Source organism: Paraburkholderia bengalensis (assembly GCF_037126505.1).
Taxonomy (GTDB): domain Bacteria; phylum Pseudomonadota; class Gammaproteobacteria; order Burkholderiales; family Burkholderiaceae; genus Paraburkholderia; species Paraburkholderia bengalensis.
In genome coordinates, this window is sequence record NZ_JACFYJ010000027.1 from 1 (window position 1) to 57,671 (window position 57,671).

The 57,671-nt window shown below is 63.1% G+C and carries 49 protein-coding genes and 1 pseudogene (1 of these 50 running past the window's edge); 32 read left to right on the forward strand and 18 right to left on the reverse strand.

Going from position 1 to position 57,671, the window contains the following annotated elements:
* Positions 1 to 341 precede the first annotated feature (341 nt).
* Genes H3V53_RS17685 through H3V53_RS17695 form a run of 3 tightly spaced genes read left to right on the forward strand, consistent with a single transcriptional unit; the run spans position 342 to position 2,681 of the window.
* On the forward strand, positions 342 to 1,679 hold the full coding sequence (locus H3V53_RS17685) for a tyrosine-type recombinase/integrase (RefSeq protein ID WP_336599055.1): 1,338 nt from the start codon (positions 342 to 344) through the stop codon (positions 1,677 to 1,679).
* Positions 1,666 to 2,373: a hypothetical protein gene (locus H3V53_RS17690; RefSeq protein ID WP_336599056.1), complete on the forward strand. Its 708-nt coding sequence runs from the start codon at positions 1,666 to 1,668 to the stop codon at positions 2,371 to 2,373. Before H3V53_RS17685 ends, H3V53_RS17690 begins: the two co-directional genes overlap by 14 nt.
* Positions 2,374 to 2,375: 2 nt before the next feature.
* Positions 2,376 to 2,681 (forward strand): hypothetical protein, encoded by a 306-nt coding sequence (locus tag H3V53_RS17695; RefSeq protein ID WP_336599057.1) that lies wholly within the window; start codon positions 2,376 to 2,378, stop codon positions 2,679 to 2,681.
* Positions 2,682 to 2,887: 206 nt separating this feature from the next.
* Here the strand turns inward: H3V53_RS17695 and H3V53_RS17700 are convergent, their stop codons facing one another.
* The gene (locus tag H3V53_RS17700; RefSeq protein WP_336599058.1) at positions 2,888 to 3,100 is read right to left on the reverse strand and encodes a hypothetical protein; all 213 of its coding nucleotides are present in this window, start codon (positions 3,098 to 3,100) and stop codon (positions 2,888 to 2,890) included.
* A gap of 468 nt (positions 3,101 to 3,568) precedes the next feature.
* Between H3V53_RS17700 and H3V53_RS17705 the strand changes: the two genes are divergently transcribed.
* A complete protein-coding gene (locus tag H3V53_RS17705) occupies positions 3,569 to 3,907 on the forward strand; it encodes a hypothetical protein (protein ID WP_336599059.1) in 339 nt (112 codons plus the stop codon).
* A gap of 129 nt (positions 3,908 to 4,036) precedes the next feature.
* Here H3V53_RS17705 and H3V53_RS17710 read toward each other — a convergent pair whose 3' ends face one another.
* From H3V53_RS17710 to H3V53_RS17735, 6 genes are all read right to left on the reverse strand, one after another.
* Complete coding sequence (locus tag H3V53_RS17710; RefSeq protein WP_336599060.1) at positions 4,037 to 5,461, reverse strand: TolC family protein; 1,425 nt, start codon at positions 5,459 to 5,461, stop codon at positions 4,037 to 4,039.
* On the reverse strand, positions 5,451 to 6,872 hold the full coding sequence (locus H3V53_RS17715) for an HlyD family type I secretion periplasmic adaptor subunit (protein ID WP_336599061.1): 1,422 nt from the start codon (positions 6,870 to 6,872) through the stop codon (positions 5,451 to 5,453). The genes H3V53_RS17710 and H3V53_RS17715 overlap by 11 nt, the downstream gene beginning before the upstream one ends.
* Positions 6,872 to 9,019: a type I secretion system permease/ATPase gene (locus H3V53_RS17720; protein WP_336599062.1), complete on the reverse strand. Its 2,148-nt coding sequence runs from the start codon at positions 9,017 to 9,019 to the stop codon at positions 6,872 to 6,874. Before H3V53_RS17720 ends, H3V53_RS17715 begins: the two co-directional genes overlap by 1 nt.
* 71 nt (positions 9,020 to 9,090) lie before the next feature.
* On the reverse strand, positions 9,091 to 12,429 hold the full coding sequence (locus H3V53_RS17725) for a beta strand repeat-containing protein (RefSeq protein WP_336599063.1): 3,339 nt from the start codon (positions 12,427 to 12,429) through the stop codon (positions 9,091 to 9,093).
* 192 nt (positions 12,430 to 12,621) lie between these two features.
* Complete coding sequence (locus H3V53_RS17730; protein WP_336599064.1) at positions 12,622 to 13,239, reverse strand: hypothetical protein; 618 nt, start codon at positions 13,237 to 13,239, stop codon at positions 12,622 to 12,624.
* Positions 13,240 to 13,589: 350 nt separating this feature from the next.
* Complete coding sequence (locus tag H3V53_RS17735) at positions 13,590 to 13,874, reverse strand: hypothetical protein (protein WP_336599065.1); 285 nt, start codon at positions 13,872 to 13,874, stop codon at positions 13,590 to 13,592.
* A 1,067-nt stretch (positions 13,875 to 14,941) separates the two neighbouring features.
* On the opposite strand from H3V53_RS17735, the gene H3V53_RS17740 reads away from it, so the two are divergent.
* From H3V53_RS17740 to H3V53_RS17755, 4 genes are read left to right on the forward strand one after another with little or no spacing between them, the layout of a single operon-like run.
* Positions 14,942 to 17,113, forward strand: coding sequence for an FUSC family protein (locus H3V53_RS17740; RefSeq protein WP_336599066.1), 2,172 nt, complete (start codon positions 14,942 to 14,944; stop codon positions 17,111 to 17,113).
* Positions 17,110 to 18,606: an efflux transporter outer membrane subunit gene (locus H3V53_RS17745; protein WP_336599067.1), complete on the forward strand. Its 1,497-nt coding sequence runs from the start codon at positions 17,110 to 17,112 to the stop codon at positions 18,604 to 18,606. The genes H3V53_RS17740 and H3V53_RS17745 overlap by 4 nt, the downstream gene beginning before the upstream one ends.
* Positions 18,590 to 18,790 carry a DUF1656 domain-containing protein gene (locus H3V53_RS17750; RefSeq protein ID WP_336599068.1) on the forward strand — a complete coding sequence of 67 codons (201 nt, stop codon included), beginning with the start codon at positions 18,590 to 18,592 and terminating at the stop codon, positions 18,788 to 18,790. The genes H3V53_RS17745 and H3V53_RS17750 overlap by 17 nt, the downstream gene beginning before the upstream one ends.
* Before the next feature lie 48 nt (positions 18,791 to 18,838).
* Entirely contained in the window at positions 18,839 to 19,801 is a 963-nt protein-coding gene (locus H3V53_RS17755) for an HlyD family secretion protein (RefSeq protein ID WP_336599069.1), read from the forward strand.
* A 10-nt stretch (positions 19,802 to 19,811) separates the two neighbouring features.
* On the opposite strand, the gene H3V53_RS17760 is transcribed toward H3V53_RS17755, so the two are convergent.
* Positions 19,812 to 20,726 (reverse strand): AraC family transcriptional regulator, encoded by a 915-nt coding sequence (locus tag H3V53_RS17760; protein ID WP_336599070.1) that lies wholly within the window; start codon positions 20,724 to 20,726, stop codon positions 19,812 to 19,814.
* A 501-nt stretch (positions 20,727 to 21,227) separates the two neighbouring features.
* On the opposite strand from H3V53_RS17760, the gene H3V53_RS17765 reads away from it, so the two are divergent.
* The 10 genes from H3V53_RS17765 to H3V53_RS17810 all read left to right on the forward strand — a co-directional run bounded on the left by H3V53_RS17765 (position 21,228) and on the right by H3V53_RS17810 (position 35,259).
* Positions 21,228 to 24,143, forward strand: coding sequence for an ATP-binding protein (locus H3V53_RS17765; RefSeq protein WP_336599071.1), 2,916 nt, complete (start codon positions 21,228 to 21,230; stop codon positions 24,141 to 24,143).
* A gap of 258 nt (positions 24,144 to 24,401) precedes the next feature.
* A complete protein-coding gene (locus H3V53_RS17770) occupies positions 24,402 to 25,265 on the forward strand; it encodes an alpha/beta fold hydrolase (RefSeq protein ID WP_336599072.1) in 864 nt (287 codons plus the stop codon).
* A gap of 278 nt (positions 25,266 to 25,543) precedes the next feature.
* Positions 25,544 to 28,417, forward strand: coding sequence for an ATP-binding protein (locus H3V53_RS17775; RefSeq protein WP_419539517.1), 2,874 nt, complete (start codon positions 25,544 to 25,546; stop codon positions 28,415 to 28,417).
* Positions 28,418 to 28,648: 231 nt separating this feature from the next.
* Positions 28,649 to 29,284 (forward strand): isochorismatase family protein, encoded by a 636-nt coding sequence (locus H3V53_RS17780; RefSeq protein ID WP_054921317.1) that lies wholly within the window; start codon positions 28,649 to 28,651, stop codon positions 29,282 to 29,284.
* Between the two features lie 91 nt (positions 29,285 to 29,375).
* The gene (locus H3V53_RS17785) at positions 29,376 to 31,271 is read left to right on the forward strand and encodes an amidohydrolase (protein WP_336599074.1); all 1,896 of its coding nucleotides are present in this window, start codon (positions 29,376 to 29,378) and stop codon (positions 31,269 to 31,271) included.
* Positions 31,272 to 31,284: 13 nt separating this feature from the next.
* Positions 31,285 to 31,692: a DoxX family protein gene (locus tag H3V53_RS17790; protein WP_336599075.1), complete on the forward strand. Its 408-nt coding sequence runs from the start codon at positions 31,285 to 31,287 to the stop codon at positions 31,690 to 31,692.
* An 84-nt stretch (positions 31,693 to 31,776) separates the two neighbouring features.
* Entirely contained in the window at positions 31,777 to 32,013 is a 237-nt protein-coding gene (locus H3V53_RS17795; RefSeq protein WP_054921313.1) for a DUF1427 family protein, read from the forward strand.
* Positions 31,995 to 32,738, forward strand: coding sequence for a YoaK family protein (locus H3V53_RS17800; protein ID WP_336599076.1), 744 nt, complete (start codon positions 31,995 to 31,997; stop codon positions 32,736 to 32,738). The genes H3V53_RS17795 and H3V53_RS17800 overlap by 19 nt, the downstream gene beginning before the upstream one ends.
* 59 nt (positions 32,739 to 32,797) lie before the next feature.
* A complete protein-coding gene (locus H3V53_RS17805) occupies positions 32,798 to 33,742 on the forward strand; it encodes a VOC family protein (protein ID WP_336599077.1) in 945 nt (314 codons plus the stop codon).
* On the forward strand, positions 33,739 to 35,259 hold the full coding sequence (locus H3V53_RS17810) for an alginate export family protein (protein WP_336599078.1): 1,521 nt from the start codon (positions 33,739 to 33,741) through the stop codon (positions 35,257 to 35,259). The genes H3V53_RS17805 and H3V53_RS17810 overlap by 4 nt, the downstream gene beginning before the upstream one ends.
* A gap of 100 nt (positions 35,260 to 35,359) precedes the next feature.
* Here the strand turns inward: H3V53_RS17810 and H3V53_RS17815 are convergent, their stop codons facing one another.
* The 5 genes and pseudogenes from H3V53_RS17815 to H3V53_RS17835 form a co-directional block, all read right to left on the reverse strand.
* Complete coding sequence (locus H3V53_RS17815) at positions 35,360 to 36,058, reverse strand: hypothetical protein (protein ID WP_336599079.1); 699 nt, start codon at positions 36,056 to 36,058, stop codon at positions 35,360 to 35,362.
* Positions 36,059 to 36,420: 362 nt separating this feature from the next.
* Positions 36,421 to 37,035: a 3-isopropylmalate dehydratase small subunit gene (gene leuD / locus H3V53_RS17820; protein ID WP_336599080.1), complete on the reverse strand. Its 615-nt coding sequence runs from the start codon at positions 37,033 to 37,035 to the stop codon at positions 36,421 to 36,423.
* A pseudogene (gene leuC / locus H3V53_RS17825) lies at positions 37,032 to 38,440 on the reverse strand (3-isopropylmalate dehydratase large subunit). Before leuC ends, leuD begins: the two are co-directional and overlap by 4 nt.
* Before the next feature lie 28 nt (positions 38,441 to 38,468).
* Positions 38,469 to 39,347 carry an alpha/beta fold hydrolase gene (locus H3V53_RS17830; RefSeq protein ID WP_336599081.1) on the reverse strand — a complete coding sequence of 293 codons (879 nt, stop codon included), beginning with the start codon at positions 39,345 to 39,347 and terminating at the stop codon, positions 38,469 to 38,471.
* 129 nt (positions 39,348 to 39,476) lie between these two features.
* A complete protein-coding gene (locus H3V53_RS17835) occupies positions 39,477 to 39,818 on the reverse strand; it encodes a winged helix-turn-helix transcriptional regulator (protein WP_336599082.1) in 342 nt (113 codons plus the stop codon).
* 134 nt (positions 39,819 to 39,952) lie between these two features.
* On the opposite strand from H3V53_RS17835, the gene gstA reads away from it, so the two are divergent.
* Complete coding sequence (gene gstA / locus H3V53_RS17840; protein WP_336599083.1) at positions 39,953 to 40,588, forward strand: glutathione transferase GstA; 636 nt, start codon at positions 39,953 to 39,955, stop codon at positions 40,586 to 40,588.
* 106 nt (positions 40,589 to 40,694) lie between these two features.
* Here gstA and kdgR read toward each other — a convergent pair whose 3' ends face one another.
* From kdgR to kduI, 3 genes are all read right to left on the reverse strand, one after another.
* Positions 40,695 to 41,579, reverse strand: coding sequence for a DNA-binding transcriptional regulator KdgR (kdgR, locus tag H3V53_RS17845; RefSeq protein WP_336599084.1), 885 nt, complete (start codon positions 41,577 to 41,579; stop codon positions 40,695 to 40,697).
* A 123-nt stretch (positions 41,580 to 41,702) separates the two neighbouring features.
* Positions 41,703 to 42,461, reverse strand: coding sequence for a 2-dehydro-3-deoxy-D-gluconate 5-dehydrogenase KduD (gene kduD, locus H3V53_RS17850; RefSeq protein WP_336599085.1), 759 nt, complete (start codon positions 42,459 to 42,461; stop codon positions 41,703 to 41,705).
* Between the two features lie 31 nt (positions 42,462 to 42,492).
* Complete coding sequence (gene kduI, locus H3V53_RS17855; protein ID WP_336599086.1) at positions 42,493 to 43,329, reverse strand: 5-dehydro-4-deoxy-D-glucuronate isomerase; 837 nt, start codon at positions 43,327 to 43,329, stop codon at positions 42,493 to 42,495.
* Between the two features lie 290 nt (positions 43,330 to 43,619).
* Here kduI and kdgT point away from each other — a divergent pair, with 290 nt between their 5' ends.
* The 10 genes from kdgT to H3V53_RS17905 all read left to right on the forward strand — a co-directional run bounded on the left by kdgT (position 43,620) and on the right by H3V53_RS17905 (position 53,925).
* A complete protein-coding gene (gene kdgT, locus H3V53_RS17860; protein ID WP_336599087.1) occupies positions 43,620 to 44,639 on the forward strand; it encodes a 2-keto-3-deoxygluconate transporter in 1,020 nt (339 codons plus the stop codon).
* Positions 44,640 to 44,933: 294 nt separating this feature from the next.
* On the forward strand, positions 44,934 to 45,890 hold the full coding sequence (locus H3V53_RS17865; RefSeq protein ID WP_336599088.1) for an isopenicillin N synthase family dioxygenase: 957 nt from the start codon (positions 44,934 to 44,936) through the stop codon (positions 45,888 to 45,890).
* A 133-nt stretch (positions 45,891 to 46,023) separates the two neighbouring features.
* Positions 46,024 to 46,551 carry a 2,4'-dihydroxyacetophenone dioxygenase family protein gene (locus H3V53_RS17870; RefSeq protein WP_336599089.1) on the forward strand — a complete coding sequence of 176 codons (528 nt, stop codon included), beginning with the start codon at positions 46,024 to 46,026 and terminating at the stop codon, positions 46,549 to 46,551.
* A gap of 2 nt (positions 46,552 to 46,553) precedes the next feature.
* Positions 46,554 to 47,321: an SDR family NAD(P)-dependent oxidoreductase gene (locus tag H3V53_RS17875; protein ID WP_336599090.1), complete on the forward strand. Its 768-nt coding sequence runs from the start codon at positions 46,554 to 46,556 to the stop codon at positions 47,319 to 47,321.
* A gap of 72 nt (positions 47,322 to 47,393) precedes the next feature.
* The gene (locus H3V53_RS17880; RefSeq protein ID WP_336599091.1) at positions 47,394 to 48,707 is read left to right on the forward strand and encodes an MFS transporter; all 1,314 of its coding nucleotides are present in this window, start codon (positions 47,394 to 47,396) and stop codon (positions 48,705 to 48,707) included.
* A 14-nt stretch (positions 48,708 to 48,721) separates the two neighbouring features.
* Positions 48,722 to 49,453, forward strand: a complete 732-nt coding sequence (locus H3V53_RS17885; protein ID WP_336599092.1) for an SDR family NAD(P)-dependent oxidoreductase — start codon at positions 48,722 to 48,724, stop codon at positions 49,451 to 49,453.
* 112 nt (positions 49,454 to 49,565) lie between these two features.
* Positions 49,566 to 50,375 (forward strand): IclR family transcriptional regulator, encoded by an 810-nt coding sequence (locus H3V53_RS17890; RefSeq protein ID WP_336599130.1) that lies wholly within the window; start codon positions 49,566 to 49,568, stop codon positions 50,373 to 50,375.
* A 134-nt stretch (positions 50,376 to 50,509) separates the two neighbouring features.
* Positions 50,510 to 50,671, forward strand: a complete 162-nt coding sequence (locus H3V53_RS17895; RefSeq protein WP_035993948.1) for a DUF1328 domain-containing protein — start codon at positions 50,510 to 50,512, stop codon at positions 50,669 to 50,671.
* Positions 50,672 to 51,147: 476 nt separating this feature from the next.
* Positions 51,148 to 53,061 carry an AAA family ATPase gene (locus H3V53_RS17900; RefSeq protein WP_336599093.1) on the forward strand — a complete coding sequence of 638 codons (1,914 nt, stop codon included), beginning with the start codon at positions 51,148 to 51,150 and terminating at the stop codon, positions 53,059 to 53,061.
* A 156-nt stretch (positions 53,062 to 53,217) separates the two neighbouring features.
* Positions 53,218 to 53,925: a PqiC family protein gene (locus tag H3V53_RS17905; RefSeq protein WP_336599094.1), complete on the forward strand. Its 708-nt coding sequence runs from the start codon at positions 53,218 to 53,220 to the stop codon at positions 53,923 to 53,925.
* Here H3V53_RS17905 and H3V53_RS17910 read toward each other — a convergent pair.
* On the reverse strand, positions 53,837 to 54,598 hold the full coding sequence (locus H3V53_RS17910) for a bestrophin-like domain (RefSeq protein WP_336599095.1): 762 nt from the start codon (positions 54,596 to 54,598) through the stop codon (positions 53,837 to 53,839). The two genes, H3V53_RS17905 and H3V53_RS17910, sit on opposite strands and share 89 nt — an antisense overlap.
* A 66-nt stretch (positions 54,599 to 54,664) precedes the next feature.
* Positions 54,665 to 55,351, reverse strand: a complete 687-nt coding sequence (locus tag H3V53_RS17915) for a DUF3313 domain-containing protein (RefSeq protein ID WP_336599096.1) — start codon at positions 55,349 to 55,351, stop codon at positions 54,665 to 54,667.
* A gap of 344 nt (positions 55,352 to 55,695) precedes the next feature.
* Between H3V53_RS17915 and H3V53_RS17920 the strand changes: the two genes are divergently transcribed.
* From H3V53_RS17920 to H3V53_RS17930, 3 genes are all read left to right on the forward strand, one after another.
* Entirely contained in the window at positions 55,696 to 56,709 is a 1,014-nt protein-coding gene (locus H3V53_RS17920; protein ID WP_336599097.1) for a Gfo/Idh/MocA family protein, read from the forward strand.
* Between the two features lie 226 nt (positions 56,710 to 56,935).
* Entirely contained in the window at positions 56,936 to 57,265 is a 330-nt protein-coding gene (locus H3V53_RS17925) for a DUF4148 domain-containing protein (protein WP_336599098.1), read from the forward strand.
* 156 nt (positions 57,266 to 57,421) lie between these two features.
* Positions 57,422 to 57,671, forward strand: the 5' portion of a protein-coding gene (locus H3V53_RS17930) for a RidA family protein (protein WP_336599099.1). Its footprint extends 242 nt past the window's final position; 250 of the gene's 492 nt are visible here — the first part of the coding sequence; its start codon is at positions 57,422 to 57,424; its stop codon lies off the right edge, out of view.

Genomic DNA, 57,671 nt, shown 5'->3' on the forward strand with positions numbered 1-57,671 from the left:
CATCCACGATAGCGCCTACGCGGCGCGGGCGTTGCCGGTGTGTGTTGCCCTTTGCGTGGGCATCCGCGATGGCGCCTCGCGGCGCGCGCGTTGCCGGTGTGTGTTGCCTTTTGCGTGGGCATCCGCGATAGCGCCTTGCGGCGCGAGCGTTGCCCCTGTGCGGGGCATTTTTACTGTTGCACGGAGTTGCCTAGAGTTGCATAAGTCATAAAAATCAAGCCCTTACGTTGCACGGCGTAGCAGGCAATTGCATAGAGTGTCACGCGGAAAGTGTCCTCGATGTGTCCTACGCTGCCCTGTGCGACGTCAGTTTACCGACTTCAGGGAAAGGGCAAAAATCTATGGCACGCGTCAACATCAACCGCGATCTCCTGCTGACCATCAAAGGCGACGGCAAGTCGCGCTACGTTCCCGATGCGAAGCTGCGTGGGTTCTGCATCAAGATATCGCCGACCGGCTCCATCGCCTTCTATTACCGTTGGGACAAGCCGCGCACGGCTGACTGCAAGCGCCAGCAAGGCAGCCGCCACATCGCCGACTGGCCCGGCACCGAACCCGGAAAGGCGCGCGACATGGCCGCGAAGTTCGCTGCGACGGTCGAACACAGCACGGACGACAACCGCACCATTCTCGCGAAGCGCGAGCAGCGCGCGCAGGACGCCGAACGGGTCAAGGTGGTCCCGACCCTAGGGGAGTATCTGACCGACACCTACGGCCCGTTCGTGATGGCCGAACGGGACACGGGCGCGCGCATTGTCGCGGACATCCGCAAGACGTTTGCGTCATGGCTGGCTACGCCGCTGAACCGGATCGCGACACAGGACATCGCGGCCTGGAAAACGGCGGAACTTTCGCGGGTGCTGCGCCCCGCCGCGAACGGGCAGCCGGAAAAGCGTGTCACTCCCGCGACGATGAACAGCAAACTCAACAAGCTGAAGGGGCTGCTGCGCCATGCCGCCGCGACGAAGGTCATCAGCGAGAATCCGGCCGCGACCGTCACGAAAAGCGATGAAGGCCCGGAGAGGGTCCGCTGGCTTCAGCATGACGAAACGCAACGCCTCTATCGGGCGTTGAACGAGCGCGAGGTGCACCTGTGGTCCGAGCGCGCGCGCATCAATGCGGACCCGCATCACGGGCCGGTGTTCGAGCCACATCACCCGTTCGCGGACTACGTGAAGCCCGCCGTGCTGCTCGCGCTTAATACGGGCCTGCGCCGCAAGGAACAGCTTTCCCTGCGCTGGGATGACATCGACCTGCACGCACGTACGGTCACAGTCCGTACAAGCAAGACGAAGCGCTCGCGCGTCGTGCCGATCAACGATGAACTGCTGACCGTACTGTCGGCATGGCGCTCGCAGTGTTGTAGCGGCAACGTTCACCAGATGCTGGTGTTTCCGAATGCAGTCGGCGACGTGCGTCGGGACATCAAGGCGTTCGACGACATTCGTCGAGCGGCCAAAATCCGCACCTTCCGATGGCATGACTTGCGGCATACCTTCGCGACGTGGGCCGTGGCAGGCGGCGCACCGCTCGACGTGGTCAGCCGCTGGCTCGGGCATAGTCGGATCGAACAGACGATGCGCTACGCGCACCGTTCGCCAGAATTCGCAGCAAGCGCCATCAATGCAGTGTCGCGCGGCAGTCAGGCGGCGAACAACTATCTCAATGCCGCCGCTTGACAGGCAGGCTTCTGACCGATCGTTCTCGCTGCCTGTCCGCAGCGCCGGAAGGACGGTGGAGCAACCTGCTGCCCAGCACGCGTCTGCACTTCCTCTGTGTAAATGGCGTTTTGATTTTGTCCGCACCCCCAGTGGGTCAGTTTTATCCGCGTATCAACAATTTGTCTTTCAGTGCTACCGGACAAACGGCGTGACGATGGAAAAATGGCGTGGGAATGTGCTTGGCACGCACTCGAATTTTGTCGACCTGAGCACGGCGCAAAACACGACCATCGGTACGGTCGATCTTAGAAACTGGACGGGAACCGGCTCAGTTGTAGCGGGACACAACACGAACGGAAATATTGCGTTCGATGTGAATGGGCAGGACACGAGCGTCTACGAACCGCTGCCGCTGAACGTCACGGCCAGTTCGGTTGTCGCGCAGTTCACCGGCTGGACGGGGCGCCAGGTCAAATGCGCACTGGAATTCCATCTGCCGCAGACCTCGGCATTCAAGGCGGGCTATCTGAGCCTGTCGTTTTCCGGCCCAGCACCCGGCTACTACGCCAACTATCTCCCCCAGGCGCAATCGCTGTTCGCGGTAGGGATGAGTGACGCGGCTGGCGGTCTCAAGGTACAGACCGACGCCAATCTTTCCTGGTCGTGCATGTCCGGAACGTATCCCTACGTCAAGATCACGCCGTTACGCTGATCATGGACCGCTACTGGAAATCCAACGTCAGCGCGAGCGGTCCCATTGTGCCCGCCACCAATCCAGGCGGGTACCCGTCGGACGGGAGTGCATCGGCAGGCATCGACGGCACGCTGCCCGGCGCGTGGTGGTGTCACAGCGTGACGGAAAAAATCCGTAATGCGATTCTCGGGCTCGGTGGCGTGCCGGACTGGTCTGTCGGCTCACGCGTGCTAAATTCCGCGCCGGCGAGCGGACAGCCGGAAGGCTGGATATGTACGTCAACCGGTACGCCTGGAACGTGGAAGTCGCTCGCCAATATCCAGTAAGCACCATGTCCTACCAAACCGTCATCACGCTTGCTTTCGTCGTGTCCGCGAACGCCTGTACGTTCGTCAATATCGAGGGTGATCACAACAGCGTCAGCGACACTGGCGGACACGGCGGTGGCGTGACTGTCCCGGCCTCGCAGCACGACGATAACGCACTCGACTCATTGCGGCGCCTCAGCACGCAGCACTATCCCCGTAGCGCATCACGTTTCAAATATTCTCAGTGCGCGCTGCGCTGCTTCCAGCGCATCCATGGCTTTCGCGTAGTCATCGCTCGGCGCCACATCAACCATCATCCTGCGGGCTTCGCGCAGCCCCTTGTCCGCATGTCCGAGCGCGAGCTTTATCACATAGAGATCGGTTTCCCTCGCCGGGGCCGGTTCGCGCGGAAATCCCATCACACCTTTTTCGCTCATCACATTCCCTCCCTGGGCAGGCTCACACATGTGCGCTTCATGCCGACTTTTCCGCAAGATCCGACGGAATTTTCTGAAATAATAGCGCCCGCGCACTTAACGCCTACGCGAGCGATCCGCTCCACATCACTGCGGCTTAGACTGTCCATGCCGTCGAAACAGCGACGGCTCAGGCTTCGCAGCCTGAAAAAACGATGGACCCGCGGGCCTGTTTCCGCAGGCTACGCGGCTGCTTCTGCACGTCTGTTGTCAATGGGCGGGCCGTGGCGGGGAGACCTTCGGGTCTGCCGGTTCCGTTCATCGTTATCCGGTCTGCGAACCCTGTCATCGTGCCCGCTCACCCATCCTCATGGGCCGGGCTTCCGTCGAAACAGGAGAGGCCATGTCCGATATCAAACCCAATTCCGTCGAGGAACCCATACTGCGCAGCGGGGCGGTGCACGATGCCCCCAACATCGCGGAGGGCATATGAGAGCAAGCAAACCCTTCGACCGCACCAGGGAAATGACATGTCAGAACGCGCGGCTTCACCGTATCGCGGCCACGGCCGTGCAGGACGCGCGCAACCTCGTCGGTGACATGCAGCTGATCAGCACGCTCGTAAGTGCACTCCTGCGGCCGGAATCGAAAAATTATCGCGCGAGTCTGCTAGAAGCGCTCGCGCACATGACAAGTGTCTGCCTGATTCACGCCACACTCGACAAGGAATACATCGAGATTGCTTGCTCCGGATCACAGGCGACGACCATGCAGGGACAACAGTGCAACGTGGCGATCACTATTGACGGCACGACCGCGCGCCGCTGACACACGAGTTTCATGACCCACGGGCCGGGCGGTCACCGTTGGCCGACTGCGGTGACAGACGGGCACCTCGGAATTTTCCGTCTGTCGGTCACTTTCGGGACGGCACGGCGCCGTCCCGCTTTTCGCTCCCTATTGCAGGTCTGATGGTCCGAGACGCCCGAGTTTTGACGCGAGCGTAATGCGGGAATTTTCCCAATCCGCAATCGCCTGTATGCGCCGTTGCTTCGCGTTCGCAAGCGCGGCCTGGGTGTTCAGCAACTCCAGAATATCGCTGACTCCCGCACGATACCGATGTTGCGCAGCGACCCATGCCCGTTGTGCGATGTCCAGCAGCTTCGCACTGTCGAGTGCATTCTGGGTCGATGCCTGTAGCTGGGCGTAGCTCGTCCAGACATCAAGCGCCACGTGCTGGATCGTGTCATCTACCATATCTTGCGCACGCTGCGCCTGGGCTTCGGCCTGGTGTATCTGGTAGTGCCGTGCAAACCCTTCGAAGAACGGGATGCTGACCTGGAGGCCCATGTAAGCGTCATGTCCCGTTGCTGGAAACGTCGGAATGCCCAGTCCGAGGCTCGCGGGCTGATCGTTTCGACTGTATTGCCCCACGAGACTTAGTGTCGGCAACCCTTCAGCACGTGTCTGTGCAATCTTTGCCAGCGTCGCATCGTAAGTGGCTTCGGCGGCCACAATACCAGGATGCGTACGCTTGACATCATCAATCAGTCTGCTCGCGGATTCTGTAAAGCTGGTATCCGGCTGGATCTGCGATACCACGGCTGGCAGGATCACGGCGACGTATGGATCGAAACCCATGTCGGATGCGAGTGTTCCTGTTTCCGTCGCTGCTTCGCCTTCGGCACGCGTAACGTTCAGCACGGCCTGTTCGTGCAGGGTTTGCGCCTGCAGTACGTCCGTGATCGGCGCAAGGCCGTGGTCTGCCCGGGCCTGAGCTGCGACCGTGCTGTCGTGTGCCATCTTCTCGACATCGCGCGCAATCCGGAGCGCTTCCTGCGCCGCCTGCGCTGCAAAGTAGTCCCTGGCGGCCGTTGCAAAGTCATCCTGAAGCGCGGCATCTTGGGTTGCGCGTGCAGCGGCAAGCATTGCCGATGCATTGTCAAGCGCGGCGATGCGCGCACCAAAGTCGAACAGTACCCAGTTTAGGGACACACTCTCCGAGCGGATTGTGGCCGTCGTCCTCGAGCCGAGCTGCGGATAGTTCTTCACATCGGTTTCGGAACTGTCGCGCACGCGCTGCCAGGTTCCGGAAACGGTAGGCAGAAAGCCTGCACGCGCCTGTCCCACAGCAGCGGCCTGCACTTTTACATCCGCCCACGCAGCGCGCGTTTTGGGATTGAAGCAGAGTGCTCGCGATACTGCCTCGGCCATCCCAAGCGGACGCGGAAGCGGGCCGAACGCGCATGGGTGCCCCTCTGGCAACATGGACGCCGCCGGGCTAGCTGGAACGTTTCCTTCTGCGAACAGGGGATCAAACGCCCACGCTTGCCGCATTGCAAGCAGCACGACGATGATTGCAGCGATCCGCTTACCGCTCATGCATGCTCTCCTGCACGCCTTGAACCAGCGGTCCAAGGAAATACTGCGCGACGCTTTGTCGCCCGGTGGCAATATCCGCAGTCACCGCCATGCCCGGCGTGAGCGCGATCCAGCGGTCGTCAATGCGCATACGGTCGGTCTTGAGCCCGATACGAGCCTTGAAGACAAGGGCCTGTCTCTTGTCCTGTGCGGCATCGTTGGCAACCGATACGACCGAACCTTCGAGAAGGCCGTAACGCGTATAGGGGAACGCCTCGACCTTCACGGCGGCCCGCTGGCCGACTTTCACAAACCCGATATCCCTGTTCTCGATGGTGGCCTCCAGTTCGAGTGCATCGTTCGGGACGACCTCCATCACTGCCTGTGCGGTCGTGACGACACCGCCCAGGGTATGCACGGCAAGCTGCTGTACCGTACCGGATACCGGAGCGCTCAGGCTCATCAGTGTTTCCCGGGTGTGCGCCTTTGTCTCATCGCCGCGGTTTTGCGTGAGGGATTCTGTTGCCTTCTCCAATGCATCGAGCTGCTCGCGCCGGAACTGGGACTGCAGACTGGCAATCTCGGCACTCTGTTCCGAAACGCTCGCCGCCAGCTCCCGGGCGTGACTGCGTTGCGCGACCAGTTCGTGTTCTAGTTCAAGCGCAGCCTGTTCCTTCTGCTGGTAATCGTGCTTCGCGACATACTGGTCCCCAACAAGCGCGCGATAGTCATCGGCCTGTGAGCGCGCAAGCGGTACTGTTGCTTCAAGCTTGCCAATTTCGGCCTTCGTACTGTCGAGTTCCGCCGCACGCTTCACGAGTTCGGCACGCGCCGATGCCAGTCTGTCACGGTATTCCACCCACGCACCTTCAACCTGCCGCTGCATCTCCTGCTGGCGCTCAGCGGGCGCGTCGGCCACAGTTGCGACCGACGGCAAAGCGGCGGGTGTGTTCAGTGCGTCAAGCAGCGCGTGCGCGCGGGCCGCAGCGAGTGCCGCATCGAGGCGCGCGGCCTTTGCCTTGTCTGCATCGGCGGTCACCTGTGTTGTATCCAGTTTCATCAGCAACTGGCCTGCGGAGACCCGATCACCATCACGCACGGCGATGTCGCGTACCACGCCAGTGATTGCCGGCTGGATCACCTTTACACGCGCATCCGGCATCAGCTTGCCCTTTGCCGTCACGACAATGTCAAGCCGTCCGAAGACGGAAACAGCCAGCGTCAGAATCGCCAGCGCGACGACAACCCTTGCTGTCCAGCGAGGCGCGGGATGAACAGGTGTTTCGACCAATTCGAGATGCGCAGGCTGGAATGCCCGCTCATAGTTGAGCCTGTCCGGCCCGTCAAACTGCGTGCGTATTGACCATGCGGTTCGCCAAACCGTCGTATATCGACGCAGTAGGTCTCGAAGCGCCCTAAATCTGGAATCCATCACGCGCCACCGTTCTGTAGTGAGACAAGGTGCGCGTAGTACCCGCGCCGCTGCAGAAGGTCGTCATGCGAGCCCTGTTCAACTATCACGCCGTGATCCATTGCGACGATCCGGTCGGCGTGACGGACTGCGGTGAGACGATGCGCAATCACCAGCACTGTTCGACCCGCACAGATGGCCTTCATGTTGCTCTGGATGATCCGTTCCGTTTCGAAGTCCAGTGCGCTTGTCGCTTCATCGAAAATCAGGATGCGCGGATTTACCAGCAGCGCACGCGCGATGGCGATGCGCTGCCGCTGTCCGCCCGAGAGGTTCGCGCCGTGTTCGCCAACCATCGTGTCGTAGCCTTCCTTCAGTTCGCAGATGAAGTCATGTGAGCCCGCAAGCTTCGCCGCGTGGATGACGGCTTCGAGCGGAGCGCCCGGATCAGTCAGTGCGATGTTTTCGCGCACCGACCTGTTGAACAGCTGGTTCTCCTGTTGCACCACGCCAATCTGCCGTCGCAGCCACGCAGGATCGGCCAGCGCGAGATCGACGCCATCGATGCGCACCGTGCCCTGTTCGGGCAGGTAAAGCCTCTGCAGGAGTTTGGCAAGCGTGCTTTTGCCCGAACCAGAGCGGCCAACGATGCCGATCATCTGTCCGGCTGCGACGTTGACTGTTACACCGTCGAGGATAGGGGGACCATCAGGCCTATAGCGGAACCGTACGTTGTCGAACGCAATCGCTCCCGCAATCTGGGGCAGCGCAGTGCGCGCAGGCGGCAGTTCGGTGCGCGTATTCAGTACGTCGCCCAAACGTTGCATCGAGATTCCCGTCTGCTGGAAGTCTTGCCATAGCTGGGCGAGGCGCAGCACAGGGGCTGCAACCCTCTGCGACATCATGTTGAAGGCAATCAGACCGCCCACCGTCAGCCTGCCGTCGATGACGAGCTTTGCACCCAGAACCAGAGTAGCAAGCGACACCAGCCGTCCCATGTACTGGATGAGCTGCTGGCCGATGTTGCCCAGTTGCGTGACCCGGAAGCCTGATGCCGTATAGGCTGCTAGCTGCGTTTCCCATTTCTTCACAAACTGGGGTTCGACGGCCATCGACTTGACCGTCTCCATCCCTGAAACGGTTTCCACCAGGAACGACTGACTGTCGGCGCCACGTGCAAACTTTTCGTTCAGCCGCCGACGCAGCACGGGCACGAGTGAAGCCGAAATACCGGCGTAGAGCGGCAGCGAAGCCACCACAATGAGTGTCAGCCACACGCTATACAGACACATCACGGCGATGAATACGACCGAGAAAAACAGGTCAATCAGGGCGGTGAGCGCCTGTCCCGTCAGGAAGCTACGGATATTTTCGAGTTCCCGCACGCGGGCGACTGTATCGCCCACGCGGCGCGCGCCGAAGTAACCGAGCGGCAGCGTGATCAGATGCCGGAACAGGCGTGCGCCCAGTTCGACGTCGATCCGGTTTGTGGTGTGCGACAGGATGTAGTTGCGCAGACCCGTCAGCAGTATCTCGAAGGTCGAGGCGAGGAATAGCGCAACGCCTACAACGGCCAGCGTGTTCCAAGTGCGGTTGACGAGCACCTTGTCCATAACCACCTGGAACATCAGCGGCGTAACCAGGCCGAAAAGCTGCAACGCAAACGAGATCGCAAGTACTTCCAGCAGCAGACGCCGGTACTTCACCACGGCCGGAATGAACCACGAGAAATCGAAGCGAGCCAGATCACCCGCTAGCGAGGCGCGCGAAGCGCAGAGGATCAGCTGTCCGCTCGAACGGGCTTCGATCGCCTCGGGTGCTACCACGGACGGCGCAGCCGCATCTGCTTCGAGGATGAGAATGGATTCGCCTGAAACCTTCGCAATCACGAAGTGTCGGCCTGTGCTGTCGAGCGCGAGGGCGGGTAATGGCGTGCGATCAAGTCGCTTGACGCGAAGCGGCGCGATATTAGCCTTCAGGCCCAGCGAACGGGCACTCAGGACGAGTGCATCGGGGGTGACAAGTGCATCACCAAGCGCAGCGGCGTGGCGTAACTGTTCGGGGTCTGCTGCGATACCGTGGAAGCGGGCAATGACGGCCAGGCATCTGAGTCCTGAATCGACGGCGCGCGCGAGGCCTCCATGTGCGGTGGTTTCCGGTGCATTCATTATTAAAATTTGGATAACTAATCGCCTGCCACGACATTACACGCCACGGCAGGCTGAACGATGAAGAATGATTAGTGAGCGCTTGCGGCGAGCAGCATCTGAGGATCGTTCTTTGCAGCGGCGACAACTGAAGCGAAATCCATCGCAGTTTGCGCGCTCATCGCCGCCATGTTAGAGATAAGGTTCTGCACCTGCCCGGTAATAAAATCAGGCGAGAGATCCATCGCCGTCTGCGCACCATATCCCACCATGTTGGAGATCACGTTATCGGTCTGCTGGGCGCTTGCGTCTGCGCCTGCCGGACCGCTCGGTGTGCCGTACGCGTTGTACTTCAGGTTGACGCCAGCAATATCACCCATAGTGCCGTCTGCGCGGGTGAACGTACTGTCTACCAGAATCTCATTGCCATTGCTGTCGCGATTGACCTGCACGCCATTGAGGTCAATCGACGTGATGCCGAGCTGCGCGAAACTGAGCAGTTGGCCCTCTTGAAATGTCCCTGTACCGGTTGTATCGACCCATACCTTGAGGTCGTTCCAGATCGCGTCGCCCGAAGTCACGACATCGTTCACGGTGCCATCGACTTGTTGCACGAGAGATCGGAGCGCGTCGAATCCACCGATGAGTTGGCTGTCCTTGGTAATAGCGGTTGTGTACCCTGCATCGTCCGGATCATAGACTAAGTAACCCTCGCCAGCCGTGCCCCAACCGGTCTGCACTTTTTCTCCGTTGTTCTGCATGTCGAAGTACGTTGACGATCCATTCGCCGAGGTGGTCTGTACCGAATCACCCTTGAGGTTCAGGATGATAGGGTCGACGCCGTCGGGGCATCCGCAGCTTCCGTCCGGGGTACCTCCACAGACATCGATGTTGAGTTCTCCCTGCGTAACAATTGCTCCATCGTCTTGGTCGTTAACCCAACCGGAGAAGGAAAAGGACGTTCCGTTACCGCCTGTGTTCCAGCCACCGTTATAGTAGTAGGACGTCTGCGAACCCGTCGTTGAGTTGAAAGTGGCGCCCGCTGTAATCACGCCCGTTGTGGGGTTGTACTTGTTGATCTGACTGGCATATCCACCAGTGCCAGTGTAGGTATCGACCTCTGTCGCGTATGGATTAACGCCGTCCCATTTCGTAACCGACTGTACAGCGCCGGTTGCAGCGTTAAACTTGTCGTCCTCGATTTCCTTACCGCTTGAATTGAACTTCATAATCTCGGTAGACCAAGGGCCCGCAGCAAGATTGAATTTGATATCTTGGGTTCCCTTGTGTGTCGAAGCATCGAAATACATCGCTTCGGTCAATTTACCGGTCGTCTGATCGTACATGTATCGTGCGGATTCGTAACCGCTCGCAGCATCGACTTTCGAGACCTGATAAGCGTACTGTCCACTGCCGAAGTAGTCGGATTCCGTCACCCGTTGCTGGCCGTCGTAGTAAACCGCCTGCGTAACCCGGTTGTTATTGAAGTTGTAAAGGCTTGTCACTAGTCCATTCTTATACTGGCGGTCCTGCGTCAACTGGTTTGATCCGTTGAAGAAGAGAATGTCGCCATTGGTCAGGGAGATGTTGTCCGTCTGGTTTCCAAACAATGCGACCGTACCGGAGCCGTTCACGGTATAGCCCGCGCCACCGCCGTTCAGATCGATCAGAGCATTAGGGCCGTTGAGTTGAACCGTATCATTCCCGCCGCTGAGAACAACCGTCGAACCAGCCGCTACGGTAACAGTGCTTCCAGTCGCTGTAATTGCGTTGTTTTTCCCGCTGACAAAAGCGGTATTGCCGGTCCCGGACATGCTAACGGTGTTGTTATTTCCGCTGATCCCAAGGTAATCCCCGCCAGCCGAATAAATTGTCACGCCGCTTCCGCTAACGTCCACGTGCGAACCGGCGGTCTCGATAACTGTTCCAGTCACGCCTCCAGCGAAACTCACGCGATTATCATTCGCTGCGGTCGCGCTCTGGCCGTTCCCGCCGGTCGTAATATAGCTCCCATTGCCGTTGGCATTGATCGTTTCTGCAGAGCCCTCCAGGTCAACCCAGTCGTTACCTTGCAGATTCGCCGTCACAGAACTACCAGTGATCGCGGTGTGCGCCGTGTTAACGACGTTAACCGTACCGCTGATGCCAGGGGCGAAGTACACTCGTTGACCACTTGGCGCAGTCATGTTCCTCGGCCCAGACAGGTATTCGAATGTTCCGCCGGTCGTGACGGTGCACCCCGACCCGTATACGCCTGCAGAGACGGTGTCACCGTACAAGCCGACGCTGCCTCCAGACATCAAAGTAACAGTGGTATATTCACCGTAAACGTTTGCTTGAGCGTTTTTACCTAGTGTGATAGCGCAAGCTTCATCGGGTCCTTCAAACTGCTCGAAATCGGGACCACCATGAGAGTTGACAGTATCCGCTATGCCACCGGTGCCGTCGATCGTCAGCTGATTACCCCATTGCAATGTGATGTTGTTGTTGCCACCGTGAACACCGATGATGCCCTCAGTATCGGCAGACACCGTGTTGTTGGAGCCGTAAATGTCGGTTTTTGTCCCCTGAACTGCCGAGATGGTCCCATTCGATATGTTCGTCGTATTGTTGCTGCCTTGGGTATAGACAAAACTCCCCGAGGCCGCATTAATCTTGTTGTTGATGCCTGCTTCATTGATAAATGTCGTTGCACCGCCTGAGATGGTGCAGGTTTCACCCGAGCCGACAATGTAGACTTCAGCAACCTTGTTGCGGTTCGAGTCAGTGAAGCTATAGCTGTAGTTGCCGTCGCCAAATAGTCCGAGAGTGCCGCTCGCCTGTGGGATCGTCCAGATATTCTCGGTGGAGGACGTCGGGTCCTGCAGTGCGCCTGCAATTGTCTTCGACCCGCTGCGGTAGGTAATGCCAGATCCAAATGTGTACAGTGTGCTGCCGTCCGATTGTGTTGTAACACTTGTCGGTAGGTCGACACCGTACCCTGTAATCTGCCCCGAACTGTTTACCTGCGGGACCATCATCCCGCCATTCAGAACGCTATTGATGGTGCTCGACATTGAACTGATGAACGTTGCCTTGTCGGAAGTTGACAGCTGGCTATAAAAGTTCGAAATCGTACTTCGAAGCGAATTGAACGCATTCGATACCGTTGAATCGTTAGCTTGCTTAGACCAACTAAACGCCACCAGCAAAGCAGAAGCCGTACCCAGCACTACCGCCATCCCCGGCCCAGCGGTAAGCGCACCAGCGCCCAGCAAGCTAGCCGAGAACGCATCAAGCTGACTTGCCGTCACGCTACCGAATCCGTTCCGATATATGGTTCCAGCAATCGATCCCGTACTTGCAGCAACTGATAACTGAGCGCTCGTCGCTCCAATCTGTCCGGCCAATGTGCCCGCTTCCGAAGAGTTGGAAGCGAACTGCTGCATCATTTGCAAACCTCCGGCGCCTACGCTCCCAAGATCGGCACCGGCAGCCATTGCATTCGTGACCTTGTCATAGCTCGAACTGCTGTTAAGCGCTTGCCAGACGGAATTCGCAGCATCCGCGAAACTCGACGTCGTACCGGTCAGAAAATTGGTGAGTGCGGCTGCACCTTGCGCGGTTGTTATACGGTACTCATGTCATGCTCCAATCATTCTTTTTACCTTCCTGATATGATTTAGGGACATCAACCAGAATGGCGCTATAAATAGGTATGTAAACAGCGTTTGCTTTATATAAGATCTGGATTTTTCTAGTTTCTTTTTTTGCTCCTCCCGAGTTACTACGGCTTTACCGTCACTGGATATCACGTGTGTCGGCCAAAAGAGACCCGCTCCGTCCCGTAGAAAGAAGCCTTCCGCAAACACGCTTGTTAGTCCGGTTTGTCGCTCCCAGTCCCGCAGTTGCTCAACTCCCAAAGCATCCTGCAGGACAAAACTATGGCCCTGTTCATCGACGATTCGAGCAACCAACTCGTGATTTACACCTTTCGTTGTGGATTCATATAAAAGCGACCCTTTCACTTTTAAAAGATGCTCATCGGAAGGAATACGTCCTTGATACGGAAGCGACCAATAGAAAGTCAGGAACGGCATGCAGAGAGTGCAGGTAACACACAAGGACAGCAGCAGTTGTTTCCACTTGTGATCCTGCCCAACGACTGTGGGTGAACCAGCAGATAGGACGGCCCAAAATGCTTTGTTCCATCCTTGCAGACTTTCCAAAATCTTCGTGCCTTCACAAAACGAAGAACGCATACCCAGCCTGTGGTCGAATTAGAGATATGGGGGCAAGTTTGAGCGCAATCTCACCAGCGGAGATATCAGACAAAGACTATTTCGACCAACCGCCTGTAAATTTATGCGAATTGCATAGGAACAACACACCCGCCATTGAAGCATCAAGTCACTTGATGTTTGATTCGAAATGCGCGTGATGGAAGGACGAACAGGCACATTTCACCTCAGTGACCTAGACGGAAAAAGCCCGCTCACCGAAGGCGTCGGAGCGGGCTGCAGATTATTGGCGGTTGGGCAGGCTGTGGGATGTGTGGATTCAAAATTGGCGTCGTTCTGGGCGACCGCCTATCGGAGAACGCAGAAGTTCGCTATTCGAGTCGTCTGAGATTCAGCAGCCGGATTGTCTGCCCCTTACCGGTGTGATGCACCGCGTACCACAGGCTCAGGTCATATGTGCGATGTGGCAGGCGCACGGTTATCGCTGCAATGGCTCGGAGCAACGCGCGCCGCATCGCATCGGTTGCGTTGGCTTTCAACAGTGATTCGCCGCATTGCAGGCGTTCAATCTGCCAGTTCAGTGAACCGGTGACGAAGTCTGCTGCGGGCGTGCTCGGCTGATCTGGCCCGTCGGCGTCCAGAAAACGGTAGTTCATGAGTTACTCACCTTGACAAGACTATGACCAGCGTCGTCGGCGGGGCCGACGACGCAGAACGCCCGCAAAATGTGTCCCGTGGGTGTCCTGGAAAATAGCGGGAAAATTCTCAGAATACGCGGCGCGAACGGAAACCCTTGCCCGACAAGGATTTGCGCGTAGAAGGGTTCCCCGCAGAATGCCCCTGTGCGGGGCGGCACTTACTTTCTTTGCCGCCGCAAAGAAAGTAAGCAAAGAAAGCGGGCTCACACCGCCAATCCTTGACGACTATCCACGGGCTCTCAACGTCCCCACACTCCATATCGCAGTGTACTAGTACGCGCTGCTGCCAACGCATTTGCGAATGCCTCACCCACTGCACTCGTGCACGTCGCCGCATAGAGCCGCGGATCGCACACGCCCTGTGCGGCAAACTCTGTGTCGGCCCTCGCGAGGCAATGGAAAACATTGCTTCAACGTGGGTTTGTCCAGTTCAAGCGCTCCGCTGAAGCCGCGACAACCTGCACAGAGTTTGCCGCAAAGGGGCGCGGAAACATCAGGCACGGCGCGCCACTGTACGAAAGCATGAAGCGGGTGAGGCGGATCGCGAGCATGATGGCGACTCACGCGAAGAGGTGTGTCAACGCGTGAAGCGTGGGGACGTTGAGAGCCCGTGGATAGAAGTCAAGCATTGGCGGTGTGAGCCCGCTTTCTTTGCTTACTTTCTTTGCGGCGGCAAAGAAAGTAAGTGCCGCCCCGCAAAGGGACAACGCTCGCGCCGCGAGGCGCTATCGCGGATGCCAGCGCAAAAGGACAACCACACGACGCAACGCCCGCGCCGCGAGGCGCTATCGCGGATGCCAGCGCAGAGGGCAAGCACACAACACCAACGCCCGCGCCGCAAAGGCGCTAACGCAGATGTCGTGCAATTCAGCAATCCCCTCGTCATCGCTTGCCGCAAACTCAAACCTTGAACCGACATAGCATCGCGGAGCACTACACCCCGTGATCAGAAAACCCGGAAGTCACGCAAAAGCGAAAAGCGGAAAAAACGGAAAAAACGCAAAAACGAAAAAACGGAAACCACCATGCATGAGGAACTCAGGCAATACTGGAACGACGACTTCCCCCGCTTCAAACATGCGGCGAAAGTCGGCTTCGCCGCGGCGCTGGCGATGGGCCTGTGCATGTTGCTCGAGTTGCGCCAGCCGTCCACGGCAATCGTCTCGTGCATCGTCGTGATGATGTTCCAGCAAAGCGGCATGGTGATCGCGCGCGGCTTCTATCGCGGCCTGGGCATGCTGGGCGGTAGCCTCGCAGGACTCGTGCTCGTGTCGCTGTTCTCGCAGCAGGCGTGGCTCTTTCTGCTCGCGCTCGCGGCCTGGATCGGCTTGTGCGTGTTCGGCGCATCGTACTTTCGCAACTTCCAGTCCTATGGTTTTCTGCTCACGGGCTACGCGACCGCAATCACGTCGCTGCCCGCACTGTCGAATCCCTACGGTGTGTTCGATAACATCGTCTATACCGTCAGCGAAGTGGTGATCGGCGTATCGTGCGCGTGCCTCGTGAGCGCATTGTTCTTTCCGCGCCGCGTGGCGCCCGAGCTGTACGCGGCGAGCAGCAGCAACGTCGCTCATCTGTTCTCCGCGATTCACACGCTGCTTGGCTCCGCGCTGCAGAAGGACGGCTTCGGCACGTCGCTCGATCTGCTGCGCGAACGCGCGACGGTGCAGAGTCTGCGCGTCGGCGCTGTCTTCGAGGATCCGTCGATCCGCTTGCAGAATCACGCGTTCGTCAAGCTCGATACGAGCTTCGTCGATACGCTCGCGTCGGCCCACAAGCTGTGTCGCGTCATCACGCGATGCAAGCTCGAAGCGGATGGCGTCGCGGGCCGCGCAGCCAGCGGGGCGGTCGCGTCGCTGCTGTCGATCGTGCCCCAGGGCCTCCCGCCAGATGCAGCGGCTGAGACCTGCGTCGAAGCGTTGTCGGCTGCGCTCGCCGATTTCGATCGCGTGCTGGCGCGTCGCGCCGACGCGTTGCGACACACAATGCGCGGCGAGCCCCCAGCGCAGTGCGCGTTGGTCGAAATGACGGGCGCTGTGTTGCACGATTTCGTCGGCCGCCTGAGCGAACTGTGCCGCAGCTTCGTGGCCACGCGCCGCGCCGACGAGCGGCCCTGGCGGCAATCGGTACTGCGCTCGCTGATGCATATCGACAGTACGCGCGCCACGTCCAATCGCGCGGCGGCCATCGTCTCAGGCATGCGCGCGGCCGTTGCGGTGCTGTCGGTGGGCGCGTTGTGGCTCGCGTCCGGCTGGCAGGGAGGATCGAGTGCGCTGACTTCCGTCGCGATCGTCGCCGCGCTGTTCACGGTCGCGCCAGATCCCGTCGTCGCGAGCTGGCAGATGTTTTGCGGCTGCGTCGCGGGTGCGATCGCAGGCTTCTTCTTCAGCTTCTTCCTGCTGCCGATGTTCGACAGCGTCGCCTTGCTCGCGCTGGGCATGGGCGTCGCGATGATGGCGAGCGGCTATCTGAACACGTTTCCGAAGACCGCGACGCTCGGTCTCGGCTTCGGCGTGTTCTTTTCGTACACGGTCAACATTTCGAATCCCGTCACCTATGATCCCGCCAGGTTTCTCGACGCCAGCTTCGGGTTGATGCTCGGCATCGCCGCTGCCGCCGTCGCGTTTTCGACCATCGTGCCGCTCGCGGGCGACTGGATTTCCAACCAGTACCTGAAGCAGATCCGCTCGCTGGTCGCGCGTTCTGCGCGCGATGCCGATCTCGACAATCTCTCGCAGCGCTTCGAAGCGGGCATGCGCGGCTTCATCATGCGCATCGCGTCGGCGCCCGCCGGAGAGCGCGTCGACCAGATACGGCTGATCGCGTCGGCGTTCGCGGCGCTCGACGTCGGCCGCGCGATGATCGCGATTCGCGGCGACGCCGAGCGCGTGTCGGCCACGCTGCCATCCGATTGGCGCGCGGTTCAGCGCGACTGGCTCGACGCGATAGAGGACGTTTTCTACGCCGCAACGCAAGAGGCAAGAGGGCGCGCGATGCACGCGACCCAACGCGCGATGCACGCGCTGTCGCTCGTCAAATCCGATGCCGATGCCGATGCTTCGGCCGAGGCGTTCATCGCGCGCCGGATGCGCAGGTTGATGCGCTTCACGCAGCTGATCCTCGACGACGACACGCTGCCGCTGTGGCAGCACGCCGAGCCTGCGCGCGCCGAAACCGTGCGGGAGGTGGTCGCATGAAGCCGTGTGTCGAACTCGCGCGCGCGGCGCGCCGGGTGTTGCCGGCGGCGGCGCTGTGCATGGTGCTGTGCTCGTGCATCAGCAGCGGCGGCATTCGCCCGCACGAAACCGCGTTGAATCCCTCGACGCTCGATCCCGGCAATGAGATCCGCGCGACGCGCCAGGACGCCGCGTGGCCCACGGGAGACTGGTGGCGCCAATGGGGCGATCCGCAACTCGACGCGCTGGTCGCGGACGCGACAGCAGGCAATCCCGGCCTGAAGGAAGCGCAGGCGCGCATCGACAACGCGCGGTATCAGGCGCAGATCGCGGGCGCGGACGAGCTTCCGCAGGTCAACGCGAGCGGCACGTTCGAGCGCGAGCGCTTCGCGCGGTACGACTCGCCGTCGCCGCCGGGCGGCACGACCGTGTGGAGCAACAATGTGGCGGCCGATCTGTCGTACGACCTCGACCTGTGGGGCAAGACGCGCGCGATCCGCGAAGGCGCGCTCGATGCCGTGCATGCAACGCAGGCCGACGACCGCTTCGCCATGGTCGAACTGCAGACGGCCGTGGTACGTGCCTACGTGCAACTGTCGCTGCAATACGCGCTGCTCGACGTGTACCGCGACGTGCAGGACGAAGAGCAGCACACGCTCGACATCGCCACGCGCCGGCTGCAAGCGGGCATCGGCAGCCGCCTCGAGGTATCGCAGGCGCAAACGCAGCTGTCGACGAGCGTGACGCAAGTGCAGGCGGCGCAGCAGCGGCTCGAACTGGATCGCATCGATCTGGCCGCGCTCGCGGGCAAGGGCGCAGGTTATGGCGACGCGCTCAAACGTCCCGCGCTCGCGCTCGATGTTCCCATCGCGCTGCCGCCGTCGCTGCCCGTCGATCTGCTCGGTCATCGGCCCGACATCGTCGCGCAGCGCTGGCGCGTGCTCGCGGCCGAAAAAGGCATGGCGGCCGCGCACGCCGCGTTCTATCCGGACATCGATCTGCTCGCGACGGCGTCGCTGGGCTCGGCGGCGACCTTCGGCGGCTTCTTCAACCTGCTGAACAGCGACGGCATCGGCCACAGCCTGGGCGCCGCAATCTCGCTGCCGATCTTTGACGGCGGGCGTCTGCAAGGCCAGTACGGCGTGGCCGTCTCGGATCGCGACGCCGCCGTCGACGCGTACAACGCGGCCATCGTGAATGCGATGCGCGGTGTGGCCGCGCAGGTGACGTCGCTGCGCGCGCTCGACGCGCAGCAGCAATCCGTCCAGGCCACGCTCGATTCCGCGCGCAATGCCCACCGTCTCGCGATGACGGGTTACCGCAACGGCATCACGGAGTTTCTGAATGTGCTCGATGCGCAGAACGCGCAGTTGCGGCAACAGGAGCGGCTCGCGGGCGTCGAAGCCAGACGGCTCGATGCATGGGCGCTGCTGATGAAAGAACTGGGCGGCGGTTTCGCCGCGACGGCAGCGGACCGCGCTGCGATGGAGCCGGATCATGCCAGCCGAAATTGAAATCTTCTCCTTCCTCGTGCCGTATCTGCTGCCCGTGCTGATGGGCTGCGTCGCGGTGTTCGTGATGCTCGACCTGTTGCTCGCGCGGCTTGGCGTGTATCGATACGCATGGCACCCCGGGCTCTTTCGCGTCGCGCTCTTTGCCGCGATGTTCAGCGGCGTCTCGCTGCTGGTGCGCAGTTGACGGCGCCAACGGCGTTTGATGAACCGAATCAGCTCATAACAAATGACGATGAAACCGCAATCCCTTCTGCGCGCGCTGTTCACGATGACTGTGCTCGTGATCGCCTTCGTGCTGGTGCGTCTGCTGTGGGTCGACTACATGTATTCGCCATGGACGCGCGACGGCCGCGTGCGCGCCGACGTGATCGACGTCGCGACCGATGTGTCGGGACTCGTCAGCGACGTGCGCGTGAAGGACAACCAGTTCGTGCATCGCGGCGACATCCTGTTCGTGCTGGACCCGTACCGCTTTCACTATGCGCTCGCCCAAGCCGATGCCGATGTGGCGCGCGCGCAGGCCGCGATGGCGCGCGCGAAGGCGCAGATGTCCGAAGGCGCCTCCGCGGACCAGATGAAGCGCGCGCAGGCCGCGCGCCGCGCCGGTCTCGCCGGCGATGTGATCTCCGACGAGAGCCGCGAGGATGCCGCGTCGCTTGCCAGCCAGACCGACGCCGCGTATCGCGCGGACGTCGCGGCGTATAGCGAGGCCGAGGCGCAATACCAGGCGGCCGTGGTCGCGCAGCAGACGGCGCAACTCAACCTGACGCGCAGCGAGGTGAGGGCGCCCGCCGACGGCTACATCACGAACCTCGATCTGTACCCCGGCGACTACGCGTCGGCGGGCGTCGCGCGGATGGCGCTGATCGACGCGCATTCGTTCTGGGTCTACGGCTACTTCGAGGAAACGAAAATTCCGCGCGTGCAGGTGGGGGACCTCGCCGTCGTGCGTCTGATGGCGGGCGGCGTCGACATTCAGGGGCACGTGGACAGCGTGTCGAGCGGCATCGCCGATCGCGACAATCCGACCAGCGGCGACCTGCTCGCGAATGTCAACCCGATCTTCACGTGGGTGCGGCTCGCGCAACGTGTGCCCGTGCGCGTGCATCTGGACCGCGTGCCGCCTGGCGTGCATCTCGCCGCGGGCATGACCTGCACGGTCACGCTGCTGCCGCGCGCGCGGGCGCGCTCGTGAAGGCGCTGCGCTAGCGTCCTGCCGCGCGCCGCCACGCGCCCGGCGACGTACCGAGCATCTTCGCGAACACGCGGCTCAGATGGCTCTGATCGGCGAAACCGCAGAAGCTCGCGATTTCCGTCAACGTCATCCGGGTTGCCTCGATCAGTTGCCGCGCTTCGGCCACGCGCTGTTCGAGCAGCCATTGATGCGGCGTGCGACCCGTCGCGCGGGAAAAGGCGCGGATGAAATAGCCGCGCGACAGGTTGCACTCGCTCGCCACTTCGGCAATCGACGCGCCTTGCCGCGACCGTTCGATCAGCAGTTCTTTTGCACGCGCTTCATGCAGGTGCGACAGCGCGCCCTTCGCGCGCTGCTCGCGTTCGCGCAGATTGCCGTAGCGCCGCGCTAGATGCGTGCCGACCGCGATGCTCATCTGTTCGGCAAACAGCGAGCCGAGTTCGCCGCGATGATCGAGGTCGCTATCCAGCGCGCGAGCCAGATGGCCAAGCACGGGGTCTTTCTGGTCCGCCGCGCACGTGAGCCCGCCGATGCCTGGGCCACCTGCTTCATCGCTTAGTCGTGTGAAGAATGCGGGCGCTATTTCGACCAGTACGAAATCGAAATTCCCATATAGGTCAGCGCAATAATCTTCTGAAAAATCACGGATATAAATCGAATCCGCTTCAAATCGCCTGGCGATCATGCGCTCGCCAGTGAAGATATTCCGCCGATGTCCGCTGTTGAGCGAAATGCCCGTCAGAAAACCGCGTTCGCAGGCGGGCATCGCGACGCGATCCAGATGTTCGCCGTCCATGCGCTTGCGATAGAAGCGGATATCGCCAATATCCAGTTCGATGTCTTTGCGCAGTTTGCTCGACACGCATCCGAGGGTGTCCTTGGGCTTGGTCGGCGCGGCCGCCGGCGGATTTCCATCAGTCGGCATGGGTTTTCCTTAATTCATGCATCGCTTGTGAAACTTAATTGGATCAGTTTACAGGCAAGCAAAAAATTCCAAAATTAACGTTTAAGACCTGAGCGATCCATTCGATTTCACATCACGGAATACGCCCATTTGTCATGAATTGAAGGCCAGAATTATGGCGGATTTCAGCTTGCGCCTTGCAAGCGTCGCAATACGCGCATTCGGGCCAGCAGGCGCGCACCTTAAAAAGACCGCGCAAAGGAGAATGAAGGTCACTATTATTCAAGACGTGCCGTTACGGGCTGTTTACAATCAGCGTTCAATTATCAGTTTTCAGTCAGCCCGATTCGCCGCGCGCTCTCGCCATAGCCGATGTCACAGCATCGCTGCCCGGCGAGCGCACAAGCCGATCAACATGCTCGCGGCGACGGGCCGGTGCGTCCGGTCTGAACCTTCAGTCAGTTGGTCATCATCCCTTTGTCGATGTCGCGCGGAGCCAGGTAGCGTTTTTTGGAGGCGGCCATGATTCAGATCGGCACATTGCTCGTCAACTTCGAACAGCGGGAGATTCGTCAGCAAGGCCGGACCGTGCGGATCGGCGCGCGCGCCTTTGACATCCTTGAGGTGCTGTATCGCGCGAACGGCGGCATCGTGTCGAAAGACGCCATCATGGACGCCGTGTGGCCCGGCGTGATCGTCGAAGAAAACCGGTTGCAGGTGCATATCGCGGCGCTGCGCAAGATGTTCGGCGAGCAGCGCGAACTCATCAAGACAGTGCCGGGGCGCGGCTATATGCTCGTGTCGGAGAACCGGCTGGCGCGCGCGCCGGAGCGGCATGGCGGCATCGGCGCGAGCGGCAGCCTGCCTGCGTGCGCGGCGACGCTCGTCGGGCGCCGCGACGAGGTGGCGCAGATCCTCGGGCGGATCGAGGCGGCGAGCGTCGTCACGCTCGTCGGCGCGGGCGGCATCGGCAAGACCTGTCTCGCCGTCCATGTGGCGCGCGAGCTGCGCGACCGTTTCGGCGAGCCCGTGTGCTTCGTCGAACTGGCGAAGGCATCGTCGGGCGATGCCGTGCTGGAGATGCTGGCAAGCGCATTGCGTCTCGACACCTCCGCCGAATACCTGACACAGGAAAGTCTCGCCGAGCTGCTGGCGGCGGCGCCGTGCCTGCTCGTGCTCGACAACGCGGAGCACGTGATCGACGTGGTCGCGAGCCTCGTCGAAGGGCTGACGGCGCGCAATCCGTCGCTGCATGTGCTCGTGACGAGCCGCGAGCCGCTGCATATCTGGGCGGAATCCGTGTTCCGGCTGGAGCCGCTTGCCGTGCCCGGGAGCGGCGCGCCCGCCGATGCCGTCCTCGCGCATTCTGCCGTCGAGCTGTTTCTGTGCCGCGCGAAATCCGTTGCGCCCGATTGCGGCACCGACGAAGCCGCGATCCATCTGGTCGGCGAGATCTGCCGGCGGCTCGAAGGGCTGCCCCTCGCCATCGAGCTGGCGGCCGCGCGCGTCGCGACGCTGGGGATCGACGGCGTGGCCTCGCGTCTCGACGACCGCCTGAATCTGCTGACGGGCGGGCTGCGCTCGGCGCTGCCCCGCCACCAGACGCTGCGCGCGACCTTCGACTGGAGCTACGCGCTGCTCGATGCGAACTCGCGGATGCTGTTCCGGCGCCTCGGCTTCTTCGCGGGCGCATTCACGTTCGATGCCGTGTGCACCGTCGCGACAGAGCCCGACATGCCGATCGCCTCCGTCATCGCCAGCCTGAGCGAGCTGGCTGCCAAGTCGCTGTTGAGCGTCGGCTTCTGCGGCGCGATTGCGCAATACCGGCTGACGGAATCGACGCGTGCCTACGCGATGGAAAAGCTGCGCGACGAGGGCGAGTTGCAGCGCATCGCGACACGTCACATGCGTTATCTGCAGGACGGCATCGAGCACGGCAAGATGAGCATCGGCAATGCCGCGCCGGGCCTGCCGCCCGCCGAAGCGCGTCTCGCCCTCGACGACGCGCGCGCTGCCTTCGAATGGGCGTTCTCGCCGGGCGGCAATGCCGCGCTTGGCGTCGCGCTGGCGGGCTCGCTGGCGGGGACATTGCTGCAGGCTTCGCTGCTGCACGAATGCTACGAACGTTCGGGCCGTGCGCTCGCGGCGCTCGATGCGTTGCCGCGCGGTTCCGTCGATACCTTGTGCGAAATGCGCCTGTGTTCCGCGTATGCATCGACGCTGCTGCACACGGGCGGCGCCGTGCGCGATGCAGGTCCGTTGTGGAAGCGCGTGCTGGTGCTCGCACGCGAGGCGCGCGACGAAACCTTCGAAGCGCGCGCGCTGTGGGGCGCCTGGAATACGACGCTTGCATCGTCGGACATTCACGCGTCGTTTCGTTTCGCGACGCGCTTCCAGGAGTTCGCGGAGCGCTGCGGTACGCCCGCGCAGCGCATTCTCGCCGCCGAAATGATCGCCGTGTCGCTGCATTGCTTCGGCGAGCACGAGCAGGCGCGCGTGCGGCTCGAGCGCGCCGTCGCATCGCTGATGGAACTCGGCCCCATGGCGCCCGACGGCATCGGCCTTGCCGTCGATCCCAGCACCTTCGGCAACGGCACGCTTGCGCGCATCGTCTGGCTGCAGGGCCAACCCGAACGCGCGATGCAACTCGTCGAGCACGTCGTCAATTCGATCCGGCCTGACATGCTGGAGCCGTCGCTCAGTCATGTGCTCGCGGTGGCGGCCGTGCCGCTCGCGCTGCAATGCGGCGAACTGGAAACGGCGTCGCGCTATCTCGCCGTGCTGCAATCGCAGGTCGCGTTGAATCGCTTCGCGATCTGGCAGGCGTATGGCGAGTGTCACGCGGGACACCTCGACATTCTGACGGGCCACGCGCATGCGGGTCTCGTGAAGCTCGAACCCGCGCTGCAACGACTGTTGTCGTGCGGCTTTCGCCGTGTGCTGACGCCGATGATCGCCGTTTGCGCCGAGGCGCTGGCGCGCACCGGGCGTGTTGCCGAAGCCCGCGCGAAGCTCGACGAAGCGCTCGATTACTGCCGCGCGCACGGCGAGCATTTCTTTATCGCCGAACTGCAGCGTGTGATGGGCGTCGCGGCGCTCGAACAGTCTCGCGCGATGCAATCGACGGGCCGTGCTTCGAGCGCCGGCCAGTTCGAGACGGAAGGCCGCGCTCATCTGCGCGACGCCATTCAGACGGCACGCGAACAGCACGCGCCGATGCTCGAATTGCGCGCGGTGCTCGATCTCGCGAGCCATCTGCTCGAGCGGCAGGAAGCGGCGCGCGCGGCATCGCTGCTCGACGATGTCGCGACGCGCGTCGATGCGGGCTCGGGCGCGCCCGATATCCGCCGGCTCGCGCAATTGCGGCGCAGCGCGCGCGAAGCGCATCCTTCGCTCGATGCCGAGAGCGGTCGACACGCAATGGCAGGCGGTCTCTGATGCGCGCAAACGCTGCCTGAAATTTCCTTAACATCCGCGGACTGCATTGCGCGGGCGGCTGGGCCGGGTGCTGCCGCCTTCGTCGGGTCCGCGCAGCGCGTGCCGTTCAGGACGTTTAAGTCTGCTCCAAGGACTTCGTTGCTGCGCGGCGCTAAGCTTCGCTTCTGCGATGCGGCGGGCGGGCCCGCTGTGTCATGTCATCGAAACATCATCGCCACGCGCGACAGCGCCACGCGATGCAACGACGGAGAACAAGGAATGGCAACGCACAGCAACCAGCAGGCGCCGCGCGCGCAGGGCGGCAGCTTCGTGACCGCGAAGGACGGCACGGAGATCTTTTTCAAGGACTGGGGCACGGGCACGCCCGTGGTCTTTTCGCACGGCTGGCCGCTTTGCGCCGATGCATGGGACCCGCAGATGCTGTTCCTCGTGAACCAGGGCTATCGCGTGATCGCGCACGACCGTCGCGGACATGGCCGCTCGGGGCAGTCGTCCGACGGCAACGACATGGACACGTACGCGGACGATCTGGCCGCCGTGCTCGACGCGCTCGACGTGAAGAACGCGATGCTCGTCGGCCATTCGACGGGCGGCGGCGAAGTCGCGCACTACATCGGCCGTCATGGCTCGCAGCGCGTTGCCAAGGTCGTGCTGATCGGCGCCGTGCCGCCGTTGATGCTGAAGACGGCGGCCAATCCGGGCGGCCTGCCGATCGACGTGTTCGACGGCATCCGCAAGGGCGTCGCCGCGAACCGCTCGCAGTTCTTTCTGGACCTGGCCGCACCGTTCTACGGCTTCAACCGTCCCAACGCGTCCGTCTCGCAGGGGCTCGTGCAGGAGTTCTGGCGTCAGGGCATGGCAGGGTCGATCAAAGGCCACTACGAATGCGTCAAGCAGTTCTCCGAAGTCGACTACACCGAGGACCTGAAGAAGATCGACGTACCGACGCTGATCCTGCACGGCGACGACGATCAGATCGTGCCCATCGACGCATCGGCGAAGCGCTCGGTCGAGTTCGTCAAGAACGCGACGCTGAAGGTCTACCCAGGTGCGTCGCATGGCATGTGCAGCACGCACGTGGATCAGATCAACGCCGACCTGCTGGCGTTTCTGCAGCAATGAGAGGTTGATAAGCGTCGATGTACGGGCGCCCGCGCGCCGCATCGAGCAAGCCGCCCGGGGCGCATGCCGGGCGGCTTTTGTCCGTTGTACACTGTGTCGCGGCTTGCGTTTGTTGCCTGCCTGGATGCCTGCCCCAAGGCGGTGCTTTCGGCAGTCCTTTCCGGCACGCATGACGTCATGGCTGCATCGTCACAGCCATGTCGATACGACGTCGAGTAGTGCGAAACCTGCTTGACGCCGCGTTGCCGGATGCACGGTTTCTCACATCACCTGTTCTGATGATGACGATAAAGATCGGTCAACTCGAGATTTCACTCGATCATCGCGAAGTGCGTCTCGATGGGCAGAAGGTGCCGATCGGCAGCCGCGCATTCGACATCCTCGCGTTGCTGATCGCAGCGGACGGCGGGCTCGTGTCGAAAGACGAGATCATGCGCGCGGTGTGGCCGAAGACCGTCGTCGAAAAGAACAATCTGCAGGTTCATATTTCCGCGCTGCGCCGCGCGTTCGGCGCCGAGCGCGAGCGCATCAGCACGGTGCCGGGGCGCGGCTATCGCTTCGTCATGCATGGCCAGGTCGAGGTGGGCGCGTTGCCTGCCCGACTCCATGCCGGACTCGATGCCAGCGGTGACGTTGGCCGCGACGTTGGCCTCCACGCTGACCTCCGCGCATGCCAGCCGCCCGTCACACACGACAACGTTTCCACCGACACCGAACCCGCCAGGCCGTCGCGCCAGCCGCTGCCCGCGCGCGTGCCGGAGCTGATAGGCCGGCAAGGCGCGCTCGACGGCGTGGTGAGCGCGTTGCGCTCGCATCAGACCGTGACGCTGGTGGGCTCGGGCGGCATCGGCAAGACGCGGCTCGCGGTAGAAGTCGCGCATGCGGTCGAACAGGATTTCGCCGACGGCGTCGTTTTCGTGCAGCTCGCGGCCGTGTACGACGCGCAATCCGCGCTCGACGCGCTCGCGCTCGCGATGGGCAGCCGGCTGTCGGCAAGCCGCGCGGCGCTCGCGCAGATCGCGGGCGAATGGCGCGACCGCGCGGCGCTCGTGGTGCTCGACAACTGCGAACAGGTGGTGGAGACCGTGGCCGCCATCGCGGAAGCGCTGACGGGCGCGGGCAGCCGCATGCGCGTGCTGACGACGAGCCGCGAAGCATTGCGCGTGCGCGACGAGATCGTCTATCAAGTGCCGCCGCTTTCGATGCCCACCGCCGACGAGCCGGGCGCCGACGTGTTGCGCACGTCCGCCGTGCGCTTTTTCCTCGCCCGCGCGCAGGCCGACGGCGCGCAGTTTTCGCTCGACGAAACGAGCATTCGTCTGATGGGCGAAGTGTGCCGACGGCTCGACGGCATTCCGCTCGCGCTCGAACTCGCGGCCTCGCGCGCGGCTGTGCTCGGCATCGGCCTGCTCGCCGAACATCTGGACGACCGCTTCCGGATTCTCGCGGGCGGCAGGCGCACGGCGCTGCCACGACACCAGACGCTGAAGGCGACGCTCGACTGGAGCTACCGGCTGCTCAACGCCGACGAACAAAAGCTGTTGCGTTGGCTCGGGCTGTTCGTCAACGGCTTCACGCTCGACACCGCCTGCGCGATGGCGGCACATGCGGGGCTCACGCGCATGGAGGCGCTCGATGCCGTGAGCGGTCTCGTATCGCGTTCGCTGTTGACGACGGACCTCGAAGGCTCGTCGTATCGCTACCGTCTGCTCGAAACCACGCGCGCCTATGCGCAGCAGCAACTCGACGACAACGGCGAGCGCGCATCGGCGGCCGCCGCGCATGCCGCGCTGTTCCTGGCGTTGCTCGAAACGGCGCAGTCGCAATGGATGAAGCGGCCGGTCGTCGAGTGGCTGGGCGAGTTCACGCGCGAACTCGGCAACCTGCGGGCCGCGCTCGACTGGTCGCTCGGCGAGCATGGCGATCATGCGCTCGGCGTCGAGCTTGCCGCCGTCACCGTGCCTTATCTGTACGACCTGTCGATGGTCGAGGAGTGCTGCATCCGCGCGCGCGCCGCGCTGCGCCTGATCGCGCAGGACGGGCAGAACGCGCAGGACAAACAGGAACCCGTGCACGTCGGCGTGGAAACGCGCCTTGGCCTCATGTCGGCGCTCGCGGCGGCGCTCGTCTACACGGAAGGGCCGCTGCCGGAAACGCGCGAAGCATGGACGCATGTGCTGAACGATGCGGCGCGCGCCGATCAGCCGAACCACGTATCGAGGGCGCGCTGGGGCGTGTGGAACTGGCATCAGTACAGCGGACGCGCGCGCGAGGCGCTGTTGCTCGCGCGGCGCTTCGGCGATCTCGCGCGCAGCAGCGGCAATGCCACACATGTCGTGCTGGCAGGGCGCGTGGAAGGCATCGCGTTGCACTATGCAGGCGATCAGGCGGGCGCGCGTGCGCTGCTCGAACGGATGATTGCGGAGTACGAAGAGAAGCCTTTGAACCGCTGGAACACAACGGGCTTTCGCGTCGATCACGGCATCGTCGCGCGCGCGACGCTCGCGCGTGTGCTGTGGGTGCAAGGTCAACGCAGCGAAGCGTACGATCTGGCGGCGCACACGTTCGATTCGGCCGTGCAATACGACCATGAAATGGTCACCTGTTACGTGCTCGTCGAAGGGCTCGTGCCGATCGCGCTTCTGAACGGCGATCAGGCGGCGGCACGGCATGGCATCGACGTGCTTCAGGAAATTTCCGCGCGCTTCGGCCTCACGATCTGGAGCGCCTGCTGCGCATGCTACGACGCGTGGCTGGCGACGCTCGCCGAACCTGGCGATGCAGCAATTGGGCGGCTGGCCGCGTCGATTGCTGCAATGCGCGCAACAGGTTTCCTCGCGCAGATTTCGCCGTTGCTGGGACAACTGGCCGTTGCGATGACGGCTGCATCGCGCGAGCACGAAGCACTCGCTACGATCGATCAGGCCTTGCGTTTCGCCGACGACAACGGCGAGCGCTGGTACTACGCCGAGCTGTCCCGCATCAAGGGCGAGATAGTGCGCAAGCTCGGCCGTCACGACGAAGCGCAACGCTGGTTTGCCACCGCGCTCGACTGGGAGCAGCGCAACGGCAACGAACGGAGCGCCGTGCGCGGCGCCGGCCATGCGTCGCGCGTTTCGCTTCGCATGGCTTCCGTTCAGTCACGTGCTTAATAACGATTAAGCGTGTCATCAGGACTTTAAGTCCGCTCGTCACTAAGCTTCCCCCCGGGTCGTAATGCCATCGCGGCATTGTGAAACCTGCGCCTGAGCGGCGCGGGCGAACCGTTTGCGTCGGGCTTGCCGATGCGACGTCGACTGCAGCAATCCACTAACCGGACATTAGCGTGGCTGCCTTCGTGCAACCGCGCGGGTCTCTCGCACTCTCGCGAAATGGAGCTACTCATGGCCTATGAACTGTTGACGCCCGACACCTGCGCGCTCGCGCTGATCGATCACCAGCCGCAGATGTTCTTCGGCACGAACTCACACGAGCGCACGACCATCCTGCACAACGCGCAGATCCTCGCGAAGAGCGCGAAGCTCTTCAACGTCCCGACCATTCTCACGACGATCGCGTCGGAGTCGTTCAGCGGCCATCTCGTGCCCGAAGTGCAAGCCGTGTTTCCGGAAACGAAGCCGATCGACCGCACGTCGATGAACTCGTGGGAAGACAAGCAATTCCGCGAAGCGATCAAGGCGACGGGCCGCAAGAAGATCGTGATCGCGGGCCTGTGGACTGAAGTGTGCGTGACGTTCCCGACCGTGCAGATGCTCGCCGAAGGCTTCGAGATCTACGTGCCGACGGACGCATGCGGCGACATCACCGAAGAAGCACACGAGCGCGCGGTGCAGCGCATCGTCCAGGCGGGCGCCGTGCCGATGAACTCGCTGCAGTTCATGTGCGAGCTGCAACGCGACTGGGCGCGCGGCGAAACGTACGAAGGCTGCATGGACATCTTCAAGGCGCATAGCGCATACGGCATCGGCGTGCGCTACGCGAAGCAGATTCTCGGCGAGCACGCGAGCGAGGCGGGCTGATCGTCCTTCAATACTGCGATGTCCTGCGCGTCGCGCGATGGTGTGCTGCCGTCGCGCGACGCATGCCCGACCACGAACACGGAGAGCGACGATGAGCACATCGAACCAGCTCAGTCAGCCCAGGCAGCCCGCCCGCATCGCGGACCTGGTGATCTACAACGGCAAGATCGCGACGCAGGACGACAAGCGTTCGTTCGTCACGGCGCTCGCCGTCGCGAAAGGCGAGATCGTCGCGAGCGGCAACGATCACGACATGATGCAATGGGCCAACGAGTCCACGCGCCGCATCGATCTGAAAGGCCGCACGGTGATCCCCGGTCTCAACGACTCGCATCTTCACGTGATTCGCGGCGGCCTCAACTTCAATCTCGAACTGCGCTGGGACGGCGTGCCTTCGCTTGCCGACGCGCTCGCCATGCTGCGCGCGCAGGTGGCGCGCACGCCCGCGCCGCAATGGGTGCGCGTGGTCGGCGGATGGAACGAATTCCAGTTTGCGGAGAAGCGCGGGCCGACGCTCGAAGAGATCAACGCGATCGCACCCGACACGCCCGTGTTCATCCTGCATCTGTACGACAGCGCATTGCTGAACGCGGCCGCGTTGCGCGCCGTCGGCTACGAGCGCGATACGCCGAATCCGCCCGGCGGCGAGATCCAGCGCGACAAGCGCGGCAACCCGACGGGCATGCTGATCGCGCGTCCGAATGCTGGGCTGCTGTACGCGACGCTCGCCAAAGGCCCGAAGCTGCCATTCGACGATCAGGTCAACTCATCGCGCCAGTTCATGCGCGAACTCAATCGACTCGGCGTGACGAGCGCGATCGACGCGGGCGGGGGCTATCAGGCGTATCCCGACGACTACGCCGTCATCATGGAACTCGCGAAGCGTAACGAATTGACGGTGCGCATTGCCTATAACCTGTTCACGCAGAACGCGAAGAAAGAAATCGAAGACTTCGCGAAGTGGGTCAAGGTCACGAAGCCCGGCGACGGCGACGACTTTCTGAAGGTGAACGGCGCGGGCGAAATGCTGGTGTTTTCCGCCGCCGATTTCGAAGACTTCCTGGAGCCGCGCCCCGACTTGCCGGACGCGATGGAAAGCGAGCTCGAAGCCGTCGTGCGGCTGCTCGTGCAAAACCGCTGGCCGTTCCGTCTGCACGCGACGTACGACGAATCGATCGAGCGCTTTCTGAACGTGTTCGAACGCGTGAACATCGATACACCGTTCAACGGGCTGCGCTGGTTCTTCGACCATTGCGAAACGATCTCGCAGAAGAACATCGAACGCATTGCGGCATTGGGCGGCGGCATCGCCGTACAGCACCGGATGGCCTATCAGGGCGAATACTTCATCTCGCGCTATGGCGCGGAGGCGGCGGCGCGCACGCCGCCCGTGCGGCAGATGCTCGCGGCGGGGCTGCCCGTCGGCGCGGGCACGGACGCGACGCGCGTCGCGAGCTTCAACCCGTTCGTGTCGCTGTATTGGCTCGTGTCGGGACGCACGGTGGGCGGCACGCCCATGTACGCGGCGCAAGACCGGCTCGACCGGATGGAAGCGTTGCGCCGCTATACGGTGGGCAGCGCGTGGTTCTCGAACGACGAGACGCGCAAGGGCGCGCTCGTGCCCGGCCAGCTCGCCGATTTCGCCGTGCTCTCCGACGATTTCTTCACGATCGACGAAGACCACATCAAGCATCTGACGTCCGTGCTGACGGTGGTCAACGGCCGCGTCGTCTATGCCGCCGACGAGTTCGAAACGTTGGCGCCGCCCGCGCTGCCCGTGAGCCCGACGTGGTCGCCCGTCGCCGAGTACGGCGGCTATGCGCGTTATCGGCCGATGGCGCCGTTGCAGCAGTCGTGCAACGACGCATGCGTGAACCTGTGTGGCGTGCATCGCCATGCGCACGCGTGGGCGTGGCGCAGCAACGTGCCCGCGAGCGACGCGAACTCGTTCTGGGGCGCGCTCGGTTGCAGCTGCTTCGCGTTCTAGGTGCCTGCACGCAATGAACCGCTTTTGCGCCACCGACGCCGCGCTGCTGTTTCTGCGCGTTACCGCCAGCGTGCTCGTGCTGCTCGTGCATGGATTGCCGAAGGCGCTCCATTTCACGAGCCAGCTCGATGCGATCGAAGACCCGCTGCATCTGGGCAAGACGCTGACGCTCGCGTTCGCGATCTTCGCTGAGGTTGTATGTCCGCTCCTGATGATGGCAGGCATCGCGACGCGACTTGCCGCGCTGCCCATCATGTTCGTCTGCGCGATAGCGCTCGGTCTCGTGCATCGCGAATGGACGCTGGAGCAGGGGCAATTCGCGTGGATGCTGCTGATCATGTTCGGCACGATAGCGATCGGCGGCGCGGGACGTTACCGGCTTGCGCTGCGTGCGCATGCGTCCGGGCAGCGGCAGGTCTGAGGGGCGTCGCATCGCCCAGGACTTTCGCCGCACTCATTTTGCCGGCTGATTGCCGGCTCGTCGTAGAAGGACCAGGAGTACGTCATGTCATATCTGATCTCGCTGGGCGCGGGCCTTGTGGTCGGCCTGCTGTATTACCTCGTGCGCGTGCAGTCGCCTGCGCCGCCCTTGATCGCGCTCGCGGGGCTGCTCGGCATCGTGATCGGCGAGCACGCGATTCCCTTCGTGCAGGCGCAGATCCGTACGCCGGCCGCGCAAACGCAAAGCGCACCAACCGTCACCAGCAGCAAGCCCACGCCGTCATGCAGCAAGGACCAGTGAGCGCGGGCGCGCACGCCGCTGCGCAACTCGATCACGTGCCCGGCGAAGACACCTGGCTCGCGACCATCGCCGGTTATGTCGATACGCTCGGCTTCGTCGCGCTGTTCGGCCTCTTCACCGCACATGTGACGGGCAACTTCATTCTGATCGGCTCGGGCCTCGCGGGCGCGGGGCATGGCCTGTTGATCAAGTGGCTCGCGTTTCCCGCATTCGTCGCGGGCATCGTGGCCGCGCGCGTGCTCGACAACCGCCTGCTCAAACGCGGACACGGCGTGCGCGCCTGTGCGCTGTACGCGCTGCAGGCGGCGCTGCTGGCGGGCTTCATGGCGGCGGGCGTGCTCGCCGCGCCCATCAGCGACGCCGATGCGCCGATGACGATTGCCTGCGGTCTGCTCGGCGCGGCGGCCATGGGCGTGCAGAACGCGCATGGCCGCCTGACGGCGCGCTCCGTCGTCGCGAACACCGTGATGACGGGCAATGTCACGCAGGCCGTGATCGACGCGTTCGATCTGCTGTTCTCGCCCGGCGACGAGAAAACGCGTCACGCGGCGCGCACGCGGCTATGGCGCACGCTGCCGCCCGTCGCCGGATTCGCGGTCGGTGCGGGCGCGGGCGCGGCGGGCTATCTGCTCGCGTCGTTCTGGGCGCTGCTGCTGCCGCTTGCCGCGCTGTGCGCGCTGGCCGTGCTGTCGCGAAAGACGCGCGTGCTGCTCACGCAAACCTGAACGCGCTGCGCGTCGCATGTGAGCGCGCGGCGGCATCCATTACCAGCAAGGAGTTTTTCATGAGCACCGTCAAGATGTATCGAATGTTGCGGGCCGTCGCGATGTCGGCCGTGTCGGCTGTCGCGCTCGGCATCGCGCTGGCCGGCGCGCCGGCGTTTGCCGAAGCCGACCATCAGAACGCGGGCAAGAGCACGCCCGTCGTGTCCGTCGGTCCGCAGTACGACACCACGCACGTGTACGTGTCGGGCCAGGATATCGACGCGTTCGTCAACAGCTTCGTCGCGACGTTCGGTGGCAAGGCGTCGCCGCGCGCCGTGTTCACCGTCACGCCGACGCCGAGCAAGACGGCGTCGCAATATGTGCAGACGCCTGTGGGCATGCTGTCGGTGTTCGCCTTCGAGACGCCCATTCCCTATCCGTTCGGCAACGAGCGCACCGGCTATCTCGTCACCGACATCGACAAGGCCGTGCGCGCCGCGCGCGCGGCGGGCGCGGACGTGATCGTCGATACCTTCGACGATCCCATCGGCAAGGACGCGATCGTCCAGTGGCCGGGCGGCCTTTACATGCAGCTGTACTGGCATACGAAGGCGCCTTCGTACGGTCCGCTCGACACGGTGCCCGACAACCGCGTGTATTTGTCCGCGCAGTCCGCCGACAACTTCATCAAGCGATTCGTGCGCTTCTCGCACGGCAAGGTCGTGTCCGACAACCGCCATGCGGACGGCGCCGAAATCGGCAAGCCGGGCGAGACGATCCGGCGCGTGCGTCTCACGTCGGGCTTCGGCAACATGCTCGTGTTCGTGACGGACGGCAAGCTGCCTTATCCGTTCGGCCACGACGTGACGGGCTATCAGGTCGCCGATCTCGACGCGACCTTGACGAAGGCACAGGGCAACGGCGTCAAGGTGCTGGTGCCCGCAAGCCGCACGGTCGAAGGCCGCACGGCGATGGTCGAATTTCCCGGCGGCTACGTCGCCGAGATTCACGAAGCGACGAAGTGACGGGGCGTCGATCGATGCGGCGCGTCGTGTCGAAGGCGGCCGCCTGTGCCGCGCTCGCGTTGTGCGGCTGGGCCGAAAGCGCGAGCGCCGTCGCAGCGGACGACACGGCCGACCCGGGCGCGGCCGCTGCGCCCATGGCAAGTTCCGCGGCGACGTCTGTGGCAACTTTTGCGGAAACTTCGGCGGCAACGTCGTGCACCGCGAAGCGGCCTTCGTCGCTGTCGTTCAACCGCTGGCAGGAAGACTGGTCGGTGCTGGCGAATCCGTGCGTGCCGCGCAAGCCGTTCGACGCGCTCAAGTACATTCCGCTCGGTGCCGATCCGTCGACGTATCTGTCGCTCGGCGCGAACCTGCGCGAGCGTTTCGAGCTGAACAACACGCCGCTCTTCGGCCTCGGCAGCGCGCGGCCTGACAGCTACGTGATCCAGCGCGCCGAGGTGCACGCGGACGCGCGCATCGGCCAGCATGTGCAGGCGTTTTTCCAGCTCGAGGATGCGCGGCCGTTCGGCAAGGATGCCGTCACGCCCGTCGACAAGAATCCTCTCGACATCGAGCAGGCGTTCGTTGCGTTCGTCTATGGCGTGGGCGGCGGCACGTTCAAGGCGCGGGTCGGCCGTCAGGAGATGGCGTTCGACTTGCAGCGCTTCGTCTCCGTGCGCGACGGCCCGAACGTGCGGCAGGCTTACGACGCGTTGTGGGCCGACTACGAGATCAACAAGTGGCGCTTCATCGGCTACGCGACGCAGCCCGTGCAGTATCGCGACGTCACCGCGTTCGACGATGTGTCGAACCGGCATCTGACGTTCAGCGGCGTGCGCGTCGAGCGCGTGAATACGGGGCCGGGCGATCTGTCCGCGTACTGGTCGCGTTACAACCGCGACAACGCGCGCTTTCTGGATGCGACGGGCACCGAGCATCGCGATGTGTTCGACGTGCGCTACGCGGGCAAGGCCGCGCCGTTCGACTGGGACGCGGAAACGATGCTGCAGACGGGGCACGTCGGCAACGACACGATCGGCGCGTGGGCGTTCGGCGTGCTGGGCGGCTACACCTTCGCGTCGCTGGCGGGCACGCCGCGCCTGGGCTTGCAGGTGGACGGCGCGTCGGGCGACCGGCATCCCGGCGACGGACGCGTCGAGACCTTCAATCCGCTCTTTCCGAACGGCTACTACTTCACGCTCGCGGGTTACACGGGCTACAGCAACCTGATACACGTGAAGCCGTCGGTGACGTTCAAGGTCACGCCGAAGATCACGCTGCTGACCGCGCTCGGCTTCCAGTGGCGCGCGACGGCCGCCGATGCCGTCTACGCCCAGGGCTCGGCCGTCGTGCCTGGCACGGCGGGCAAGGGCACGCGCTGGACGGGCATGTACGCGCAGGTTCGCGCGGATTGGGCCGTCAATTCGAATGTCGCGCTCGCGCTGGAAGCCGTGCACTTCGAAGTCGGCGATTCGTTGCGCGCGTTGGGCGCGCGCAATGCAGACTACGTGGGCGTGGAGGCGAAGTTCGGCTGGTGATCGGTGCGTCACGCGTGCGACGCGTGGCCGCGTGCGGACCCAGCGCCTTCTCGCGAAGGCGCTGTTCGCAGACGGGCCGTCGTTGCGAAAACGCTCCGCGTTAGCGCCATCCGCCGTAACCGCGCCAGCCGTAGCCGTAGCCGTAATACCCCGGGCGATAGACGGGCATCGCCGCGTATTCCATCGGCGCGACGGGCGGCGGGCTCACGTAGACGGGCTGATAGACGGGCACGTAGTGCACGGGCGGCGGCTGGTACGGCTGGAACACGACCGTTTCGGCTTCTTCGGGCGGTGCTTCGTAGACGGGCGCCTGCGTATAGACGGGCGCCGGACGATAGCGCGGACGCGGCGCCGGTGCGGGCGCGTACTGCACGGGCGCGGCGTCGTCATCGTCGTAGCCGGCTTGCGCCTGCAGCGGCTGCTGCGCGACGCGCGGCTGGCTCACACGGCGGACCTGCGCGGTGTCGTCGCCCGGCATGCCGGCGGGCAGCGGCGGCGGCTGCTGTGCAGATGCTTTCGACGTGCGCTTCAACTGGTCGCGCAGCGACGCATACGTCTCGGCGTCTTCCTTCGCGCGGGCGGTGTAGCCGTTGTGATAGGCGTCGCTCAGATCCTTCTGGCGCGCCTTGTTTTCCTCGTCGGCGGTCATCTGCTCCTCGCCCGGATCGAGCGAGGCTTCATTCGTGCCGCCGTTGTCGTAGGCTGACCGCGGCCCGTCAGCCCACGCGGCGGCGGGTGGCAGGGCGCAGACCAGGGTCACGGACGTCGCCGCGGACCCGAGCAATGTGCTGATTCTCATGGTTGTTACCTCGCAGGTGGGCATGCACGGCAAACTCATCGCTGTACACATGCCCGGTGCCGATCGATGCCAATCGGCCTCCCGCCGGAACATGCGTACGTCCATGCCGAATCCACGCTGTCAGCAACGCCCGACGCCCAGCGTTTCATGCGCAAGACATCGTCCGCTCGATCGACATGATGTGACCTAACTTGCCAGCATTCCGCCGCGATGGATGCGATGTAGCACACATTGCGGACCAGATGCGAGGTGAGGGAAAACGTGAGGTCGCGCAGCGGCGCGGCGAAGCAGGTTTTTCCCGGCGTTTCCTCGACGTTTCCTTGACATTTCGATGTCAGGTTCCGCTGTTCGCCGCGTGTGCGTCACAGCACGCTCGCCCACGCGCGGTGCACGAAGTGCTTGCGCTCGAACGCTTCGATGTCGGCGAGCGCGGACAGCGTCAGGTCGACCGTGTCCATGCCTTCGATCACCATCTGCTTGTGACGCGCGCCTAGCGGATACGTGTAGACGTTTCCGCGCGCGTCGCCGACGGTCTGTCGTTCGAGGTCGATGCGCATGCGCGAGGCGGGTTCATGCGTCGCGGCATGCAGCAATGCGTCGATGGCGTCGCGCTCGAGTTGCACGAGCAGCAACCGGTTGTTCATCGCGTTCGAATAGAAAATCTCCGCGAAGCCCGGTGCAATGACGGCCTGAAAGCCGTATTGCTGCAAGCCCCACACCGCGTGCTCGCGGCTCGATCCGCAGCCGAAGTTCGCGCCGCCGATCAGAATGCGCGCGCCTTCATACGCGGCCTGGTTGAGCACGCAATGGGTGCGCGGCGCGCCGTGCGCGTCGAAGCGCAAGTCGTACAGCAGGCCGTCGGCCAGACCGGCTTTGTCGATGATGCGCAGAAACTGCTTCGGCATGATCTGGTCGGTGTCGAGGTTGTCGATGGGCAGCGGCGCTGCCGTGCCTTCGATCGTCGTCAAGCGGTTCATTGCGCGTGCGCCTCCAGGGTGCGGACATCGGTGATGCAGCCCGTCAGCGCGGCGGCCGCCGCCATCGCCGGGCTCATCAGATGCGTGCGGCCGTCGCGTCCCTGGCGGCCTTCGAAATTGCGGTTGGTCGTCGACGCGCAGCGCTGCATCGAGCAGTCGCGTTCATTGCGAGACACATCGAGCAGCCCGGCTCGCGCCATTCGAAGCCCGCGTCAATCAGCGTCTGCGCGACGCCTTCGCGCTCGGCGGCGCGGCGCACACTGCCCGAGCCGGGCACGACCATCGCGCGCACGCCGCGGGCAACGCGCTTGCCGCGCACGATGGCGGCGACGGCGCGCAGATCTTCGATGCGCGCGTTCGTGCACGAGCCGATGAACACGCGGTCGATGCGCGTGCCCGCCAGCGGCTGACCGGCCTCGAGGCCCATATAGGCGAGCGCCCGCCGCAGCGATGCGGCGGCTTCGGGCGAATGCTGCCCGGCCTCGACGGGAATGCGTTCGTCGATCGCGATGGCCTGGTCCGGGCTCGTGCCCCACGTGACGAACGGCGCGATGTCGCGTGCGTCGAAGCGATGCTCGGCGTCGAAACGCGCACCTTCGTCGGAGTGCAGCCCGCGCCAGTCGTCGAGCGCGCGCAGCGCGTCGTCGTCGAGCGACGAAACGTGGGCGCGCACGTAGTCCAAGGTCGTCTGATCGGGCGCGATCAACGCGGCGCGCGCGCCCGCCTCGACGGCCATGTTGCACAACGTCATGCGCGCTTCCGCGGACAGCGACGCGACGGTCGATCCCGCGAACTCGACGGCATAACCGCGCGCGCCTTGCGCGCCGATGCGGCTGAGCAGCCAGATCACGACATCCTTCGACGATGTGCCATATGGCAAGGCACCGTCGATCGTGATACGCATGGTTTGCGCGAGGCGATAGGCGAGCGTTTGCGTGGCGAGCACATGCTCGACTTCCGAGGTGCCGATGCCGAAGCCGAGGGCGCCCAGCGCGCCATACGTGGTCGTGTGGCTGTCGCCGCACAACACGACCATGCCGGGACGCACGAGCCCGAGTTCGGGCGCGACGATGTGCTCGATGCCTTGCAACGGATCGTTCGCGGCGAGTATCCGGATGTCCTCGCGCTCGCAGTTGCGCGCGAGATTCTGCGCGAGCTTCAGCGACGCGGCATCGCGGATCACGCGCGGCGTTTGCGCATGCGTCGGAATGATGTGACTGACGACGGCAAGCTGCTGCCGCGGCCTGCGCACCTTGCGGCCACGTGCTTCGAGCGCGCTGAATGCCTGCGGGCTCGTGTACTCGTTCATCACGTGCAGATCGACGTAGAGCAGCACGTTCTCATCGTCGATGCGCGATACGAGATGCGAATCGACGAGTTTCTGGTAGAGGGTTCGTTTTGACATGGCGATGGCGGGTTGCGCGGCGTTGAAGTCATGCGCCGAGAAATGGCAGCACTCGGTCGAGCAGCCATTGCGGCGCTTCTTCGGGGATGTAGTGGCCGCATGGCAGCGCTTCGCCTTGCACCTGCGGCGCATACGCACGCCACTCGGCGAGAGGATCGAAGCATTGTTCGATCACGCCGTGCGCGCCCCACAGCGCGAGAAAATCGCAGGCGATCTGCTGTTGTGCGGCGAGCGTCGCGCGGTCGTGATCGAGGTCGATCGTGATGCTGGCGCGGTAGTCTTCGCAGATGCCGTATGCCGTCGCGGGATCGGACAGGCAGCGCAGATACGCCGCATAGGCGTCGGCCGTGAAAGGCGCGAGGCCCGCGCTGCGCGCGCCGATCGTCTGTTTCAGATACAGGTCGGGGTCGGCTCGGATCAGCGTCTCCGGAAACGGCGCGGAGCGCACGAGCATGAACCAGTGCCAGTAGGCGCGCGCGAAGTCGAACGAGGTTTGCTCGTACATCGCCAGCGTGGGCGCGACGTCGAGCGTGACGAGACGCTTGACGGCGTCGGGATGATCGAGCGCCATGCGCGCCGCCACGCGGCCGCCGCGATCATGGCCGATCACGGCAAACGACGCGAAACCATGCGCGCGCATCAGTTCGAGCTGGTCGAGCGCCATGCGGCGCTTCGAGTAGTTCGCGTGACCGGCGGTGCCCGGCGGTTTTCCGCTGTCGCCGTAGCCGCGCAGATCGGCGGCGATCACCGTGAAGCGCTCGGCAAGCGCGGGCGCGACCTTGTGCCAGATCGCGTGCGTCTGCGGGTGTCCGTGCAACAGCAGCAACGCGGGACCGCGTCCGCCCTTGATCGCGTGAATCGTGATGCCGTCAACCTCTGCCGACGCATCGGTGAAACCTTCGAACATCGTTGTCTCCCAAGTTGCATCGAGTCTAATTGATGCCTTGGGAGATTCGGTTTCCTTTGAGGCATTCCGGTCGTAACTACGAGGAACGAATCCGGGATGCGATGAACGGCGCGTGTTTGAGGGGACGCCTCAACCGAATTTCAGTTGATCGCCGACCTTCGCGATGGTGGCGATGGCGGGCAGAAGCTCGGCGCCGAGGGCAGTCAGGCTGTACTCCACGGATGGCGGTGACGTCGGCATGACGTGCCGCGCAAGAATGCCGCTCGCTTCGAGATGGCGCAAACGGGTTGTCAGCACCTTCGCAGAAATGGCGGGCATGTCGACGCGCAATTCGGTGAACCGCCGTGGCGCCGCGCTCAGATTCCAGATGATTTCCGGCGTCCATGCGCCGCTGAGCAGCGCCAGGCATTTGCTGAGCGGGCAGATGTTGCCGGGTGCCGGCGAGCGGTTCTTTCGCAGTTTCAGCGACACGTTCTTCCTCCGGACGAGCAATGCGGGTTACCAGATGGATACCGAAGAATCTTTGTCATCCGAAGCCAACCGGTTTATTTCATTGACCTGTTATGGCATCGTTCGAACCACATTCAATGAAATAAGGATGACTGATGAAACTTTACTACACACCCGGAACCTGTTCGCTTTCGCCGCACATTGTAATGCGCGAATTGGGCATGCAGTTCGAACTGGAACGCGTCGATCTCACGACACAGCAAACGCAGAGCGGAGAAGATTTTCTCGCGATCAATCCAAAGGGCTACGTGGCGGCGTTGAGGCTGGACAACGGAGAGGTCCTGACAGAAGGCGCTGCCATCGTGATGCATCTGGGCGAAGGCAGCCATCTCGTGCCGCCGCCGGGAACGATCGAGCGCGCGCGATTGAACGAGATGCTCGTCTATATCGCGGCGGAACTGCATCAGGCCTTCGGCCCGCTATTTCATGTGGAAACACCGGAGGAAGCGGCCAAGGCGCGCGCCAAAGTGTTTGACCGGCTCACGTTCGTCGAATCGCTGTTCGCGGATGGGCGGCCTTTCCTGTTGGGGAGCCGCGTGTCGGTGGCGGACTTCTATCTGTTCGTGGTCGCGCGTTGGAGCGCGCACCTCGAGCTTGATTTGCATCGATGGCCGAAGCTGGCGGCTTTCATCGAACGGATGGAAGCGCGTCCCGCTGCGCAGGCTGCGCTGATCGCGGAGGAAGCGTCCGATACGCATTCTGGACTGTTGTGCGCTACAGCGAGCGATTGAGCGAGACGTCGTCATGAGCGCGGACGTTTGCGCGCGCGAGTCGTTCCGGCGCGTGCAAACGTAACGGAACGTGCGTGCCGCTACAGGCTCATACGCACCAGGCGCGTCAGCCGGGATGCGTCAATTCAGCCCCTTCCCGCGCCGCTTGGCGATACCCGAGCCGCGCCGACAACGCCGCGCCCGCTTCCTTCAGCAAGGTCACGTAATGCAGCTTCGTATCGGCGCCGCAGCGCATCGTCGGGAACGACACCGACAGGCCCGCGATCACCCGGCCGAAGCGGTCGAACACGGGAACGGCGAGGCACCGCAAGCCTTCTTCCTGTTCCTCGATGTCTTCGCCGTAACCTTGCGCGCGCACCTGCGGCAGGATGCTCATCACGGCTTCGGCGGAAGCGAGCGTCTTGGCCGTCGACTTGCGGAACTCGATATGCGACAGCACTTCGCGCGCGTCGGCGGGGTCCATCCACGCGAGCAGCACCTTGCCGATGGCCGTGCTGTGCAGCGGATTTCGGCGGCCGATGCGCGACTGCATGCGCAGTCCGTAATCGGCGTCGATCTTGTGGATGTAGATGATCGCGTCTTCGTCGAACATGCCGAGATGCACGGCCTCGCGCGTGGCGCTCGCAATCCGGCGCATGTCGATGTCGGCCTCGCGCACGAGATCGACGCTCTCCAGCGCTTTTGCGCCGAGTTCGAACAAGCGGATCGTCAGCCGATAACGTTCCGTCTCGACTTCCTGCGTCACGTAGCCGAGCGCCTTGAGCGTCTGCAGCACGCGGTGCACCGTCGTCTTCGATAGCGACAGGCGCTGCGACAACTCGCTGATGCCGATCTGTCCGCTATCGCCGATCGCGCCGAGAATCGCGAACACGCGCGCGACCGACGACAGCGATTCGCCCTTGTCGGCGGTATCCGCTTCAGGTGAGAGCGGGTTGGCGGCGCGCTTGCGCGGCGCGGCGGACGGTGTGTTGCGTTTGTCGATGGCTGACATGTCGGTCGTGCATTTCCGGAGGTTCGCTGCATCACGGCACGCAGGCGCGCGGCGTGTGCAGCGAGCGTGGCGCAGCGATGGTGCTGATCGGCGAAATATACCGCGTGCGCGGTGCAATTCACATCATCGCGCGAGCCATCCGCCGTCGACGGCGAGCGTGTGGCCGTGCACGTAGTCCGAAGCCGCCGACGCGAGAAACACCGCCGGGCCCGCGAGATCGTCGGGCGTGCCCCAGCGTCCCGCCGGAATGCGCGCGAGGATTTCGCCGTTGCGCTGCTCGTCTTCGCGCAGCGCGGCCGTGTTCGACGTCGCCATGTAGCCGGGCGCGATCGCGTTGACGTTGATGCCGCGCGCGGCCCATTCGTTCGCGAGCAGCCGCGTCAAGCCGACAATGCCGCTTTTTGCCGCCGTGTACGACGCGACGCGAATCCCGCCCTGAAAGGACAGCATCGACGCGATGTTGATGATCTTGCCGCGCTGCTGCCGTTCCACGAAGTGCCGCGCGGCGGCCTGCGCGAGAAAGAACGCGCTTTTCAGGTTCACGTTCATCACGGCGTCCCAGTCGTCCACGGAGAACGCGAGCGCGTCAGCGCGACGGATGATGCCCGCGTTGTTCACCAGCACGTCGAGCCGTCCGCACGCTTCGAGCGCGGCCCGCACGATATCGTTGACGCACGCGGTCTCCGCCAGGTCGGCGCTCACGCCGACGTAGCGGCGGCCCAGCGCTTGCACGCGATGCGCCGTGTCGCTGTCGTCGGAGCGGCTCACGCCGACGATATCGCAGCCCACCGCCGCGAGCGCGTGCGCCATGCCCGCGCCGAGTCCCGTGTTGCTGCCCGTGACGAGCGCGACCTTGCCGCTGAGGTCAAAGGCCGTATTCATGCGCTGCTCCTGTTCGATAGAAACGTTGCGCTCAGCGCAGATCGCGCACGGCGAGATGGTCCATGTCGCCGAACACCTGGTTCTCGCCCACCATGCCCCAGATGAACGTGTACGCGCGCGTGCCGACGCCCGAGTGAATCGACCAGCTCGGTGAGATCACGGCCTGCTCGTTGTGCACGAGAATGTGCCGCGTTTGCTGCGGCTCGCCGAGCATGTGAAAGACGGCGGCATCGTCGGCGACGTTGAAGTAGAAATAGACCTCCATGCGCCGATCGTGCGTATGGCACGGCATCGTGTTCCACAGGCTGCCGGGCTCGAGCTTGGTCATGCCCATCGACAACTGGCAGGTGGGCAGCACTTCGGGAACGATGAACTTGTAGATCGTGCGGCGGTTGCTCGTCGCGGGATCGCCGAGCGTTTGCGGCGACGCCTGGTCGAGCGTGATCGTGCGCGTCGGATACGTGGCCTGCGCGGGCGCGCAGTTCAGATAGAACTTCGCGGGGCGCGCGGGATCATCGCTGCCGAAGGTCAGCGACTGCGTGCCCTTGCCGACGTAGATCGCTTCCTCGTTGCGCACGGCAAAGCGCTGACCGTCCGCCTCGACCCAGCCGTCGCCGCCGATATTGATCGCGCCGAGTTCGCGCCGCTCGAGCAGATAGCTCACGCCGATCGACTTGCCGAGCGAGGCGGGCACTTCGACGGCACGCGTCTGCGGCAATGCGCCGCCAACGATGATCCGGTCGATATGGCTATACGTGAGCGCGAGCGCGTCGGTCTGGAAAACCTTTTCGACGAGGAACGCTTTTCTGAGGCCCGCCGTGTCGAGCGCTTTCGCGTACTCGCTGTTGATGCTCTGTCTGACTTCCATGTCTCCTCCGGCTGCGGGTGGGCGCGCCGGGCGCCACGTCCGGGTTGGCTTTGCGCGCAGTCTAGCATGATCGGAACGCCGGTCCGCAATGGAAAAATCGCGGGATCACCAGATAGCGGGAGCGGTTTTAAAAGAGCAGGGTAAACGATTAATCTTAGTGCATATAAAACCGGAACATTGTTCCTTTATCGAGTGCTATAGTCCGCGAACAGGCGGACAGAGCCGGATGAATACCGGACAGCGCCGCCGTTCCCATCACCGGCCTGGCGTCGTATGGAGGAGACAGAGACATGAATCTGAAGAAGGCAATCGACCGCGTACCCGGCGGTCTCATGTTGATCCCGCTACTGCTCGGCGCATGCGTGCATTCGTTCGCGCCTGGCGCAGGCAAGTACTTTGGCTCATTCACCAACGGTCTGATCACGGGCACAGTGCCGATCCTCGCCGTGTGGTTCTTCTGCATGGGCGCGACCATCGATTTGCGCGCCACGGGCACTGTGCTGCGCAAGTCGGGCACGCTGCTCGTCACGAAGATGCTGGTCGCGTGGCTCGCGACGATCGTCGCGTCCTATCTGCTGCCCATCGATGGCATCAAGACGGGCTTGTTCGCGGGGCTTTCCGTGCTGGCCATCACGACGTCGATGGACATGACCAACGGCGGCCTGTACGCCGCCGTGATGCAGCAGTACGGCACGAAGGAAGAGGCGGGGGCGTTCGTGCTGATGTCGATCGAATCGGGGCCGCTCGTCAGCATGATCATTCTGGGCGCGACGGGCGTGGCGTTCTTCGAGCCGCGGCTCTTTGTCGGCGCGGTGCTGCCGTTTTTGATCGGCTTTACGCTCGGCAATCTGGATAGCGCGCTGCGCGAGCTGTTCGGCCGCTGCGTGGTGCCGCTGATTCCGTTCTTCGGCTTCGCGCTCGGCAACGGCATCGACCTGAACGTGATCGTCAAGAGCGGCGTGCCGGGCGTGCTGCTGGGCCTCGGCGTGATCGTCGTCACGGGCATTCCGCTGATCCTCGCCGACCGGCTGATCGCAGGCGGCAATGGCGCGGCGGGGCTCGCGGCTTCGTCGACGGCGGGTGCGGCGGTGGCCAATCCGTCGATCATCGGCGAGATGATTCCGCGCTTCAAACCGATGGTGCCCGCCGCGACGGCGATGGTCGCAACCGCCTGCCTCGTCACCGCGATTCTCGTGCCCATTCTCACGGCGATGTGGACGCGGCGCGCGCGCCTGAAAGCGGGGCTCGCCGACTTGCAGGCCGAGGAGGACGCGGGGCCGATGCCGCAGCCGCTCGGTGCGCATGAGTGACATGCGCGTCGTGCGCAGGTAGGGCACATGCCGGACGCGATTGGCGTGACGGGCTGACGAGCAGCCCGTCACGTTTTTTTCATTGGATGCTCATCGACGCGCCGCACGAACGGCGCAAACCGCGCAACACCGCGCGCTAATTGCGGCCTAATTCGCGGCGTCGACAATTCGCTTCACGGTGTGCAGCGAGACCCTGATGGACGATGTGCCAAGCGTTCTATCGCAGGCTGCGCCAGCACGCGGCACCCGATTTTTCGCCGAGACACGGCTTCAGGATCGCACGGAGCAAACATCATGAACGTACCCATCATCGACGTCGCGCCGCTTCTGCGTGACGATCCGCGCGGCTGGCGCGAAGTGGAGCAGGCGCTGCTCGACGCGCATTCCACCATCGGTTTCTCCGTGCTGGTCAATCACGGCGTGCCGCGCAACGTGACGAACGATCTGTTCTTCGTCTCGCGGTGCTTTCATGCGCTGCCCGAGGCGCAAAAGATGGCGTTGCGCTACGGCGCGAATCTGCGCGGCTTCCTGCCGCTGAATACGTCGACGTTGAGCCGCTCGACGCTGGGCGCCGCTCGTAAGCCGAATCACAGCGACTCGTTCGTCGTACTCGACGATCTCGACGCGTCGCTGCGCGACCGGTGGGCGGATTCGACGATGGGCGGCCATCAGATGTGGCCGCAGGAGGTGGCGGGCTTCGAGGCGTCGGCCAGGCGTTATCGCGCGGCGCTATCGCACCTCGGCATGTATGTCGCGCCGTGCTTCGCGTCGATCATGGGCTTGCCGCGCAACGGTCTGGACCGTTACTTCACGCCGCACAATCCGATCTTGCGGCTGCTTCACTATCCGGCGCTACCGCAGCGCTCGCCCGACGAATTCGGCTCCGCGCCCCACACGGACTACGGCTGTCTGACGTTCGTCGCCCAGGACGACGTCGGCGGCTTGCAGGTTCAGGCAGCGGACGGAAGCTGGTTCGACGTGCCGTATATCGAGCAGTCGCTGGTGCTGAACACGGGGCAGGTGATGGCGACGTGGAGCCGGGGGCTGATCAAGGCTACGCCGCATCGCGTGATCAATCATCCGGACAGGGACCGCTACTCGATTGCGTTCTTCTACGACTGCGGGCTCGACACGCCCATCGCGCCGCTCATGCCCGCGCAACCGGCGTGCGCGCGCTGCAGCGAACCCGCGAAACGGTACGGCGATCATCTCGATTCGATTCTGCGCACGAACTACGCCTTCACCGCCTGACCCGCCGACGCGCCGTTGCCCCCGCCGGAAGGCGGCGCATGCCGGCAACGCTTGACATCCATCGCATTCCGTCCGACTATGTGTCCACAATACGATGCATAGGTCCATAATATGGACAATAACAGGAGACGGAATGACAGCCCCGCAAAACGGCGTCGATGCGATGACGCCTTATCAGCTCCCCAATCCACCTGAAGCATTGCGCGAAATCGTCGTCGAATCGGCGATTCCGCAGGACGAGCGCGTCTGGGTGCCGCAGGCGGACAACGTCTGGTTCCGGCCGCTGTGCCTGAACGTGTCGAGCGGCTACTGGATGAACCTGCTGCGCGTGCGCAAGTCGGGCGTGCTGAGCCGGCACCGCCATCCGCAGGCCGTGCACGGCATGGTGCTCAAAGGGCGGTGGCGCTATCTGGAGCACGACTGGGTCGCAACGGAAGGCAGCTACGTGTTCGAGCCGCCGGGCGAAACCCATACGCTCTATGTGCCCGAAGACGTCGAGGAGATGATCACGTATTTCCAGGTCAACGGCGTGATGTACTACTGCGACCCGCACGGCAATTACACCGGTTACGAAGACGTGTTCACGAAGCTCGACATGTGCCGCGCGCATTACGAGCGCGTCGGCCTGGGCGCGGGCTACGTCGACCAGTTCGTGAGGTGAGCGTGAGCGCGCCATTCGTATTGCGCCGCGCGTCGTATGACTTCGCGGGCGCGGCGGCCGTCGTGACGGGCGGGGCGCGCGGCATCGGCGCACAGATTGCGCGGCGTCTCGCCGACTGCGGCGCGCGCGTCGCGGTGTGGGATCGCGATGCGGACGCGTCGCGTGCGTCGCGGGCCGACGGCGGGCAAAGCGCCTTCTTCGCCGTCGATATCGCCGATCCCGCTTGCGTTGCGCGGGCCGCGCAGGCAACGCTCGAACGCTTCGGCGGCATCTCGCTGCTCGTCAACAACGCGGGCTACGCCGGCCCGACCGTGCCGCTCGACGAATACGATCCCGCGGAGTGGTCGCGCATCGTCGATATCAACCTGAAGGGCACGTTCAACGTTTGCCGCGAACTGGTCCCGGCGCTGCGACGCGCGGGCGACGCCCGCATCGTCAATATCGCATCCCTGGCGGGCAAGGAAGGCACGCCGAATGCGTCGGCGTATAGCGCCGCGAAGGCAGGCGTGCTCGCGTTGACCAAGTCGCTCGGCAAGGAGCTTGCGCAAAGCGGCGTGCTCGTCAACGCGATTGCGCCCGCTGCCGTGCGCACGTCGCTGCTCGAACAGATGGCGCCCGCACATATGCAGACGATGATCGACAGGAGCCCGATGAAGCGCCTGGGCGAACCCGACGAAGTCGCCGAGCTGACGCTGTGGCTCTGCTCGGCGTCATGCACGTTCAACACGGGTGCCGTATTCGATCTGTCGGGAGGGCGTGCCACCTACTGATGTTTCTGTCATGCCATGCCGTTCACACGATAGCTTCCACACAGACTCGCAAGAGCAACGGAGGAGACACAGATGCAACCGAAATCACCGCGCCTTCGGCGCATTCAATGGATCGCGCTGACGTTCCTGACGCTAGCGGGCATCGTCAATTATCTGGATCGCAGCACGCTGTCGATCGCCAATCATTCGGTGAGCGGCGAGCTAGGCTTGTCGGCGTCGCAGATGGGCTTGCTGCTGTCGGCATTCTCGTTTGCGTATGCGTTCTCGCAGCTTCCCGTCGGCGCGATGCTCGACCGGTTCGGCGCGCGCGTGATGCTTGGCCTCGGCATGTTCGTGTGGTCGTGCGCGCAGTTGTGCGGCGGTCTCGTGCAGACCTTGCCGCAGTTTCTCGCGGCCCGCATCGCGCTCGGCATCGGCGAAGCGCCGCAGTTTCCGGCGGGCGCGAAGGTCGTCAGCGAATGGTTTGCATTGCGCGAACGCGGCCGTCCGACGGGCATCTTTACCACCTCGTCGACGATCGGTCCGGCACTCGCGCCGCCCATTCTCACGGTGCTGCTGCTCGCGTTCGGCTGGCGCTGGATGTTCGTCGTGATGGGCGTACTCGGCATTGCGGTGTCGATCGGCTGGTACATGATCTATCGCAATCGCGCGGACGTGACGCTTGACGCGAACGAGGTGAAGCATCTGACGGAAGAAGAGCCGCGCGCGCGCGCCGAACGCAAAATGACGTTCGCCGAATGGCGCGGCCTGTTCGGTTCGGCCACCACATGGGGCATGATCTTCGGCTTCATGGGCGTGATCTACATGGTGTGGCTGTACCTCACGTGGCTGCCCGCGTACCTCGAACACGAACGTCACCTGACGATCGCCAAGACGGGCTGGGTCGTGTCGATTCCGTACATCTTCGGCACGCTCGGCATGCTGTCGAGCGGCTTCGTCGCCGATGGCCTGATGGCGCGCGGCATGGCGCCCATCCGCAGCCGCAAGTGGCCGATCTGCTGCGGTCTGATCGGCGCGGCAGTGTTCACGGTGCCCGCTGCCTTCACGCCGACGCTGACGCTCGCCATCGTCTATCTGTCGCTCGCGATGTACTTCGTCAACCTGGCGAGCGGCGCCGCGTGGGCGCTCGTCAGCGTGGCCGCGCCGCGGCATCTGGTGGCGTCGCTTGGCAGCATCCAGAACTTTGGCGGCTACTTCGGCGGCTCGTTTGCGCCGTTCATCACGGGCGTGGTCGTCGACCGGACGCATTCGTTCGTCAACGCGTTCCTGATCAGCGCGGGCGTCGCGTTCGCGGCGGCGCTCGTGTACATGTTCGTCGTGCGCGTGCCGATCGCCGATCGCGCGGAGCACGACGCCGCCGCGGGCACCCGTGTGACTCATTCCTGAAGCGATATATCGACATGACGTTTCAACACGATCTGTTTGCAGGCAAGACGGCCGTCGTCACGGGCGGCACGCAAGGCATCGGCGCGGGCATCGCGCGTCACCTCGCGGCGCTCGGCGCGCGCGTGATCGCGGCGGGCCTCGCGCCCACCGACGCGCAAATCAGCGCGCTCGCCGCGCATGGCATCGAGGCCGCGCCGCTCGATGTCGCATCGAGGCAGGACGTCGACGCGCTGTTCGCGGGGCTTGCTTCGCTCGACGTGCTGGTGAACTGCGCGGGCGTGATCCGCCGCGGCGACGAACTCGACCCCGACGTGTTCGCGCAGGTGCTCGACATCAACCTGACAGGCACGATGCGCGCATGCGCGGCGGCGCGGCCGCTGCTGCGCGCGCGGGGCGGCGCAATCGTGAATACGGCTTCGATGCTGAGCTTTTTCGGCGGTGGACTCGTGCCTGCGTATAGCGCGAGCAAGGGCGGCGTCGCGCAACTGACGAAGTCGCTGGCGATTGCCTACGCGGCCGATCGGATTCGCGTGAACGCCGTCGCGCCAGGCTGGATCACGACGCCTTTGACGCAGGCGCTGCAGGACAACGACGCGCGCTCGCAGGCGATACTCGAACGCACGCCGCTCGGCCGTTGGGGCACGCCCGACGACATCGGCCCCGCCGTCGCGTTTCTGTGCTCGCCAGGCGCATCGTTCATCACGGGGACCGTGCTGCCCGTCGACGGCGGATATCTCGTTGCGTGATGTTTCGCCGCTGTCGCCAGCGTTGCGGATGGACAGCGGGATCGACAGCAAGAAGGGCAGCGCACCGCCCCTCGCTATAATCGCGTCGCCCTCCAACACCCTCGACACGACCATGCCGACTCCCGCCGCCGATGCGCTAGAAGCCGCGCGCGCCACAGGCACCGCCGCCTTTTCGAAATTCATGTCGGTGCTGCAGCTGATCGCCGACGCGAAGGATGCGCCGAGCGTGCCGCAACTGGCGGCCGCGAGCGGTTTTCCGCGCCCCACGGTGTACCGGATCGTCGGCGCGTTGATGGCGGAGGGGCTGGTTGTCGAAAGTCTGCGCGGCGGCACCTTCGAACTCGGGCCGCGGCTGATGACGCTCGCGAGCCGCAGCTGGGAGCGCTCGGACGTGCGCGTGGCGGCCGCCGATGCATTGCAGTCGCTGCGCGACGCGACGCAGGAAACCGTGCACCTCGCCGTGCGCAGCGGCAGCGAAATGGTCTACATCGAAAAGCTGGAGAGCCCGCACGCGGTGCGCATGGCGTCGCGGATCGGGACGCGCGTGACGCTGTATTCGAGTTCGGTGGGCAAGGCGTACCTTGCCGCGCTCGATCAACCCGCGCGCGACGCGCTGCTCGAAGGTGTGACGCTCGCCCGCTTCACGCCGAACACGATCGTCGACCCCGCTGCGCTGCGCGCGGAACTGGACGCGACGCGCGAGCGCGGCTACTCGGAAGACCGCGAAGAAAACGAAGCACAGATTTTCTGCTACGGATGCGCGATTCGCAGCGCCGATGGTTTGCCCATTGCGTGCATCAGCGTCAGCATTCCGCTTTTCAGGCGCAGCGATACGCCGCTCGACACCTATGTCGGGCCGCTGCGCGCGGCGTGCCTCGCCGTCGCGGAGCGTCTCGGGCCCGCGCCGCGCGCGGCGGGTTAGGCGACCGAGACCGAGAACGTGATGCGTCTCTGATTTTGATCCGCACGGGACCTCAGGTACACCGCTTGCTCTCGCTAGAGAACGTCGCCGCGCACGCAGCTCGCGACCACAACTCAAGCAACGGAGGTCAGATCATGCTTTATTACGCTTTGGTTTTCTTCGTCATTGCGCTCATAGCTGCTGTATTTGGCTTCGGCGGTATTGCAGCAGGAGCGGCCGGCATTGCGAAAATCCTGTTCTTCCTGTTCCTCGTCATCTTTATCGTGACGTTGCTGATGGGTGTCGTAAGGCGCTGACATCGATTGAGCAAGCAGGGCGGACAACAAGTCCGCCTTGCTGCCTGCAGTGCTTCGCGAGCGCGGGTGCAACGCCCGTGCTGCAACGACGTTCCGTTGCTTCGCTCCGACATCAGTGTTTTCCCCATTCCGCAAAAAAGCCCGGTGCGTTTGCGCCGTGTGCCGTCGCTCAAGGCCGACAGGTCGATTGAGCGAATCAGCCCTTAAATAAGGCCTTTTCTACCGTTTTAAAAATTCTGCGACCCTGGGCATAATGCGAGAGGTACATGAAGGTTAAAGAGGGCCGCATACGCGTGTCTTTTTTACCGACCTCATTGCATTAAAGCGCTGGTCCCTTCCTCGCCGCTATGCCTCGGCTAGTCCGGCCATCATTTCATCCAGCCTTGTAGCGCGCTTCGCCGCGCGTACACATCGTTTTATTTTTTTCGCGCCGTTGCGTGATGGCCATTCATATGGCCCGTTTTAGGAATCAACTGATGAAACCGGCAAAGAATACGTTCTGGTCCCGATATGGCCGCTATGTCATGCTTGCTGTGACCGCCACGGCCTTTGCGGCGCTTTTCACGTTTGTGTATTTGCGCCACGGCCAGCGAAACGTGCAGAGCGCGCCGGTACTGACGGGCATCGCGAGCGACATGCGCAAGGACACGTCGGCGTGGACGCATCAGGAGCGCGACGCGTCGGAGATGCTGCGCGACATTCGCGAGCACAACGTCACGGCAATCGGCGTGAGCCCGAGTGCGATCCTGGTTTCGACAGGCGACGGCGCGAAGTACTACGTCACCGATCACAACAGTGCTTTCTCGAATGCGCTGCTGCTTGGCGAAATGAAAGCGGACGCGCGTTCTCCTTATCAACTGGTGTGGCTGCCCGATGCGAACATCCATACGGGTTCCGCGCGCTGGATGGATGCGCTCGACAAGGCGCGCGATGCGATCAGCGTGCTGCTGCCGCTGCTGTTGATCGGCGGATTGGCGTGGTTCATGCGCCGCGAAATGACGGGCGCCGCGCGGCTGCTCGAAAGAACACCGGCGCTTTCGTTCGACGACGTGATCGGCGCAGGCGAAGCCAAGGCTGCGCTGTCCGACATCCAGGCCTATCTGACCAACCCGAAACAGTTCACAGGGCTGGGCGTGCGCGCGCCGTGCGGCATTCTTATGACGGGCGGTCCCGGCGTCGGCAAGACGCGGCTTGCGCAGGCGCTGGCAGGCGAGTGCGGCGCGAACTTCATTTCGATCACGGGCAGCTATTTCAGCGCGAAGTACTACGGCGTCGGCATCCAGAAGGTCAAGCATCTGTTCGAACTCGCGCGCAAAAACGCACCCACCGTCATTTTCATCGACGAAGCCGATGGCCTTGCCAAGCGCACGGATACGGGCGGCGGCCCTGTTGAGGCCGAGAGCAACCGCATCATCAACCAGTTGCTCGCGGAGATGGACGGCTTTGCGTCGAATGAAGGCGTGATTATCGTCGCGGCCACCAATCACCCCGACAACCTCGATGAAGCGCTGCGCCGTCCTGGCCGTTTCGATCGCACGGTGCAGGTGCGCCTGCCCGACGTCGAAGACCGCGCGGAGATCATCCGCTTCTATGCGCAGAAGCTCACGTCCAAAGCCGCGGACATCGATTTCAATCAACTCGCGCGCCTCACGACGGGTCTGTCGCCCGCGACGCTCGCCATGGTCGTCAATCAGGCGGGACTGGTCGCGCGCAAGGCAGGCGACGACCGCGTCGCGGCGAAGCACTTCGTCGAAGCCATCAAGATCGCGCGCATCGGCGACGTGAATGGCGCGGAGCGCGCGCTGACGGAAGACGAGCGCACGCGCATCGCGGTGCACGAGGCAGGGCATGGGCTCGTCGCGGCATTGCTCGGCACGGGCATACTCGAAGAAGTGACGATCCTGCCGCGCGGCGGCGCATTGGGCGTCGCCTTGATCACCAAGACGCAGGACAAGCATCTGTACCGCGAAAGCGAAATGCGCAACGAAATCCAGGTCTTGCTCGGCGGGCGCAATGCCGAACTGCTGATGTTCTCGGAAGCATCGAGCGGCGCAGCGCAGGACTTGCAGGAGGCATCGCGCATCAGCCTCGACATGGTGTCGAAATTCGGCTTCAACGCGGACGGCAATCTGTTCAGCCTTGCCGCATTGCCCGCGCAATATGCCGGTCTTCAGATGAAGAGTGCAATCGGGCACGCGAACATTCTGCTCAAGGATCTGAACGAAGTGTGCTACTCGCTGCTGCACGAGAACGAACCCGTGCTGCGAGCGATAGCCGAACAACTGCTTGAATCGGAGACGGTGCCGGGCGAGACCGTTTATCGGCTGATCGAAGAACACAAGGCGACGCGGGAGCGCCTGCATCTGGCCGAGCCCGTCGCCGCAGCCTGAGCCGCGCGACGCGCGTCCCAGCAAGCGGATCGCACATGGTCCAGAGCTGGGACTGAAAAATGCTACCCATTTGACACACGACCGGCGCCACGCGTACCAGACAGCGATTCGGGTTCGCCGTGGCTTTCGGAGGTCGGGTGCGGATGGAGTCGAAAAGTGAAGCGCGTCTGCTGGTTTCTTGCCGCAATATCGCTGTCGTTGTTAACCGGCGCATGTGTGGACACGCGTTCCGCAGGCGTTTACAGCCTGAACTCCGAGCGATCACATCTGAACGAACTCGACGCGGGCGTCCCGCTGGCGATAGTCGTCGACTATGTCACCGTTCCCGAGGAAGTCGACCGGCCTCAGCTCGTGGTCCGTATCAATCCATCACAGCTTCGAATCGTTGAAGCTGCCCGATGGAGCGAACCTTTGAAGACCCAGATCGGGAACGTTCTGGCAGCCGATCTGGCGCGGCTCTTTCGCGACGCGCGTGTCTCCGATACATCGCAGACGACTGACAGACCGACGCTCCGGCTCGCCATCAACGTGCGAACTTTCGAAGCTGCGCCAGGCAAGGGCGCGGTGATTGCGATCGTCTGGTCCATTCTCACGCCAGATTCCACGCACGTGCTCAATGGAAAATCCATCGTGCTTCAACGAGTCGACGGGGATGGTTATGGCGCGCTGGTTGACGCACAAAGCCGCGCTCTCGCGGCCGTCACCGTCGATATGGCAGATGCAATCATGGCGGCAATCAGGAAGAAACCGGATACGGGCATCAAGAACGCGGATGCTAGTGCCCAAGAACCGCAAGCGCCTCGCGCATCGGTGACAGAGAGACAGTCACTATCCCGTCGAGCGGCGTATTCATTTCCAGAATAAGAAAGATCGCGACGGAGGTGCACAGCGCGCCCAGAAACAACGCGACGATGACGGTCGCATTCACCGGTGTGAACAGGCCGAATGCGCCGAAGATAATACATAGCCACAACACAAGGGCAATCAAAAGCGCGACGGGCGTCGATCCCGCCGCCTCCAAAAGGCCGAGTTCGCGAACGGCCAGCGCGTTGTCCGCCACCTCTATCGCACGCGCTTGCAAGCGTCGCTGCATGTCGGTTTGCGGCGACAGGGTTTCGAGTTCTCGCTCGAGATTCTCCGCGCGCTCGCGCGCCTCGGGGCCGTGCAATGCCTTTAGCTGCGCAGGATCGCCGGACGCCACCTGCTGAATGACACCGGCGACGAACCGCTTGAGCGTGCCCCGGATCTCCTGTGTCGGCGGCCCGTATTGCGCGAGGATACGATCGAGCAAGATCACGTTGGCGGCTTCGTGTGTCACGCTGGCGTTCACGGTATCGAATGAACTCTTCGCCGACGAAATGAGCAAGCCAAGCACCAGCGCGGCCATCGTGGCGATCAGGCCCGTCGCCAGCTTGACGACGCCAATCGAGTCGTCGTCAAGATGGTGCTCCGGCAGCAGGGTCCGCAGGTACAGGCCGAGCAGAGCGCTGCAAAAAATGCAGGCAAAAATGATCAGAGCGACGCTCAGATGCTGCATCGTTTAGTCCTCTGTTGCGTCGCATCGGCCTGCCACCGGCTGATGGCCATCCCCGTGTTGCGCCCGTTATTTAGCTTTCACATATTGCGCAACAGATTTGGAAACAGAGTCGCACCAGTCGTCCATGATCGGCTTGACCGACTCGAACGTAATAACGGGCATGTTCGATGTGGCCCGCCCCAGGCGCTCACCCGTGCGCGTGCGTACAACTTTCGACAAGACCTCGCCTGAGACACTGTCCTCGCTACGCGCCTCGACCAGCAGCTTCGCCTGCTGCGGCGCACCCGCCACGCTATTGACCGCCATCGTCGCGACGAAGGCCATCGGCACCACCTGGTAGGGTTTGAGCCCAACCGCTGTGTTGGCGACTCCCGTGATAGCGACTTCCACCTTGACCACGCCCGGCCCAGGTTTCTCCACGACGCGTACCCTGGAGGCGATCGCCTGTTTCAGGCAGGTGGTGCCGTATCCGCGTATCTGATCGATGGTCGCCTGACTCAGTTGTTCCGTCGGCTCCGCTTTGGGATACATCGTGAGGGGCTCAACGATAACTGCGTTGTAGTTCGACGGATTGAGCTTGGGGCTCACGAACCTCAAGATCGTTTCGCCGTTGTTGGGGTCGGTGGTTTGCTGCAGATTGGAGTAGTCCCCCAGAAAGCCGGAGTACTCCGATTGCATGGGCGCGTTGTTGCTGGCGCATCCTGCGAGCATCGCTGCGGCGGCAACCGCAGCAGGATAAATCGTCTTCCGCATAGTCTCCTCCTGGGTTTGTTAAATACATTGATGAACTAAATGACCCATGCGTAGCTGCAATCGGGTTGCACGTCAAAAATTGCCTTGGCGGATGGGTGTCTACTGCGCAAATTCTTCCGACAGGTTAGCCCGCGCTTTTTACAGTAGGTTAACGTAGGTCAAACAAATAGCTCTTTCTGCTGAAGCGCTTATTGGTGCACGCACAGACGCGTCGCATGCAGTTGTCCGCGCAGTTGCCGGTAAGTGGATACGGCAATCGAGGTCGAAACGGCTTCTCCGGACGCGTGGCCGTAAAATGCTCCAGGCCCGGCTCTCTTGGGATACTCAACCAAAAAGGAAACGTCATGGAAAAGAAGGAGATTGTCTGGGGTATTTTGGGTACCGCAAAGATCAACGACAAAGTGGTCAGGCCCATGAACGCGGCCCCGAAGTGTCGAGTGAAGGGCATAGCATCGCGCACCGAGGAGAAGGCAAGGGAAGCAGCCGCCAGGTATGGTTTGGAGGTCGCATACGGCAGCTATGAAGCGCTGCTGGCGGACCCGGAAATTGACGCGGTGTACATTCCATTGCCCAATCACATCCACGTGGAATGGACCGTCAAGTCCGTCGAAGCGGGCAAGCACGTGTTGTGTGAAAAGCCGATTGGGCTCGACGCTCAACAGGTCGAACGACTCATCGCTGCGCGCGACAAGCACGGTCGATACATACAGGAAGCCTTCATGGTTCGCACGCATCCGCAGTGGTTGAAAGTGCGGGCCTTGATCGAGGAAGGCGTGGTTGGCGAATTGCGATCGGTGACGGGCGCCTTCACTTATCACAACACGGCCGCCGACAATATCCGAAACAAGAGCGAGCTAGGCGGTGGCGGCCTGCTCGATATCGGTTGTTATCCCATCACCACCTCGCGCTTCATTGTTGGGCGTGAGCCTCGGCGAGTAGTGTCGCTGATCGAGCAAGATCCGGTTTTCAAAGTGGACCGGCTCGGTTCGGTACTGATGGACTTCGACGGGGTGCAGGCGAGTTTCTTCTATTCGACTCAGACCCATCCGTATCAGCGGATGCAGTTTCACGGCACAAAGGGGCGGATCGAAGTCGAGATTCCATTCAATGCGCCAAACGATCGACCGACGCGTTTGCTAGTCAGTGATCGCATGAGCGACGGAACCGTGAACGACCGCCACGTGGAGCTTCCTGCGTGCGATCAATACGGCATCGCAGCCACGACGTTCGCGGACGCCATATTGAGTGGGCGCCCGCAGGCTATTTCGTTAGAAGATACGCGCGCCAATATGCGGGTGGTCGATGCCGTATTTCGCTCGGCTCAATCGCGTGCGTGGGAGCAGATCCAGAAGCGTTGAGTCGCCGGGCGGGCGCAATTTTCCGCGTTCTACGGGGTCGGCCGTGACTGACATGGCGTATCGGCTTTCGCGGCCAGAAAAGATAACGATCTTGTAATGCGCGGGTCAGCATCGGGACAGGCGCTGCCGCCGAGAATGAAGGCACCTTTTCATCGACGCCGATGGAAAGGCACAAGGCCTCGTTCATGGTGAATGCGGCCGCTACGCTCTCGAAGGTGGAACCATCATGAAAGCAACGATCAAGGCCGTACTGATTGCCTGCGCGCTGAGCGCACCTGCATTCGCGTTTGCACAAGCCGCCGATACGCCAGTGACCCGCGCCGAGGTGAAGGCCGATCTGATCCGGGTCGAACAAGCCGGTTATAGCCCGGCAGCGAAGGACACATACTATCCCGCCGATATTCAGGCAGCCGAGGCGAAGATCGCGGCGCAACAGCAAGCGCCCGAGGCGGCGTCGGTCGGCGGCGTGATGACGGGTGCTTTTCAGGCTGGCGGACCGCTTGCGCCGAGCACGCTTGCGTCGAGTAATTCGCAGACGATCTTCACTCACCATTGAACATGCGTGAGGCCGCCGGCCCGCGCTCCGCAGGACGCGGTCTGGCGAGCTGCACCAATTCCAGCGAGCTGCACAGTTCGCTGACCGCCTGAGGCCAGAGCTTGAAGAGCGGATCGTCAGCGCCTAACGTGCTGTGTGTGACTTCAGGAGACGGCCATGGCAAGAATCGAAGCGAAGTTGGCGGAAATGGGATTGGTGTTGCCGCAGCCGCTCCAGATGCCCGCCGACCAGCGCATGTCACTGCCGTTCGCATGGGTGCGCGTAAGAGCCAGGCGTGCGTATGTCTCGGGACATGTACCGCTCAATCCTGACGGGACCATTGCGCAACCCATTGGCAAAGTGGGCGCCGATGTGTCGCCGGACGAAGGCTATGCAGCTGCACGGCTCGTGGCGCTTGCCCAGTTGG

Excerpts from the sequence above, each read along its gene's own strand:
- H3V53_RS17685 (WP_336599055.1), top strand. The coding sequence starts at position 342 with ATGGCACGCGTCAACATCAACCGCGATCTCCTGCTGACCATCAAAGGC.
- H3V53_RS17690 (WP_336599056.1), top strand. The coding sequence starts at position 1,666 with ATGCCGCCGCTTGACAGGCAGGCTTCTGACCGATCGTTCTCGCTGCCT.
- H3V53_RS17695 (WP_336599057.1), top strand. The coding sequence starts at position 2,376 with ATGGACCGCTACTGGAAATCCAACGTCAGCGCGAGCGGTCCCATTGTG.
- H3V53_RS17700 (WP_336599058.1), bottom strand. The coding sequence starts at position 3,100 with ATGAGCGAAAAAGGTGTGATGGGATTTCCGCGCGAACCGGCCCCGGCG.
- H3V53_RS17705 (WP_336599059.1), top strand. The coding sequence starts at position 3,569 with ATGAGAGCAAGCAAACCCTTCGACCGCACCAGGGAAATGACATGTCAG.
- H3V53_RS17710 (WP_336599060.1), bottom strand. The coding sequence starts at position 5,461 with ATGAGCGGTAAGCGGATCGCTGCAATCATCGTCGTGCTGCTTGCAATG.
- H3V53_RS17715 (WP_336599061.1), bottom strand. The coding sequence starts at position 6,872 with ATGGATTCCAGATTTAGGGCGCTTCGAGACCTACTGCGTCGATATACG.
- H3V53_RS17720 (WP_336599062.1), bottom strand. The coding sequence starts at position 9,019 with ATGAATGCACCGGAAACCACCGCACATGGAGGCCTCGCGCGCGCCGTC.
- H3V53_RS17725 (WP_336599063.1), bottom strand. The coding sequence starts at position 12,429 with ATGATGCAGCAGTTCGCTTCCAACTCTTCGGAAGCGGGCACATTGGCC.
- H3V53_RS17730 (WP_336599064.1), bottom strand. The coding sequence starts at position 13,239 with ATGCGTTCTTCGTTTTGTGAAGGCACGAAGATTTTGGAAAGTCTGCAA.
- H3V53_RS17735 (WP_336599065.1), bottom strand. The coding sequence starts at position 13,874 with ATGAACTACCGTTTTCTGGACGCCGACGGGCCAGATCAGCCGAGCACG.
- H3V53_RS17740 (WP_336599066.1), top strand. The coding sequence starts at position 14,942 with ATGCATGAGGAACTCAGGCAATACTGGAACGACGACTTCCCCCGCTTC.
- H3V53_RS17745 (WP_336599067.1), top strand. The coding sequence starts at position 17,110 with ATGAAGCCGTGTGTCGAACTCGCGCGCGCGGCGCGCCGGGTGTTGCCG.
- H3V53_RS17750 (WP_336599068.1), top strand. The coding sequence starts at position 18,590 with ATGCCAGCCGAAATTGAAATCTTCTCCTTCCTCGTGCCGTATCTGCTG.
- H3V53_RS17755 (WP_336599069.1), top strand. The coding sequence starts at position 18,839 with ATGAAACCGCAATCCCTTCTGCGCGCGCTGTTCACGATGACTGTGCTC.
- H3V53_RS17760 (WP_336599070.1), bottom strand. The coding sequence starts at position 20,726 with ATGCCGACTGATGGAAATCCGCCGGCGGCCGCGCCGACCAAGCCCAAG.
- H3V53_RS17765 (WP_336599071.1), top strand. The coding sequence starts at position 21,228 with ATGATTCAGATCGGCACATTGCTCGTCAACTTCGAACAGCGGGAGATT.
- H3V53_RS17770 (WP_336599072.1), top strand. The coding sequence starts at position 24,402 with ATGGCAACGCACAGCAACCAGCAGGCGCCGCGCGCGCAGGGCGGCAGC.
- H3V53_RS17775 (WP_419539517.1), top strand. The coding sequence starts at position 25,544 with ATGATGACGATAAAGATCGGTCAACTCGAGATTTCACTCGATCATCGC.
- H3V53_RS17780 (WP_054921317.1), top strand. The coding sequence starts at position 28,649 with ATGGCCTATGAACTGTTGACGCCCGACACCTGCGCGCTCGCGCTGATC.
- H3V53_RS17785 (WP_336599074.1), top strand. The coding sequence starts at position 29,376 with ATGAGCACATCGAACCAGCTCAGTCAGCCCAGGCAGCCCGCCCGCATC.
- H3V53_RS17790 (WP_336599075.1), top strand. The coding sequence starts at position 31,285 with ATGAACCGCTTTTGCGCCACCGACGCCGCGCTGCTGTTTCTGCGCGTT.
- H3V53_RS17795 (WP_054921313.1), top strand. The coding sequence starts at position 31,777 with ATGTCATATCTGATCTCGCTGGGCGCGGGCCTTGTGGTCGGCCTGCTG.
- H3V53_RS17800 (WP_336599076.1), top strand. The coding sequence starts at position 31,995 with ATGCAGCAAGGACCAGTGAGCGCGGGCGCGCACGCCGCTGCGCAACTC.
- H3V53_RS17805 (WP_336599077.1), top strand. The coding sequence starts at position 32,798 with ATGAGCACCGTCAAGATGTATCGAATGTTGCGGGCCGTCGCGATGTCG.
- H3V53_RS17815 (WP_336599079.1), bottom strand. The coding sequence starts at position 36,058 with ATGAGAATCAGCACATTGCTCGGGTCCGCGGCGACGTCCGTGACCCTG.
- leuD (WP_336599080.1), bottom strand. The coding sequence starts at position 37,035 with ATGAACCGCTTGACGACGATCGAAGGCACGGCAGCGCCGCTGCCCATC.
- H3V53_RS17830 (WP_336599081.1), bottom strand. The coding sequence starts at position 39,347 with ATGTTCGAAGGTTTCACCGATGCGTCGGCAGAGGTTGACGGCATCACG.
- gstA (WP_336599083.1), top strand. The coding sequence starts at position 39,953 with ATGAAACTTTACTACACACCCGGAACCTGTTCGCTTTCGCCGCACATT.
- kdgR (WP_336599084.1), bottom strand. The coding sequence starts at position 41,579 with ATGTCAGCCATCGACAAACGCAACACACCGTCCGCCGCGCCGCGCAAG.
- kduD (WP_336599085.1), bottom strand. The coding sequence starts at position 42,461 with ATGAATACGGCCTTTGACCTCAGCGGCAAGGTCGCGCTCGTCACGGGC.
- kduI (WP_336599086.1), bottom strand. The coding sequence starts at position 43,329 with ATGGAAGTCAGACAGAGCATCAACAGCGAGTACGCGAAAGCGCTCGAC.
- kdgT (WP_336599087.1), top strand. The coding sequence starts at position 43,620 with ATGAATCTGAAGAAGGCAATCGACCGCGTACCCGGCGGTCTCATGTTG.
- H3V53_RS17865 (WP_336599088.1), top strand. The coding sequence starts at position 44,934 with ATGAACGTACCCATCATCGACGTCGCGCCGCTTCTGCGTGACGATCCG.
- H3V53_RS17870 (WP_336599089.1), top strand. The coding sequence starts at position 46,024 with ATGACAGCCCCGCAAAACGGCGTCGATGCGATGACGCCTTATCAGCTC.
- H3V53_RS17880 (WP_336599091.1), top strand. The coding sequence starts at position 47,394 with ATGCAACCGAAATCACCGCGCCTTCGGCGCATTCAATGGATCGCGCTG.
- H3V53_RS17885 (WP_336599092.1), top strand. The coding sequence starts at position 48,722 with ATGACGTTTCAACACGATCTGTTTGCAGGCAAGACGGCCGTCGTCACG.
- H3V53_RS17890 (WP_336599130.1), top strand. The coding sequence starts at position 49,566 with ATGCCGACTCCCGCCGCCGATGCGCTAGAAGCCGCGCGCGCCACAGGC.
- H3V53_RS17895 (WP_035993948.1), top strand. The coding sequence starts at position 50,510 with ATGCTTTATTACGCTTTGGTTTTCTTCGTCATTGCGCTCATAGCTGCT.
- H3V53_RS17900 (WP_336599093.1), top strand. The coding sequence starts at position 51,148 with ATGAAACCGGCAAAGAATACGTTCTGGTCCCGATATGGCCGCTATGTC.
- H3V53_RS17910 (WP_336599095.1), bottom strand. The coding sequence starts at position 54,598 with ATGCAGCATCTGAGCGTCGCTCTGATCATTTTTGCCTGCATTTTTTGC.
- H3V53_RS17915 (WP_336599096.1), bottom strand. The coding sequence starts at position 55,351 with ATGCGGAAGACGATTTATCCTGCTGCGGTTGCCGCCGCAGCGATGCTC.
- H3V53_RS17920 (WP_336599097.1), top strand. The coding sequence starts at position 55,696 with ATGGAAAAGAAGGAGATTGTCTGGGGTATTTTGGGTACCGCAAAGATC.
- H3V53_RS17925 (WP_336599098.1), top strand. The coding sequence starts at position 56,936 with ATGAAAGCAACGATCAAGGCCGTACTGATTGCCTGCGCGCTGAGCGCA.